Genomic DNA, 57,671 nt, shown 5'->3' with positions numbered 1-57,671 from the left:
CCCGGCTGCCCATCGAGTCCATCGACCACGCCCACGGAGAGTTCCTCCGGCTGGGCACCGACATCGAGGTCATGGCACCGGCCGAACTCCGCGACCGCATCGCCGAGACGGTACGGACCCTGGCCACCCGCTACGGGGGATGACTCCGGGCAGAGGGATCCCCGGGGGTACTGCTGTCGGCGGTGTCGTGCGAGCTGCTGGGTGAGGCGTACGAGGAGGGCGGACCGGGCCCGGCCGCCGTGGGGGCGCTGGGGGAGCGGCGGCGTACACGGTGGGCGACGTGGTGCCGGCGCGGCGGGGAGCCCGGCATCGCGAGCGGTCCGGGCACGGCCCGTCGCAGCCCTCGGAGAGCGAGCGGCAGGGTGCGCGGGGGAGGGGCGATCGCTTCGGGCGGGCCCCTCCCCCTGTGCGTCAGGCCTTTCTGCGCGCCGTCTTGTAGAGCTCGGCGGTCAAGGCGGCCACCTCCTCCTGCGAGACGCCCTTGCCACCATTCATCGCCTGCGCCAACTCGACGACGTTGACGCCTCCCAGCGTGGAGTAGTCGGCCCAGGCGCAGACCGGGAACCGGAACTCCGCAGGACCGCCCTTCGGGGCGTCGGCGTTCTTGTCAGGGGTGACTTTCACGTCCTGGCACTTCATGAGCGCGCCCTCGAAACCGTCGGGCTTCACGGCCCTGGGTTCTCCGAGGCGCTCCAGCTTGAGACCACGCGCTTTGCCGTCACCCTTCAAGCCTTTCTTGGTGATGTTGGCGAAATAGTGGTCCAGCGCCGTGGCGGGGTCGGGGATGTCGCCGTAGAGGCCATCGAAGATCAGGCGCTTGCCTCCCACCTTCGCCGGATCGCCGGGGTCAGTGCTGGCCGCGTTGTAGATCCCCGACACCGCCTGCGCGTTGTTCACACCGACGCCCGCCGCCTCCTTCTTCTGCTCGGCGTTCAACTCTCCGGGCGCACTGGCCGGGCCCGATTTCTTATAGGCATCGACCGACTCCGGAGCCACGAGCGTGTAGCCCTTGCTGGCCGCGGTGACGTCACCGTGGCCCGCGCCCCCGCCGTCGTCGCCGACCACGACGTACGCGCCTCCCGCGATCACCGCAAGGGCGACGACCACTCCGGCGATGATCAGGCCCGTCCTCTTCCCCGCGGCCGGCTTCGGCGGCGGGTAGCCACCCGGTGCGCCGCCGTACGGGAACTGCTGTACGAAGGGGTGCGGTTGCTGGGGCGGGCCCCAGCCCTGCTGGCCGAGCGGCTGCGGCCCGGAGGCCGCCGCCGGTCCGAACCCTCCGGGCTGGTGGTGTGGCTGGGGGCCGTACGGGCCGGGCTGGTCGTCACTCATGTGCACCGTCCCGGTGGGTAGGGGTCGACGGCCGCCGAGCAACCTGCCGGGCGGCGGTGTTCGACCCGGAGGCGGCGCAGAAGCTGTTCCAGGCGCGTGCGGCGTGGGCCGTGCCGGCCGGCTTGTCGTTGCCGGACGCCAGTCCCCGGACCTTGGACCAGGGGAGTTCTTGATGGCCCCCCTTCATCTTCTGTGCGGATCCGTCGATGGCGAGGCGGAGACCGATATCGGACGTCACGCTGAACTCACCCTCCTTCTTGATAGGTCCACCATGTGGTGCGACTGCGTTTGCGCGATCGCTCGCTGGGCCTGCTGCAGAGATCCTGATGTCCGGATGCCCTCCGCCGAGCCGGGACGGAGAGGTGAACGCTGCCGCGAGCCGGACGCCCTGATGGTGGTGGGCCGAACCGCCCGGGCAACAGGCCAAGCCACCGGCCATTGGTGACCGGCGGTCGAACGGCCCCCTGACCGTGCCGTTCCGACGGCCGTCGGCTCCCGTCCGGCGGAGCACCCCTCAGTGAGGCTCCGTTCTCCTGCTCGTGCGGCCGGGTGCGACGCCGGGGGACCCCGGCGCCGGTCCGGCGGACGCGGATGGGGGGTGCGCTTGTGGAGGCGGGGGCCGAGGGCGCGAGTCCGATCGACGACTACCCGCACCGCCGGTCGAGCCGCCCGCGCGGGAGGCAGAGCCGAAGACGGTGCAGACCTGGTTGAGGGCGCGCTGACGGGGCAGACGGGGGTGACGAACGGCGGATCGGCGTCCTGCCCGAGACGCACCTGAGAATTCCTTCCGGTTCGACCTCGGGGGGTTGCCATGGTGTGACTCACCGTGAAGACTATGGCGGGTTCGCCGTGGGGGGCCGATCGGCTCGGGGCGTGCTGGTGCTGTGCAGCCGTGGCACAGAGGAGAAGGGTGAGGGGAATGCGATGTCAGGCTGGTTCGCCGTGCGGGTCGGGGCGCGCGATGACAGCCGACCGCTGAGGCGCGCCGGGCTGCGACGGGCGTCTCGGTCGCCCCGCTTCGCCCGGACGCCGGAACCCCGGTAGGGGGTCAGCCGGATCCCGCCGTCCGGGCCGTTCCCAGCGGCGTGCCCGGGGAGAGCTGTGCCCCGCCGGGCGCCGCGGTGCGGCCCGATGGCGCATGTCCGCTGGGCCCGACCCGGCGTATCCCGTTCCAGACCCTGTGATGCTCGCGAGTCCCGACCCAAGGAGAACTGGTGACCGCTCGTCAGTTAGGCAGCCCGGAATTACTGTTGGAGGAGATATCGAACCGCTGGTCGGACGATCGCGAGGCCGGAGCGGTTCGGTACGAGGAGAGTCAGGGCCTGTGGCAGGTCCTGGACTACGCGACGGTGGCCGCTGTGCTCGCCGATCCGCTGACCTACTCCTCGGATCTCTCCTCCCTCGCCCCCACCCAGGAGGACTTCGAGGTCTTCCGGCAGGGCAACTTCGTTGGCATGGACCCGCCGCACCACCGAAGACTGCGCGCGCTGGTGAGCCAGGCGTTCACCCCGCGGGTCGTCCAGGGGCTGGCGCCGCGGATCGAGGCGCTGTGCGCGCGACTGCTGGACGCCGTCGCGGACCAGGACCGGTTCGACCTGGTCGACGCGTTGGCGTACCCGCTGCCCATCATCGTCATCGCGGAACTGCTCGGTGTGCCGGCCGACGAGCACCGGCTCTTCCAGGACTGGGCGAGCGTCCTGTTCAGCGGAGACCAGCTCGGCGAAGCACCCGACATGGCGGACCTGTCACGGGCGTTGGAGGCCATCGCCCCCACCGTCCGTGAGATGAACGGGTACATGCTGGAGCACATCCGTGCCCGCCGTGCGCACCCGGGGGACGACCTCACCAGCAGGCTGATCGCCGCCGAGGTGGACGGCGTCCGCCTGGAGGACCAGCAGATGGTCGGGTTCGTCGCCCTGCTGCTGGTCGCCGGGCATGTCACCACGACCGCGCTGCTGGGCAACGCCGTGCTGACCTTCGACCGGCACCCCGGCACGGACGCCGCGCTGCGCGCCGACCCCGGACTGCTCCCGTCGGCCATCGAGGAGGTGCTGCGCTGGCTGCCCCCGTTCGCCGAGTTGGGTCGCCGCGTGGCCCGGCCCGTGGTGCTCGGCGGTCACGAACTTCCGGCCGAGTCCATGCTGATCGCCCATCTCGGTGCCGCCAACCGCGACCCGGCCCGCTTCCACGCCCCCGACGTCTTCGATGTGACCCGCCACCCCAATCCTCACCTGACCTTCGGCCACGGCATCCACTTCTGTTTCGGTGCGCCGCTGGCCCGGTTGGAGGCGGTGATCGCTCTGCGCCTGCTGCAGGAACGATTCCGCTCCGTGGCGGTCCCCTCCTACGAGGACATCGTGTACCAGAACCCGGCCGTGATCCTCGGCGTGCGGCACCTGCCCGTCGAGGTCGTCAGGCCGTAGGCCGGACCCGCCCGCACCCTCGCCCGTACCCCGGTCGGCCCGCGCTCACCCGCGGCCGACTGTTCGGACCTGCACATGAGAGCCATCAACGGGAGTCCCTTCTCATGGTGTACAACACTGCCCCGACCCGCAGACGCGCGCCGTTCCCGGAGCGACGGGAGCTGCAGCACCGACTCGACGCCCTCGCCCGCCTGCACCGGGTGCCCGGTGCCCAACTGGTGCTGGACAACGGCTCGGAGGTCGTCTCCGTGCACACCGGTACGGCCGACGCCGGCACCGGCGCTCCCTTCGCCGAGGACACCGCCGTCCCGCTGGGGTCTCTCACCAAGCCCTACACGGCCGCGCTCGTGCTGCTCCTCGCCGAGGACGGCGACCTCGACCCGGACGACCCGGTCGCCGAGTACCTCCCCGAACTCCGCGAGCTGCCACAAGTGACGGTCCGTCACCTGCTCAGCCACACCGGCGGTCTGTCCACCGGCCCCGACTCCGACGCGGCGGCGCGGACCACCGCGGCGCACTACCTGTCGTCGGTGTGCACCGCCCAGGGCGCGCTGTTCGCGCCCGGGACCGACTTCTCCTACTCCAACGCCGGGTACGTCGCCGCCGGGCGGCTGGTGGAGACGGTGACCGGCATGCCGTGGAACGAGGCGATGGACGCCCTGCTCCTCGAACCCCTGGGCACCGTGCCCGCGTTCCTGGGTCCGTCCGCCCCCGCCCGCCCCGTCGCGGCCGGTCACGCCCTCAACACCGCGACGGGCCAGGTCCGCCCCGTCCGGCAGAACCTGGCTCCGCTGGAGGCGCCGGCCGGCGCCCTGCTGGCGAGCGCCGAAGACCTCGCCGCGCTCGGCGGCGCCCTGGTCGGCCGGACCGCGGCGCTGCCGCCCGTGGTCGCCAAGGAGTTGCGCCACGCGGAACTCGCCGCCGACCCGGGGGCGCTCGCCGACGGCTGGGGGCTGGGACTGGCCCTGTTCCGGCAGGACGAGAAGCTGTGGTGCGGCCACGACGGCAACGCCCAGGGCACCTCGTGCCACCTGCGGGTCGAACCGGACACCGGCACGGTGGTCGCCTTCACGGGCAACGCCGGTGCGGCGACGGCGCTCTGGCGGGACCTCGCCGAGGACCTGGAGCGGATCGCGGGGGTGCGGGTGCCCACCGTGGTCGAGCCCGTCGCAGCGGGCGAGCCGGTGGCGCTGCCCGAGTGCGCGGGCGCCTACGCCAACGGCGACACCCGGTACCGCGTCGCGCCGGGGCCCGGTGGCTCGCCGGTGCTGTCGGTGGACGGCGACGTGCCGATACCGCTGCGTTGCTACCCCGACCTGTCGTTCGACCTGGTCGACCCGGGGTCCGGCCGTCGGGAGGCCGGGGGGCGGTTCCACCGCGACCCGTGCACCGGTGCGATCGACCGCGTGCAGATAGCGGGGCGCACCGCGCGTCGCACCGGCCACGCCTGAGCCCGCACCTCCTCAGCTCGTCCGCCTGTCAGCTCGTCAGTCCGTTCAGCCCTTGGTGCCGGAGTACGCGTCGGGCGTGCCCGGCCGCACTCCGCTGCCCGCAAACCGCTCGCGCCGCCTCCTCCCCGCCCGGAAGGACCTCATCTCCATGGCCGACCAGCCCGACCACCTCGTCCCCGCGCCCACCCCGCAGCAGGCCGGTGAAGCCTTCGGGGTGCCCGAGCACGAGGCGTCCCCGGTGGACGGGGGTGCGACGCTCGGCGAGCTGTTCGCCACCTGGGTGGCCCGCACGCCCGACGCGCCCGCGGTGACCGACGGCCGGCGCACCTGGAGCTACCGGGAGCTGGCGGCACGGGTCGACCTGCTGGCCGGGTACCTCGTGCGGCGCGGGGCCGGGCCGGAGCGGACGGTGGCACTGGTCCTGCCGCGCTCGATGGAGCTGATCGCGGCGGAGCTGGCCACCGCGAGGGCGGGCGCCGCCTTCCTGCCGGTCGATCCCGACTACCCCGCCGAGCGGCGCGCTCTCATGCTCGCCGACGCGGCGCCCGCGGTGACCCTGGACGACCCGGGCTTCGTGCGCGCCGTGCTGGACGCGGCGGACGGGGGAGGGAAGGGCCTTCCCCGGCCGGCGGTCGGTGCCGACCACGTCGCGTACGTGATCTACACCTCGGGCTCCACCGGGACGCCGAAGGGCGTGGCGGTCACCCATCGCGGCATCGGCGGGTTCACCGCGGCCGCCATCGAGCGGTACGCGGTGCGGGCCGGTGACCGGGTGCTGCAGTTCTCCTCGCCCAGCTTCGACGCCTCCGTCCTGGAGCTCTTCATCTCGGTGCTGTCCGGGGCCACACTCGTGGTGCCCCCGGGCGGCCCCTGGCTGGGCGACGAACTCGCCGCCGTCCTGGACGAGCACGGCATCACGCACGCCCTGATCCCGCCGGCCGCGCTGGCGACGCTGCCCGCCCCCGCTGCGGGCACCGCCCACCGGCTGCGCACACTGATCGTCGGGGCCGAGGCCTGCCCGCCCGCGCTCGTCGACCGCTGGGCGCCGGGCCGACGCATGATCAACTCCTATGGTCCGACCGAGGCCACCATCGTGGCCACCTGGACCGGGCCGCTCTCGGCCGGTGCCGGTACACCGACGATCGGCGGGGCCCTGCCGCACACCCGGGTGTACGTGCTGGACGCGGCGATGCGTCCGCAACCGGGTTCCTTGGAAGGCGAGTTGTACATCGGTGGCGAAGCGGTGGCGCGCGGCTACCTGAACCGCGCCGGGCTGACCGCCGCCCGCTTCGTCGCCGACCCGTTCGGAGAACCGGGCGCCCGGCTCTACCGCACCGGCGACCGGGCGCGCTGGAACGCCGAGGGAGAACTGGAGTTCCTCGGCCGGCTGGACCGGCAGGTGAAGCTCCGAGGCTTCCGGATCGAACCGGGCGAGATCGAGGCCGCCCTGCGGCGGGACACCGCCGTCGGGGAGGCCGTCGTCGTGGTCCGCGAGGACGAGCCGGGCCGCGAACGGCTGGTCGGCTACGTCACCCCGGCCGACCCGGAGCGGGCCCCCGACCCGGCGGAGCTGCGCACGAACCTGGCCGCCGCGCTGCCGGCCCAGCTGGTGCCGTCCGTCGTCGTCGTGCTGGCGGCGATGCCGCTCACCTCGCAGAACAAGATCGACCGGCGAGCGCTGCCCGCGCCCGTCCGCCCGGCGTCCGCCGACCGGGCGGCACCGCTCACCGCGCCGGAGCGCACCCTGGCCGCCATCTGGGCGGACGTGCTGGGCGCCGACACGGTCGGGGCGACGGACGACTTCTTCGAACTGGGCGGCGACTCGATCCTCGCCGCCCGCACCCTGGCCCGGATCAGGGACGAACTGGGCGTCCGGCTCACCCTGCGGGACGTCTTCACCGCACGCTCCGTGGCGGCCCTGGCCCCGCTGCTGGGCGGGCACCGCGCCGCCGCGCCGCCCGAGCCGATCCCGGCCGCCCCGCGCGGGGTGCCGCTGCCGCTGTCCAACGCCCAGCGACGGCTCTGGTTCCTCGACGACCTCACGGCCGGCGGGACGGAGTACAACACCGGCGTGGCCCTGCGGCTGCACGGCGCACCGGACCCCGAGGCGCTGAGCCGGGCCCTGCGGCGCCTGGTCGCCCGGCACGCCTCGCTGCGCACCACGTTCGACACGGTCGACGGGCAGGGCGTGCAGCGGATCGCGGAGCAGGCCGCCCTGCCGCTGCGCACGGCTGACCTCGGCGAGCTGCCCGCGGTGCGGCGCGCGGAGGCCGCCGAGCGGTTGCTGACCGACGAGCTGAGCCGCCCCTACGACCTGACGGGCGGCCCGCTGGCCCGGGCGCTGCTGGTGCGCCTGGCCCCCGACGAGCACCTGCTGCTGCTGGGGCAGCACCACGTCATCACCGACGGGTGGTCGGTGGGCGTCCTGGTCCGCGAACTGGCCGCGCTCTACCACGCGGAGGTCTCCGGCGAACCGGACGCGCTGCCCGTGCCGGCCCTCCAGTATCCCGACTTCGCCGTCTGGGAGCAGCGGCGTCAAGCCTCGAACGCGCAGGTCGCGGAGGACGCCGGGAGCCTCGGGTACTGGAAGCGCCACCTGTCCGGGCTGCAGCACCTGCACCTGCCCACCGACCGGCCGCGGCCCGCGGTGCGCACCACCTCCGGCGCCGCACACCGCCACCACCTGCCCGCGGACCTGGTGGCCCGGCTTCGGCACCTCGCCACCGGACGCGGCACGACGGTGTTCACCCTGTTCGCGGGGGCGTCCGCGCTGCTGTTCTCCCGCTACTCGGGACAGCGGGACGTGGCCTTCGGCACCGTCACCAACGGGCGGGAGCGCCGTGAGCTGGAGGATGTGACGGGCTTCTTCGCGAACACGGTCGTGCTGCGCGGTGACGTGGACGAGACGGTCACCGTCGACCGGTTCGTCGAGAACATGCGCACGACCGTGCTGGACGCCTTCGTCCACGCCGGGGTGCCCTTCGACCGGGTGGTCGAGGAGCTGGCCCCGCCCCGGGACCCCAGCCGCACCCCGCTGGTGCAGGTGCTCGTCGTCCAGCAGGCCCCCCTCGACCTGCCGGGCGCCGGCGGCCTGCGCCTCGAAGAACACCCGCTGCCGCGACCCGCCGCACGCTTCGACCTGGTCCTGGAGTTCTCCCCGGACGCCGGGGGCGGCTGCGTCCTGACCGTCGAGTACAACACGGACCTCTTCGAGGCCCCGACCGTGGCCCGGATGTCCCGCCACCTGCACCGACTGCTGGCGGCGATGGCGGACGGCCCGCAGCTGCGGCTGGCCGAACTGCCGATGCTCTCGGAGCAGGAGCGGTGCACCCTGATCGACTCGTGGAACCCGCCCGCGCGCACCGGGCCCACCACCGCGGAGGTCGCCCTGCCCGAGCTGTTCGAGGCGCAGGCGGCCCGCACCCCCGAGCGGACCGCCGTGGTCTGCGACGCGGTGCGACTGGACTACGCCCAGGTGAACCGGCGTGCCAACCGCCTCGCCCGGCTGCTGGTCTCCCGGGGCGCGGGCCCGGAGAAGCTGGTCGCGCTCTGCCTCCCCCGCTCCGCCGAGCTGCCCTCGGCGCTCTGGGCGGTGCTGAAGTCGGGCGCGGGGTACCTCCCGCTGGACCCGGGCTATCCGGCCGAGCGCATCCGGCTGATGCTCGACGACGCCGAGCCGGTGCTCGTCGTCGCCACCCGGCAGACGGCCGCCGCGCTGCCGGAGGGCTGCGAGCCCCTGATCCTCGACGAGCTCGCCGACGCCCCGGGCAGGGACGAAGCCGATCTGACGGATGCCGACCGGCTCGGGCCGCTGGCGCCGGACCACCCGGCCTACGTCATCTACACCTCCGGGTCCACCGGCCGCCCCAAGGGTGTGGTGGTCGCCCACCGCACGGTCGTCGCGCTCGCCGGCTGGGCGGGGGAGCGGTTCGGTCCGGGCGGCTTGGACCACGTGATCGCCGCCACCTCGCTCAACTTCGACGTGTCGGTCTTCGAACTGCTCTGCCCCCTGCTGGCGGGCGGGAGCGTCGAGGTGGTCGCCGACCTGCCCGCCCTCGCCGACACGCCCGGCCGGCGGCAGGTCGGGCTGGTCAGCGGCGTGCCCTCGGTGATCTCCCGCCTGCTCGCCGGCGGCGGGGCCCCGGTGGAGGCGCGGACCGTCGTGCTGGCCGGTGAGGCCCTCCCGGCCCAGGTGGTGCGCGACCTGCGGGAGGTCATGCCCGGGTGCGAGATCGCCAATCTCTACGGCCCCACCGAGGCCACCGTGTACGCCACCGCCTGGTTCGCGGGCGACGGGCTGCCGGAGCAGGCACCGCCGATCGGCAGGCCGCTCGCGCTGACCCGCGGCTACGTCCTCGACGACGCGCTGCGCCCGCAGCCTCCGGGCGTGGTCGGCGAGTTGTACCTCGGTGGCGGCGGCCTGGCGCGCGGCTACCTCGGCCGCCCGGGCCTGACCGCCGCCCGGTTCGTGGCCGACCCGTACGGCGCGCCGGGGCAGCGGATGTACCGCACCGGGGACCTGGCCCGCTGGAGCCCCGAGGGTGAGCTGGAGTACGTCGGCCGGATCGACCAGCAGGTCAAGGTCCGCGGCTTCCGGATCGAACTGGGGGAGGTGGAGGAGGCACTGCGCGGCTGCGAGGGCGTGGCGCAGGCAGCCGCCGCCGTCCGCGAGAGCGAGGGCACCCGGCGCCTGGTCGGCTACGTCGTCCCCGTCCCGGGAGGCCGCACGGAGCCCGAAGCCGTACGCCGGGAGCTCGCTCTCACGCTGCCCGACTACCTCGTCCCCTCGGCGGTCCTGGTGCTGGCGACCCTCCCGCTCAACCCCAACGGCAAGCTCGACCGCGGCCGGCTGCCCGCTCCGGGACCGGCCCCGCGCGCCGTGGGCCACGTCGAGCCCCGCTCTCCCAGCGAGCGGGCCTTCGCCGCCATCTGGGCGGACGTCCTCCAGGTGGAGCGGGTCGGCGCGGAGGACAACTTCTTCCAGCTCGGCGGCGACTCCATCCTGAGCATCCAGGTGGTCGCCCGCGCCCGGCAGTCCGGCCTGCCGGTGACCTCCCGGGACGTCTACCAGCACCAGACGGTCGCCGCGCTCGCCCGCTGCGCGGACGCCGCCGACCGGTCGCGGCCGACCGCCCCCGCCGTGGTCGCCGCCACCGGCGAGAGCCCCCTGACGCCCATCCAGCACTGGTGGTTCGACGCGGGCGCCGAACGCGTCGGCCACTTCGCCCAGGCGCTGTCCGTCCGGCTGCCCGAGGACCTGGACCCGGCGGCGCTGGAGGACGCGCTGAACGACCTGGTCGCTCACCACGACGCCCTGCGCTCATCGTTCGGGGCCGCCGACGGCGCGGACCCGCGCTGGCGGATCGACGAGCAGACCCGCCGGGTCGCCCTGGCCCGCCACAGCGGCCCGGACACCGACACCCCGCACTTCGGCCCCTTCGACCTGCGCCAGGGGCCGCAGCTGCGCGCCGTGCTGCACGAGCGCGGGGCCGGCCGCCCGCCCGTCCTGCACCTGGCCGTGCACCACCTGGTGGTGGACGGCGTCTCCTGGCGGGTGCTCCTGGAGGACCTCGACCGGGCCTACCGGGCCCGCCGCGACGGCGGCGACGGAGCGGCGGCGCTGCCCGCCAAGTCCTCGCCGCTGCGGCAGTGGGCCCAGCGGCTGCACGCGCACGCCGCCGACGGCGGCTTCGACGACGAGCGGGGCTACTGGGCGCGAGCCCTCCCGGACCGCGCGGACCCGCTCCCGGCCGACCTGGCGGGCGCCGACACCTACGCCTCGGCCCGCTCGGTGACCGTGCGCCTGAGCGCCGCCGACACCGCCGTCCTGCTGCGCACCCTGCCCGAGACCTACCGCACCCAGGTCAACGACGTGCTGCTGAGCGCTCTCGGCCGGGTCCTGTGCGGGTGGAGCGGGCAGGACCGGGTGGTGGTCGACGTCGAGGGGCACGGGCGGGAGGAACTCTTCCCCGACCTCGACATCAGCCGTACCGTCGGCTGGTTCACCACCCGGCACCCCGTCGCCCTCGCCGTTCCGGCGCAGGCGGACTGGGACGCGGTCCTCAAGCAGGTCAAGGAGCAGCTGCGGGCCGTTCCCCGGCACGGCCTGGGCCACGACGTGCTTGACCGGCTGGGCCGGATCGGGACGGCGCGGGGCGCGGCGGCGCAGGTCAGCTTCAACTACCTGGGGCGCATCGCGTTCCCGGACGGCCCGGACGGCCTGTACCGGGGCACCTTCCGCCCGCTGGAGCTGGACGCCGACCCCCTGGTCGAGCGCCCGCACGCCCTGGAGGTCGTCGGACGCCTCGACGGTGACGCGCTGGAGTTCAGCTGGTTCTACTCCGACCAGCGGTACCTGCCCTCCACCGTCGAGGCGCTGGCCGGACGGTTCGCCACCGCGCTGGCCGACCTCGCCCGGCACGCGGCCCGGCCGGGCGCGGGCGGCCGCACGCCGTCCGACTTCCCGCTCGTCCGGCTCGACCAGGCCGCCGTGGACCGCGTCGTGGGAGCCGAGCCGGGCGCCGTGGAGGACGTCCTGCCGCTGACGCCGACCCAGACCGGCATGCTCTTCCACGCCCTCTCCCAGGCCGACAGCGCCGCCTACTTCCAGCAGCTGACCTTCGTCCTGGAGGGCGTACCCGACCCGGACCGGCTGGCCGCCGCCTGGCAGCGGGTGACCGGGCGCAGCGCGGTGCTGCGCGGCCGCGTCCGGTGGCAGGGCGTGCCCGAGCCGTTGCTGGTGGTGGAACGCCGCGCCCCCGTCCCGGTCACCGGCCTGGACTGGCGCGAGCTGACCGAGGAGGAGCGCCGCGAGCGGCTGGCCGACCTGCTGGACCGCGACCGCGCGACCGGCATCGACCTTGCCCAGGCGCCGCTCCAGCGCCTGGTGCTCGCACGGGTCTCGGAGACCGGGGTGCGCGTGGTCTGGTCCTTTCACCACCTGATCCTGGACGGCTGGAGCCTGTTCCAGGTGCTGTCGGACGTCTTCGCCTGCCACGCGGCGCTCTGCGCGGCGGGGCCGGACGCTCCGGACGTCCTCGACGGCCTCGACGTCCCGGACGGGACGGCGCAGCGCCCTCCCTACCGCGACTACCTGGCCTGGCTGCGCGAGCGCGACTGGGACCAGGCCGAGCAGCACTGGCGGGAGCGCCTCGGCGGCCTGACCGAGGCGACGCCGCTGCCCTGGGACCGCGAGCCGCGCGAGAGCCACCACGCGGAGTCCGGCCAGGCCGTGCGGGTGAGCGTGCCCGCGTCCGCCACCCGGGCCCTGGAAGGTTTCGCGAAGACCACCGGCCTCACCCTGAACACCCTGGTCCAGGGCGCCTGGGCGCTGCTGCTGGGGCGTCAGTCAGGCCGTGACGAGGTGGTGTTCGGCACCACGGTGTCCGGCCGGCCGGCCGAGCTGCCCGGTGCCGAGGCGATGACCGGCCTCTTCATCGCGACGCTGCCCACCCGCGCGGCGGTGCCGGCGGTCGGCACGCTGGTCGACTGGCTGCGCCGGCTCCAGTGGGAGCAGAACGAGGACCGGCGCTTCGACTTCGTGCCACTGACCCGGATGCGGACGTTCACCGGCCTTCCCGAGCGGACCGCCCTGTTCGACAGCATCGTCGTCTTCGAGAACTACCCGGTGGACGACGAACTCGCCGCCGCCCACGGCCTGCGCCTGAGCGGCCTGGAGGGTGTCGAGACCACCAACTACCCCTTGAGCCTGGTGGCCTACCCGGGCCCTGAGCTGGCGCTGCGGCTCTGCTACGACCCGGAGCTGTTCGACGCCGCCACGGCTCGGCGGATGGCCGAGTACCTCACCGTCCTGCTGGCGGGTATGCCCGACGGCGCCCAGCGTCCGCCCGCCCGGCTGCCGCTGCTGAGCGCGGAGCGCCGCGCCCAGGTGCTCCACGCCTGGAACGACACCGCCACCGACCTGCCCGAACGCAGCGTCGCCGAGCTGTTCGCCGAACAGGTGCGCCGCACGCCCGACGCCGTCGCGCTGGAAGCCGGCGACGAGCGACTCAGCTACCGGGAGCTCGACGCCCGCGCCGCCGCCCTGGCGCGCCGGCTGACCGCGCTCGGCGTCCGGGTCGAACGCCCGGTCGGCGTGCTGATGAACCGTTCGGTGTGGCTGATCGTCGCCCAACTGGCACTGGTCCGCACCGGCGGGGTGTACGTGCCGCTGGACGGGCGGGCGCCGCGCGAGCGGCTGCGCCGGACGCTGGCCGAGGCCGGCGCCGGGCTGGTGCTCACCGACGCCGACTGGGAGCCGACGGCGCGCGACCTGTGCCCCGGCGACGGCGTGCTGCGCCCGGACGAGCCGACGCCCGACGCGGCCGCCGAGGGCCGGCCCGATCAGGACGGTCCGGCGGTCCACCCCGACAACCTCCAGTACCTGATGTTCACCTCCGGCTCGACGGGCACGCCCAAGGGCGTCGCGGTGCGCCAGCGCGATGTCGCCGCGCTCGCCCTGGGCCGTGCCTTCACCGGCCACGACCGGGTGCTCGTGCACTCCCCGCACGCGTTCGACGCCTCCACCTACGAGGTGTGGGTGCCCCTGCTGCGCGGCGGCACGGCCGTGCTGGCCCCTCCGGTGGAACTGGACGCGGCCGTGGTCCGGCGCGCCGTCACCGAGCAGGGTGTGCGCCACCTCTGGCTGACCGCCGGCCTCTTCCGCCTCCTCGCCCAGGAGGACCCCGGCTGCCTGCGCGGCGCCCGGGAAGTGTGGACCGGTGGCGAGGCCGTGCCGGGCGCGGTGGTCCGCCGGGTCCTGGAGGCGTGCCCCGACCTGACCGTGGTCGACGGCTACGGTCCGACCGAGACGACCACCTTCGCCACCCGCCGGGTCTTCCGCGCCGGTGAGCCGCTGTCCGCGGTGCTGCCCATCGGACGCCCGCTGGACAACACCCGCGTCTACCTGCTCGACGACGCGCTCCAGCCGCAACCGCCCGGCATCGTGGGAGAGCTGTACATCGCCGGCGCCGGGCTCGCCCGGGGCTACGCCGGCCGGCCCGGCGAGACCGCCACCCGTTACCTGGCCGACCCGTTCGGGCCGCCGGGGGAGCGGATGTACCGCACCGGTGACACCGCGCGCTGGAGCGACGACGGCGAACTGCACTTCGTGGGGCGGGCGGACGACCAGATCAAGGTCCGCGGGTTCCGCATCGAACCCGCCGAGATCGAGGCGCGCCTCACCGACCACCCGGACGTCGCCGAGGCGGTCGTCTCGCTCCACCAGGTGGGCGGCCGCAAGCGGCTGGCCGCCCACCTGGTGCCGGCCGAAGGCGCCGCGGCGCCGTCCGCCACGGCCCTGCGCAGCCACCTGGCGGCCGACCTGCCCGACTACATGCTGCCCGCCGCGTTCGTCACGGTGCCCGAGCTGCCCCTGACGGCCAACGGCAAGGTCGACCGGCGCCGGCTGCCCGCCCCCGACTGGGCGGCGTCCGGAGACAGCGCCTACCGGGCACCGGCCACCGGGACCGAACAGGTGCTCGCCGCGATCTGGGCGGAGCTGCTCGGCGTGAACCGGGTCGGCGTCGACGACGACTTCTTCATGCTGGGCGGCGACTCGATCCTGAGCATCCAGGTCGTCTCGCGGGCCCGGGCAGCGGGGCTCGCGCTGACCCCCCGCGACCTGTTCCGGTTCCCCACCGTCGCCGCACTGGCCGTCATGACCGGCACGGCGGGCTCCGTCGCCGGCACCGAGCCGGTGAGCGGCGAGGTCGCCCTCGCGCCGATCCAGCACTGGTACCTCGACCCCCGCCCGCCGCAGGCCGGCTTCTTCAACCAGAGCGTGGTCGTGGAGACCCCCGGCCAGGTCGACCCGGACGTGCTGCGCCGCGCCCTGACGGCCCTCTGGGCGCACCACGACGCGCTGCGGTCACGCTTCACCGCCGAGCCGGACGGCGGCGTCCGCCAGCACTGCGCCCCGGCGGACGCCCCCGCGCCCGAGCTGCTCGAAGTCTGCGACCTGGCCGGCCTGGAGCCGGGCGCGGCCGAGCGGGCCGAGGCCCTGGCCACCGCGGCGGCGCACGAAGGGTTCCGGCTGGAGACCGGCCCGCTGCTCACCGCCCGCCTGTTCACCACTGGCGGCACCGGGCCCGCCCGGCTGCTGCTGGCCGTGCACCACCTGGTGGTCGACGGGGTCTCCTGGCGGGTGCTGCTGGAGGACCTGGAGACCGCCTACCGGCAGGCCGCGGCCGGTCGGCCGCTGCGCCTGCCCGCCCGGACGAGCTCGTTCCAGGAATGGACGCGCCGGTTGCGCGAGCACACGGCGAGCGGCGGGTTCGCCGGCCGGCGTGCCCACTGGACGGCGGTCGCCCGGCACAGCGCGGCGCCGCTGCCGGTGGACAGCGAGGGCGGCAACACCGCGGCCGACGTGCGCGCGGTGACGGTCCGGCTGGACCGGGAACGCACCGACGAACTGCTGCGCAAGGTCCCCGGGGCCTACCGGACCCGGATCGACGACGTCCTGCTCACCGCGCTCGGCCGGGTCGTCGCCCGATGGACCGGGCGGGACACCGTCGCCGTCGGGCTGGAGGGGCACGGGCGCGAGGACCAGTTCTTCGAGGACATCGATCTGTCCCGCACGGTCGGCTGGTTCACCACGCTCTTCCCCGTCGCCCTCCGGGTGCCCGAGGGGGACTGGGGCACCGCGCTCAAGTCCGTGAAGGAGCAGCTGCGCGCGGTGCCCGACCGGGGTTTGGGCTACGGCGCGCTGCGCCACCTCGCCCAGGACGCCCAGCTGGTCGGTGCGGCGACTCCCGGCATCAGCTTCAACTACCTGGGCCGGTTCGACTGGTCGGACGAGGGTGCCGCGCTGGTGCGCGCGGTCCCCGGCGGGCTCGACGGCGCGCAGGCGCCCGGCGCGGTGCGCCCGCACCTGCTCGACGTAGTGGCCCGCGTCCAGGACGACCACCTGGAGATCAGCTGGTACTACAGCGCCGGCCGCCACCACGAGCGGACCGTGGCCTCGCTGGCGGACGGCATGGTGACCGCGCTGGAAGGCATCGTCGCCCACTGCGTGGACCCGGACGCCGGCGGCCGAACCCCCGCGGACTTCCCGCTGGCCCGTCTGGACCAGGCGGCCGTCGACCGGATCGTGGGGGACGGGCGCGACGTGGCGGACGTCTACCCGCTCACGCCGATGCAGGCCGGCATGCTCTTCCACAGCCTGCTCGAACCGGACGGCCGCACCTACCTCAACCAGGTGCAGCTGGTGCTGTCCGGGGTCACCGACCCGCACGCCCTGGCCGAGGCGTGGCAGCGGACCGCGGACGCCAACCCGATCCTGCGCACCCGGCTGACCTGGGAGGAGAGCGCCGAGCCGCACCAGGTCGTCCAGCAGTGGGCCGCCGTGCCGGTGGCCCACCACGACTGGTCGCAGTGGCCGGCCGACCGGATCGAGCGCGAGACGGCCCGTCTGGTCGCCGAGGACCGGCAGGCGGGCCTCGACCTGCGCACGGCGCCGCTGATGCGGCTCGCCCTGATCCGGCTGTCACCGACCCGGGTGCGGATGGTGTGGACCTTCCACCACGTCCTGCTGGACGGGTGGAGCGCGGCCCAGGTCTTCGACGAGGTGTGCGAGCGGTACGACGCCCTCACCACCGGGCGCCCGCCGGCGGCGCCCGAGCGGGCTCCCTTCGGCCACTACCTGGGCTGGCTGGCCGGGCAGGACCCCGCCCGGGCCGAGCGGCACTGGCGCGAGGCCCTCGCCGGATTCCCGGCCGCCACCCCGCTGCCCCGGGACCGGTGGCCCGTCGAGGCCCACCGTGCCTCCTCCGGCGCGTCGGTGCGCGTGGCGCTCGACGACGACCTGTCGCCGCGGCTGCGCGAGACGGCGCAACAGGCGGGGCTGACCGTCAACACGGTGCTGCAGGGTGCCTGGGCGCTCCTGCTCGCGCGCTGCGGCGGCGGCGACGACGTGGTGTTCGGCACCATCGTCTCCGGTCGGCCTGCCGAACTCCCCGGCGTGACCTCGATGGTGGGGCTGTTCATCAACACGCTGCCCACCCGGGTGCGGATCGAGGGACAGCGCCCGCTACGGGAGTGGCTGCGTGCTCTGCAGGCCGCCCAGTCGGAGGACCGGCGCCACGGCTTCGTCTCGCTGGCGCAGCTGCAGACCTGGAGCGAGGTGCCCGGCGGGACCAGCCTGTTCGACAGCATCGTGGTCTTCGAGAACTACCCGTTCGACGAGGACGCGGTGAACCGTTACGGCCTGGCCGTCGAGGCCGAACGCGACGTGGAGCCCACCAACTACCCGCTGTGCGTGGTGGTGGTGCCCGGCGAGGCGCTGTCGGTCAGCCTCGAGTACGACCCGGCCGCCTTCGACGCGGCGACCGTCGAGGCGCTCGGGGCGGGCCTGGCGACGCTGCTCACGGCGATCGCGGCGGACCTCGAACAGTCGCCGGCCGACGTGCCGTTGCCGGACCCGCCGCGCGGGCGCGCGGCCCTCGAACGGCTCGCGGCGGCGGTGGCTCCGGCGCCGGGGGGAACCCTGTCCGAGCCGCCGCGGGCCACCCCGGCCGCGGCCGGCGACCGGCCCTCGCGCACCGGCACCGAGCGGCTGCTCGCCGCGATCTGGTCCGAGGTCCTCGGTGTGCCCGACGTGGGCCCGGACGACAACTACTTCGCGCTCGGCGGCGACTCGATCCTGGGGATCCAGATCGTCTCGGCCGCCCGCCGGGCCGGGCTCGCGCTGACCCCCCGGCACCTGTTCTCGCACCAGACACTGGCCGAACTCGCCCTGGCCGCCGAGGAGGCGCCGGTCGCGGCGGTCGTCGCCGAGCAGGGCGCGGTGGTGGGCGAGGTTCCGCTCACCCCCGTCCAGCACTGGCTGTTCGACACCCTGGGCGGTGACGCCCGCTTCACCCAGGGGGTCTCCTACCAGCTCGCGGCGGACGCCGACGAGACCCTGCTGCGCGCGGCCCTGACCGCCGTGCTGGCCCACCACGACGCGCTGAGCCTCCGGTTCGAGCCGACCGGCCCCGGTCAGTGGCGCCAGTACGGAGCCGCCCCCGGCGGCGCGCCGGTCAGCCTGCGGGTGCACGACCTGCCCGCCGGTGAGCCGCGGGTCCTCGCGGCGGCGCTGCGGGAGGCCGCCGCCGACCTGGCGGACGGCTTCGACCTGGGCAGCGGGCCACTGCTGCGCGCCGCGCTGTGCCGCTTCGACGGCGCGGCGCACCCGGTCCTGCTGCTGGCCGCGCACCACCTGGTGGTGGACGCCGTCTCCTGGCGGCTGATCCTGGAGGACCTGGAGCGCGCCTATCGCGCCCTGGGCGAAGGTCGGACGCCCGACCTCGGGGCCAAGAGCACCTCGTTCCAGGCCTGGGCCCGCCGGCTCGCCGCGCACACCGCGGCCGGCGGCTTCGACGACGAACTCGTCCACTGGCAGGGCCTCGACGACGGGGACGGCGCGATCGTGCTGCCGAGGGACCTCGACGGCGCCAACACGGGGGCCGTCGAGGAGGCGCTGACCGTCGGCCTGGACGCCGAGGAGACCCGCCGGCTGCTCCAGGACGTGCCGGACGTCTACCGGACCCGGGTCAACGACGTCCTGCTCTGCGCCCTGGGCCGCGTGCTGTCCCGCTGGACCGGCCGGGACCGGGTGGTGGTGGCCCTGGAGGGCCACGGCCGGGAGGAGCTGTTCGACGACGTCGACCTCGCCCGGACCGTCGGCTGGTTCACCACGATGTACCCCGTCGCCCTGGAGGTGCCCCCGGACGCGGACACCGGTGGCGCGCTGAAGGCGGTCAAGGAGAGCCTGCGCGCGGTGCCGCGCGGCGGACTCGGCTACGGCGCGCTTCGCCACCTGCGGCCCGCCGGGGGACCGCCGCTGCCGGAGCTGCCGCGGATCGGCTTCAACTACCTGGGGCGCCAGGACCGGAACCACCCACCGGGCGGTCTGCTGCACGCGCCGTCCGGCCCGCTCGGCGGCGGTATGGACCCCTCGGCCGAGCGGCCGCACCTCCTCGACGTCCTCGGGCAGGTGAGCGAGGGGCGGCTGGGGTTCACCTGGTCGTACTCCCGGGAGGTGCACCGGCGGGAGACCGTCGCCCGGCTGGCGGCCGAACTGGCCGACGAGCTGCGGGCGATCATCCGCCACTGCGCCGAGCCCGGCGCCGGGGGCCGCACGCCCTCCGACTTCCCGCTGGCTCCGCTGGACCAGCCGGCCGTCGACCGGCTGGCGGGCACCGGGCGGGAGGTGGTGGAGATCTACCCGCTCACGCCGACCCAGACCGGCATGGTCGTGCACGGCCTCGACGAGGCGGGGAGCGGCCTCTACGTCGAGCAGCTCACCTTCGTGCTGGACGGCGCCCGCGACCCGCGACTGCTGGCCGCCGCCTGGCAGCACGTGGTCGACCGCACACCGGTGCTGCGCACCTCCGTGGTGCTGCACGACGTGCCCGTACCCCTTCAGGTGGTGCACCGGCAGGCGACCCTGCCCGTCACCGAGCACGACTGGAGCGCCGTGGCGCCCGAGCGGCTCGGGACGGAGCTGGAACTGTTCCTCGCCGAGCGGCGGGGCCGCCCGCTGGGCCTGGACCGGGCCCCGCTGCTGCGGCTCGACCTGGTCCGGCTCGGCCCGGACGCGGTGCGGGTGGTGTGGACCTTCCACCACGTCCTGCTGGACGGGTGGAGCGTCTTCCAGGTCCTGTCGGACGTGCTGGCCGCCCACGCGGCGCTCGCCCGCGGCGAGCGGCCGAGTCTGCCCGAGCGCCGGCCCTTCGCGGACTACGCGGGCTGGCTGGCCGGCCGCGACACCGGCCGGGCGGCGGACCACTGGCGGGGCGCCCTGGCGGACCTCGCCACGCCCACCGCGCTGCCCTACGACCGCAGGCCCGGTCAGGACGCGACGGCCTGCTCCGGGGTCTGGCTGTCGCAGCGGCTCGGCGCGGCCGAGACCCACCGCCTCCAGGAGTTCGCCCGTCGCCACCGCCTCACCCTGAACACCCTGGTCCAGGGGGCCTGGGCGTTGCTGCTCTCGCGCTGGAGCGGCCAGTCGCAGGTGTGCTTCGGCACCACCGTCTCCGGGCGGCCGGCCGACCTGGTCGGCGCGGACACCATCATCGGCCTCTTCATCACCACGCTGCCCGCCCGCGTCACCGTCGACGGCGGCGCGAGCTGCGACGGGTGGCTGCGCGCGGTGCAGGAGGCCCGGGCCGAGGACCGCCGGTTCGACCACCTGCCGCTGAGCGAGATCCAGGCCCTCAGCGAACTGCCGCCCGGCACGGCGATGTTCGACAGTCTGATCGTGTTCGAGAACTACCCGGTGGGCGATGCGACGGCCGGCGCGCACGGACTGCTGATCCGCGACCTGGAGGCCCGGGAGGCCACCAACTACCCGCTCACCGTGGTGGTTTCACCCGGTGACCGGCTCAGTGTGGAACTCGGCTACGACCCGCGGTACTTCGATCCCGGCACGGCCGGCTCGCTGGCCGCCCAGCTGCTGCACACGCTGTCCGCGCTGGCCGCCTCGGACGGCGCCGGCCGGCTGGACGACATCGACGTGCTGCCGCCCAGGGAGCGGACCCGGCTGCTGCACGGGCCGGTGCGACCGCCGCTCGACCCGGCGCCCCGGGCCACGCTGCCCGCCCTGGTGGAGGCCGCCGTGGACCGCCGGCCGGACGCACCGGCGCTGGCCGCCCCGGGCCTGGAGCTGTCCTTCGCCGAGGTCGAGGCGCACGCCAACCGGCTGGCGCACCGGCTCATCGCGCGCGGCGCCGGTCCCGGCGAGCTGGTGGCGCTGCTGCTGCCGCGCTCGGCGGACATGGTGCTGGCCCAGCTCGCGGTGGCGAAGACCGGCGCCGCGTTCCTGCCGGTCGACCCCACCTATCCGGACGAACGGGTCGAGCTGATGCTGCGCGACGCGGCTCCCGCGCTCACCCTCGATGCCAAGGAGGTGGCCGGCCTGCTGGCCGCGCCGGCGGACGGCACGCCCGACCGCCGGCCCACCGACGCCGACCGCAGCCGCCCGCTGGACCTGGACGACCCGGCCTACGTGATCTACACCTCCGGCTCCACCGGTACCCCCAAGGGCGTCGTCCTCACCCACCGCGGGCTCGCGGTGTTCGCCGCGGCCGAGGCCGAGCACTACCAAGTGGCCCCGGGGGACCGGGTGCTGGCCTTCGCCACCCCCAGCTTCGACGCCTCCGTGCTCGAACTGTGCATGTCCCTCCCGCACGGAGCCCGGCTGGTGGTCCCCGCTCCCGGTCCGCTGCTCGGCACCTCGCTCGCCCAGGTGCTGCGGGAGGAGCGGATCACCCATACCCTGCTGCCCCCGGCCGCCCTGGCCACCCTGCCGCCCGGCACCCCGGGCACGCTGCCGGACCTCAAGACGCTGGTGGTCGGCGCCGACGCGTGCAGCGCCGACCTGGTGGCCCGGTGGGCCCCGCGGCACCGCATGGTCAACTCCTACGGGCCCACCGAGGCCACCGTCGTCGCCACCTGGTCCGCGCCGCTGGAGCCGGACGGCGCCGCGCCGCCCATCGGCCGCCCGCTGCCCGCCACCGGGGCCTACGTCCTGGACGCGCGGCTGCGGCCGGTGGCCGACGGCGTGCCCGGCGAACTGTGGCTGAGCGGACCGGCCCTGGCCCGCGGCTACCTGGGCCGGCCGGGGCTGACCGCGGCGCGGTTCACGGCCGACCCGTTCGGTCCGCCCGGCACCCGGATGTACCGCACCGGCGACCGGGTGCGCCGCGACTCCCGAGGCGAGCTGCACTACCTGGGCCGCACGGACCACCAGCTCAAGCTGCGCGGACACCGGATCGAGGCGGGCGAGGTCGAGGCGGTCCTGGTGCGCCACCCGTCCGTCCTGGACGCCGTGGTGAGCGTGCGGGAGGACGAGCCGGGGCAGCCTCGCCTGGTCGCCCACCTGCTCGCGGGCCCCGGCGGCGACGCGCCGTCCGGCGCCGAGCTGCGCGCGCTGGCCGCCCGCTCCCTGCCGGGCTACATGGTCCCCTCGGCGTTCGCGGTCCTGGACGCCTTCCCGCTCACCGAGAGCGGCAAGACCGACCGGACGGCCCTGCCCGTGCCCGCCCCCGTCGAGTGGGGGCAGGCCGGCCACGTGGCGCCCCGCACGCCCACGGAGGAGGCGGTGGCGGCCATCTGGGAGGAGAGCCTGCGGACGGCCGTGGGCGTGGAGGACGACTACTTCCTGCTGGGCGGCGACTCGATGCGCGCCCTGCTGATCGCCTCCCGCGCCAACGACGCCTTCGGCGTCACGCTCACCCCCCGCGACATCCTGGTCTCCCGCACCGTGGCCGCCCTGGCGGAGCTGGTGGAGGAGCAGGTGCTGAGCGAGCTCGAAGACGCCGCGTACGGCGGCCCCGACGACGACGACGAACGGTGAGGACCCGACGACCATGACGCCTTCGAAGCGAGACCGCGCCGCCGCCCTGCCCGCGGACCTGCGGGAAGCGCTGCGCCGCAGGCTGGCCGGACAGGCCGGCGGCGAGGGGCCCGGCGCCGGGCGGACCGTCCCGCGCGCCGACCGCGGCCGCCCGCTGCCCCTCTCCTTCGTCCAGCAGCGCCTGTGGTTCCTGGACCGGCTGCGGCCCGGCGACCACCGCTACAACAGCGCCCTCGCCGTGCGCTTCACCGGGCCGCTGGAGCGCGAGGCGCTGGCCCGGGCGCTGGCCGCCGTGGTGGCACGCCACGAGGGACTGCGGACCACCTTCGAGGAGACCGACGGCCACCTGGCGCAGACCGTGCGGCCGGCCGAGCCGGTGCCGCTGCCGGTTCGCGAGCCGAGCCCGACGGAAACCCTCGACGCGATCCTGCTGGCGGAGTACTCCCGCCCGTTCGACCTGCGCCAGGGCCCACCGCTGCGGGCGCTGCTGGTGCGCGAGTCGGATGCCGCGCACGTCCTGCTGCTGACCGCGCACCACATCGTCACCGACGGCTGGTCCATGGGCGTGGTCCTGGACGAGCTGTGCACCGCCTACGCCGCCCTGGTCCGGGGCGCGGCCCCCCAGCTGCCCCCGGTGGCCACGCAGTACCCCGACTTCGCGGTGTGGCAGCGCGAGCAGCTCTCCGGCACCCGACTCGAGAAGCACCTCGCCTACTGGAAGGGGCAGCTGGCCGGCGCGGTGGCCCCCGAGCTGCCGCTGGACCGGCCCCGGCGCGGCGAGGAGGCCGGCGCGGGCGCGATCCACACCTTCCCCGTCTCCGCGCGGCTGACGGCCCGGCTGCGCGACCTGGTGACCGAGCAGCACAGCACGCTCTACACCGCTCTGGTCGCCGCCACCCAGGCGCTGCTGGCCCGCTGGTCCGGCCAGGACGACATCACCGTGGGCTCCCTGACCTCCGGGCGCTCCCGCACCGACCTGGAACGGGCCGTCGGCTGCTTCGTCAACACGGTGGTGCTGCGCACCCCGGTGGAGCGGTCCTGGTCCTTCCGCGACCTGCTGTCGGCCGCCACCACCACCGTCAACGACTCCTTCGTGCACGGTGACACGCCCTTCGAGCGACTGGTGGAGACGGTCGGCGCCCCCCGCGAGGCGGGCCGCAACCCGCTCTTCGACGTGATGGTCCTGCTGCACCCCGCCCCGCCCGCGCCCGCCGCCGCGCACGGGCTGGACGTCTCCCTGGTCGACGTGCCCCGGCAGGCGGCCACCTTCGACCTCAGCGTGGAGTTCGTCCCGGACGGGGAGGGGCTGACCGGCCTGCTGGAGTACCGCAGCGACCTGTTCGACGAGTCCACCGCGCGGCGGATGGCCGACCAGCTGCTGCGGCTCCTGGAGGGCGTCGCCGCCGAACCGGACCGGCCGCTGGGCACCCTGCCGCTGCTCTCCGCCGAGGAGGTCCGCCGGGTGACGCGGGAGTGGAACGGCGCCCGGCTGCCCGTTGACGACGCCTGCTACCCCGAACTCCTGGAGCGCCGGGCCGCCCTGACCCCGGCGGCCCTCGCCCTGGTCGCCGGGGGCGAGCGGCTGGACTACGCGACGCTCAACCGCCGGGCCAACCGGCTCGCGCACCACCTGATATCCCTCGGAGCGGGCCCCGAACGGCTGGTCGCGCTGACGCTGCCGCGCACCGCCGACATGATCGTGGCGATCCTCGCCGTCTGGAAGGCCGGCGCCGGCTACCTGCCGATCGACCCCGCCCTGCCCGCGGAGCGCGTGCGCTACCTGCTGGAGGACGCCCGGCCGGCGTTGGTCCTGGACGAGGACGCGTTGCGGGCCGCCCCGGCCACCGGCCGGGACACCGACCCCGTCGACGCCGACCGGATCGCCCCGCTGCGCCCGGCGAACACCGCCTACGTCATCTACACCTCGGGCTCCACCGGCCGCCCCAAGGGCGTCGTGGTGGCGCACCGCGCGGTGACGCACCTGCTGGCCGCCCACCGGGCGGGCTTCGTCGCCGACGCGGGCGGCGGCCCGCTGCGGGTGGCGCTCACCGCCTCGTTCTCCTTCGACACCTCCTTGGAGGGCGTGCTGCTGATGGCCGACGGCCACCCGCTGCACGTGGTCGACGAGGTGACCCGGATGGATCCGGCCGCCCTGGTCGAGTACGTGGTCCAGCACCGCGTCGACTTCCTCGACGTGACCCCCTCCTACCTCGGTCAGCTGCTGCCCGCCGGGCTGCTCACCGATCCGCGGCACCGCCCGCGGGTGCTGATGCTCGGCGGCGAGGCGGTCGGCGCCGCCCTCTGGCGCGAGCTGGCCGCGCACCCCGGGGTGGCCGCCTACAACTTCTACGGCCCGACGGAGTGCACGGTCGACGCACTGGCCTGCCGGATCGCGGACGGCGACCGGGCGCTGGTGGGCCGCCCGCTGCCGAACGTGCGGGCGTACGTGCTGGACGACCGGCGCCGGCCGGTGCCGCCCGGCGTCGGCGGCGAGCTGTACCTGGCGGGCGAGCAGCTCGCCCGCGGCTACGCCGACCGTCCCGGGCTGACCGCGGCGCGGTTCACGGCCGACCCGTTCGGGCCGCCCGGTGCCCGGATGTACCGCACCGGAGACTTGGCCCGCTGGACCGCCGACGGGCGCCTGGACTACCTCGGGCGGGCGGACGACCAGGTCAAGGTGCGCGGCCACCGCGTCGAACCGGGCGAGGTCGAGGCGGCGCTGCTGGAGCTGCCCGCCGTCGGCGCGGCCGCGGTGGTGGCCGCGCCCGACGCACACGGCCGCGCCCGGCTGGCGGCCTATCTGGTGCCCGCCACCGGATACGCCGTGCCGCCCGCCGCCGACCTGCGGGCGGCGCTGCGGCAGGTGCTGCCCGACCACCTGGTGCCGTCCTCCTTCACCGCGCTCGACGCGCTGCCGCTCACCACCAGCGGCAAGCTCGACCGCCGGGCCCTGCCCGCCCCCGACCTCGAAGTGGACCGGCAGCAGAAGGAGTTCGTCGCCCCACGGACCCCGGACGAGGAGGTGCTGGCCGGCATCTGGGCCGAGGTGCTCGGCGTCGCCAGGGTGGGCGTCACGGACAACTTCTTCGAGCTGGGCGGCGATTCGATCCTCAGCATCCAGGCCGTCTCCCGGGCCCGAGCCGCAGGCCTGCGGCTCGGTTCGAGCGACGTCTTCCGCCACCAGAGCGTCGCCGACCTCGCCGCTGCGGCGGCCCGCCGCCGGCTCGCCCCGGCGGCGACGGCGCGGCGACCGCGGGACGACGGACCCGCGCCGCTGACCCCGGTGCAGGAGTGGTTCTTCGCCACCCACGGCCCGCTGCGCCACTTCAGCATGTCGATGCTGCTCGACCTGCCGTGCGACCTGGACGAGCGGGCGCTGGAGCTGGCGCTCGAAGCGGTGGCGGCCGCGCACCCGGCGCTGCGCACCCGGTTCACCCGCACCGGCGACGGCTGGCACCAGAGCCCCGGAGCCGGTCCGGTCGGCGCTTTGCTGACCTGCCACGACCCGGCCGCCCTCGCCGCCGACGCCGAGGCCGAGGACGCCGCCCGGCGCCGCGCGGCCGACGCGGCCCGTGAGGCCCTCGACCCGGCCAGCGGCGCGCTGCTGCGCGCGGCCCTGCTGCGGGCCGCCGACGGCGCCCGGCCCCAGCTGTTCGTGACGGCCCACCACCTGGCCGTGGACAGCGTCTCCTGGCGGGTGCTGCTGGCCGACCTCGCCCTGGCCTACCGGCAGGCGGCCGCCGGCGAGCCGGTTCGGCTGGACCCCGAGCAGACCCCGTTCACCGACTGGGCGCACCACGTCGCCGAGCGCGTTCGGGCCGGGGACCTCGACGGTGACCTGCCGTACTGGCTGGACGAGGTCTCGGCCGCGCCGGCCCCGCTGCCCGTCGACCTTCCCGGCAGCCCGCTGGCCGGTTCGGTCCGCACCGTTCGGACCAGGGTGGACCGGGCCACCACCGAGGCGCTGCTGCGCCAGGTCCCCGCGGTCTACCGCACCCAGGTCAACGACGTGCTGCTCAGCGCGCTGGGCCGGGTGCTCGCCGACTGGACGGGCGCCGGGCGGGTGGCCGTCGCCCTGGAGGGGCACGGCCGCGAGGAACTCGGCGGGCCGGCCGGCCACGAGCCCGACCTCTCCCGCACGGTCGGCTGGTTCACCACCCAGTACCCCGTCACCCTCACCCCGGTCGGAACGGCCGGCGCCCCGGACTGGGCCGCCACTCTGAAGGGGGTCAAGGAGCGGCTGCGGGCCGTCCCCCGGCGGGGCCTGAGCTACGAGGCGCTGGCCCGCCTCGGCTCGCCCGACCCGGCCGCGGCCGCCCTGCGGGCGGTGCCGCTGCCCCAGGTGTCCTTCAACTACCACGGCCAGTGGGCGGCCGCCGAGGGCGGCGACTTCGCCCCGGCCGGCGAGGCTCCCGGTCGGGACATCGCCCCCGACGCGCCGCTGGACCACCTGCTCGACATCTCCGCCGTGGTGGCCGACGGCGAGCTGGAGATCACCTGGCACTACAGCGACCAGGTGCACGAGGCGGCCACCGTCCAGCACCTGGCGGCCGCGCTGACCGCCGCGCTGACCGCCGTCGCCGCGCACTGCGCCCGCCCCGGCGCCGGCGGCCGCACTCCGTCCGACTTCCCGTTCGCCCGGCTGGACCAGGCCGGCGTGGACCGGCTGGTCGGCGACGGCCGGGCGGTGGAGGACCTGCTTCCCCTCACCCCGCTCCAGGAGGGCATGCTCTTCCACCGCCTGGTCGGCGGCCCCGACGACGTGTACGTCGACCAGGCCGCGCTGCTCCTGGACGGCGTGAGCGACCCCGACACCTTCGCCGCCGCCTGGCAGCGGGTGGCCGACCGCACGCCCGCCCTGCGCACCTCGGTGGTGTGGGAGGGCGTCCCCGTCCCGCTCCAGGTCGTGCACCGCCGCGCCCGGATACCGGTCACCCAGCTTGACCTGCGCGCGGCGGGCCCGCAGGAGCGGGCCGAGCGGGTCGCCGCCGTGCGCGCGGAGGACCTCGCGCGGGGCGTGGACATCGCCGCGGCGCCGCTGATGCGGCTCACCCTGATCCGGCTGCCCGACGCGCGCCTGCACCTGCTCTGGACCTCCCACCACCTGATCCTGGACGGCTGGAGCCTGGCCCAGGTGCTCACCGACGTGTTCGAGGAGTACGCGGCGCTCAGCACCGGCGCCGAACCGCGACCGGCCGCACGCCGGCCCTTCGGCGACTACGTGCGCTGGCTGGCCGGGCAGGACGCCGAGGCCGCCAGGGCCCACTGGCGGGGCGTCCTGGAGGGGTTCGCCACCCCGACCCCGCTGCCCGTCGACCGGGTCCGGCGCGGGCTCCACCAGGCCCGGTCGGCGGGCGTGCACCCGGCCGGGCTGTCCGCGGAGGTGTCGCAGCGGCTGGCCCGGACCGCCCGGCAGGCCGGGCTGACCATGGGCACCGTGGTCCAGGGCGCCTGGGCGCTGCTGCTGTCGCGCTACAGCGCCGAGCGGGACGTGCTGTTCGGGACCACCGTCTCCGGACGCCCCGACGACCTGCCCGGTGTCGAGTCGATGATCGGGATGTTCATCAACACCCTGCCCACCCGGGTCCGGGTGGACGGCGGGCGCACCGCCGCGGCGTGGCTCCGGGACCTCCAGGAGGCGCAGGCCGAGGCCCGGCGCTTCGCCGCGGTCTCGCTGGCCGAGCTGACCGGCATGAGTGAGGTGCCCTCCGGCAGCCCGCTCTTCGACAGCATGGTCGCCTTCGAGAACTATCCCTTCGACGAGGCGCGCTCGGCGGGCTCCGGCGTGCGACTGGCCGACGTCTCCTCCCGGGACGCCACCAACTTCCCGCTGGTGCTGCGGGCCTACCAGGGCGAGCGGTTCGGTTTCGACCTCGCCTACGACCCGGAGCTGTTCGACGCCGGGACCGCGCACACCCTGGCCGACCGTCTCTGCCTGCTGCTCACCGAGCTGGCCGGCGGCCTGGACCGCCCGCTGCGCGCCCTGGCCTGGACCACCGCCGAGGAGCGGCGGCGGATGCTGGTCGACTGGAACGGCGCCGCGCAGGGCCGGCCGGACCGGACCCTGGTGGACCTCTTCGAGGCGCAGGCCGCCCGGACCCCGCACGCCGAAGCCGTGAGCTACGGCGACGAGCGCCTCGACTACGCCACGCTTGACGCGCGGGCCGACCGGCTCGCCCACCGACTGGCCGAACTCCACGCCTCGACCGAGCAGTTCGTGGCCCTCGCGCTGCCCCGCTCGACCGACCTGGTGGTGGCGGTCCTCGCCGTCCTCAAGACCGGCGCGGCCTACCTGCCGCTCGACCCGGCGCTGCCGCCCGAGCGCCTGGCCCAGCTGCTGCGCGACGTCCGGCCGGTGGCGCTGGTGACGCTCACCGGGGACGCCGCCGCGCCGGGGCCCACCGACGTGCCCGTACTGGCGCTGGGCGACGCCGACGTGCGCGCCGACCTCGCGCGGCGCCCGGCCGGCAAGCTCGCCCCGCGCCGCCGCCCGCTGCCCGAGAGCCCGGCCTACGCCATCTTCACCTCGGGATCCACCGGGCGCCCGAAGGGAGTCGTGATCCCGCACGCCAACGTGGTGCGGCTCTTCGACCGCACCGCCGAGTGGTTCGGCTTCGGCGCCGAGGACGTCTGGACGCTCTTCCACTCCTACACCTTCGACTTCTCGGTGTGGGAGCTCTGGGGCCCGCTGCTGCACGGCGGCCGGCTCGTCGTGGTTCCCGAGGACACCGCCCGCTCCCCGGAGGACTTCCTGCGCCTGCTGGCCGACGAGCGGGTCACCGTCCTCAACCAGACCCCGTCCGCGTTCTACCCGTTGATCCGCGCCGACGCCGAGAACCCGGCCCTGGCGGACCGGTTGGCGCTGCGCACGGTGGTCTTCGGCGGCGAGGCGCTGGACGTGACGACGCTGGCCGACTGGTACGACCGCCACCCGGACGGCGCGCCGCGCCTGGTCAACATGTACGGCATCACCGAGACGACCGTGCACGTCACCCATGCCCCGCTGGACCGCGCCACGGCCCGCGCCGGCGGCCCCGGACCGATCGGCACCGGCATCCCCGACCTGCGGGTGTACGTGCTGGACGCCGACCTGGCGCCGGTCCCCCCCGGTGCGGTGGGCGAGTTGTTCGTCGCGGGGGAGGGCCTCGCCCGCGGCTACCTGAACCGCCCGGGCCTGACCGCCGCCCGCTTCGTCGCCGACCCGTTCGGGCGTCCCGGCTCCCGGATGTACCGCACCGGCGACCGGGCCCGCCGACGGGCCGACGCCACCCTGGAGTACCTGGGCCGCGCCGACCAGCAGGTGAAGATCCGCGGCTACCGGATCGAGCCCGGCGAGATCGAGGCCGCCCTGCACGCCCATCCGGGTGTGGGCGCCGCCGCCGTGGGCGTGTACGAGGACACCGCCGGCACCCGCCGCCTGGTGGCCCACGTGGTCGGCGGCGGTGAGCGCGCCGAAGCCCCGCCGTCCGCCGCCGAGCTGCGCGCGCACCTGGAGCGGCTGCTGCCCCCCTACATGGTGCCCGCCGCCTACGTCCCGATGGCGGCCCTGCCGCTCACCGTCAACGGCAAGCTCGACCGGCGGGCGCTGCCCGCGCCGGGCCCGGACGGTTTCGCGGCCGGCCACGACCGCACCGCCCCCCGCACCCGGGCCGAACGGCTGGTCGCCGAGGCCTGGGCCGACGTCCTGGACACCGACGAGGTCGGCGTGGACGACGACTTCTTCGCCCTCGGCGGCGACTCCATCCTCGCGATCCGGGTCACCTCCCGGCTGCGCGCGGCGTTCGGCACGGACGTCTCGCCCCGGCTGCTGTTCAGCCACGGCAGACTGGCCGACCTGGCCGCCGCCCTCGGCGAGCCGGCCGCCGGGGGGAGCCCGTCGGCCGACGCGATCCCCGCCGCCGACCCGGCCGTCGAGCCGCCGCTGTCCTACGCCCAGCAGCGGCTCTGGTTCCTCGACCGCTTCGAGCCGGACGGCACCGAGTACACCACCCTGTCCGTGCTGCGCCTGCGCGGAGCGCTCGACGAGAGCGCCCTGCGCGCCGCGCTGGACGCCCTGGTGGCCCGGCACGAGGCGCTGCGCACCACGTTCACCGAACAGGACGGGCGCGCCCGGCAGAGCGTGCGCCCGGCGCAGCCGGTCGAGCTGCCGGTGGACGACCTCCGCGGGCAGCCCCCGGCGCTCCTGGAGGCACTGCTGGAACGCGTCGCCGCCACCCCGTTCGACCTGGCCGCCGGGCCGTTGCTGCGGGCCCGGCTGGTGCGGACGGCCGAGGACGAGCACGTGCTCGTGCTGGCCGTGCACCACATCGCCACCGACGGCTGGTCGGTGGCCGTCCTCGGCCGCGACCTGGGCGAGCTGTACGCGGCCGCCCTCGAACGGCGCCGCCCCGAGCTGCCCGAGCTGCCCGTGCGGTACACCGACTACGCCGTCTGGCAGCGCGCCCGCACCGACCGCGCCGAGGCGGACCTCGCCCACTGGCGCCAGGCCCTGGACGGCCTGGAGCCGCTGGACCTGCCCACCGACCGTCCGCGCCCCGCCGTCCGCACCCGGGACGGCGCCCTGCTGACCTTCACCCTGCCCGCCGCGCTGACCGGACGGCTGCGCGAGCGCGGGCGGGAGGCCGACGCCACCCTCTACATGACCCTGCTGACGGCCTGCCAGGTGCTGCTCGCCCGCTGGGCCGGCCAGCAGGACGTCGCCGTGGGCACCGTCGCCTCGGGCCGGGAGCGGCCCGAACTCCACGACGTGGTGGGCATCTTCGTCAACACCCTGGTGCTGCGCGCCCAGGTGCGCCCGGAGCTGTCGTTCCACGAGCTGCTGGGCCGGTCGCGGGACACCGTCCTGGCGGCGTTCGCCCACCAGGAGGTGCCGTTCGAGCGGCTGGTGGACACCCTCCAGCCGGAGCGCGACACCAGCCGCACGCCGCTGTTCCAGGTGATGGTGGCCCTGCACAACCTGGGCACCGAGGCACCCCGTCTGCCGGGCCTGGAGGTGGCACCGCTGGCACCGCCGGTCCGCAGCGCCACCTTCGACCTCGCCTTCGACTTCGTCGAGCGCGACGGCGGCCTGACCGGCTACCTGGAGTACAGCACCGGCCTGTTCGACGAGGCCACCGCCGAGCGGCTGGCCGGCTGGCTGCGGACCCTGCTGGAGGCGGTGGCCGAGGACCCGGGCAGCGCCGTCGCCACCCTGCCGTTGATGACCGCCGACGAACGCCGCCGGGTGCTCCGGACGGGGCAGGGCGAGCCGATGGCAGTGCCGGACACCACCTTTCCCGCCCTGTTCGAGGCGCAGGCCGCCCGTACCCCGCACGCCACCGCCCTGGTGGCCAGGGACGCCACCCTCGACTACGCCGCCCTCAACGGGCGGGCCAACCGGCTCGCCCGCCACCTCGTCTCCCGTGGCGCCGGCCCGGAACAGGTGGTCGCGGTCCGGCTGCCGCGCACCTCGGACCTGCTGGTGGCCCTGCTCGCGGTGCTCAAGGCGGGTGCCACCCTCCTCTGCCTGGACCCCGAACTCCCCGAGGAGCGGGCCGCCTTCCTGCTCGCCGACGCCCGTCCGCGGACGCTGCTGACGGAGCGGGAGCTGCACGAGGTGCCGTGGGACCGGCTGCCCGCCCACGACCTCACCGACGCCGACCGGCGCGATCCGCTGCTGCCGCGGCACACGGCCTACCTCATCTACACCTCCGGTTCCACCGGCCGACCCAAGGGCGTCGCCGTGGAGCACCGCCAGCTGGTCAACCTGTGCCAGGACCACCGCGCGGGGCTGTTCGCGCCGCACCTGACGGACGGGCGTCCACTGCGGATGGCGCTCAGCGCCTCGTTCTCCTTCGACACCAGCTGGGAGGGCCCGCTGCTGCTCACGTTCGGCCAGGAGGTGCACCTCATCGACGAGGACGTCCGGCTCGACCCGGAGGCCTTCTGCGCCCAGATCGCCGAACGCCGCTTGGACGTGGTCAACGTCACCCCCTCCTACCTGCGTGAACTCTCGGCCGCCGGGCTGTTCGCGGCGGGCCGCCACCACCCGGGCCTGCTGCTGGTCGGCGGCGAGGCGATCTCGCCCGCCGCCTGGCAGGAGCTGTGCGCGGCGCAGCACGACCTCGGCGTCACCGCCTACAACGTCTACGGGCCCACCGAGTGCACCGTCGACGCCCTCTACGGCCGGTGCGCGGACCGCCCCGAGCGCCCGGTCGTCGGCCGCCCCGGCCGCAACCTGCGGGCCTACGTGCTCGACGAGGTCCTGCGGCCGGTGCCGCCGGGCATGGCGGGGGAGCTGTACCTGGCCGGGGCGCAGGTGGCCCGCGGCTACCTGAACCGCCCGGGCCTGACCGCCGCCCGCTTCGTGGCCGACCCGTTCGGCGCGCCGGGGGAGCGCATGTACCGCACCGGCGACCGGGCCCGCTGGGACGCCCAGGGCCTGCTGGAGTTCCTCGGCCGGGCCGACGAGCAGGTCAAGATCCGGGGGTTCCGGATCGAGCCCGGCGAGGTGGAGGCCGCCCTGCTCGACCACCCGGACGTCGCCGAGGCGGTCGTCACCGCCCGCGAGCACGCCGGCCGGCTGATGCTCGTCGGCTACCTGGTGCCGGCCGGGGACCGGATCCCGCCCGCCGAGGAACTGCGGGTCCGGCTGCGGCGGACGCTGCCCGACCACATGGTGCCCGCCGCCTTCGTCCCGCTGGAGCGGATCCCGCGCAACTCCAGCGGCAAGACCGACCGCCGCGCCCTGCCCGCGCCGCCCGCGCAGCCCGACAGCGGCAACGCGTTCGTGGCGCCGCGGCCCGGCACCGAGGAGCGGCTGGCCGCGATCTGGGCCGAGGTGCTGGGTGTGGCCCGGGTGGGCGCGCACGACAACTTCTTCGCGCTCGGCGGGGACTCCATCCTCAGCATCCAGATCGTCTCCCGGGCCCGGGCCGGCGGGCTCGCGCTGACCACCAAGGACGTCTTCCGGCACCAGAGCGTCGCCGAACTCGCACTGGTGGTCGGTGCGGCGGGCGCGCGCCCGGACACCGGGGGCGACCCCTCGCCCACCGAAGCGCCGCTCACCCCGATCCAGCACTGGTACCTCGACGGCCGCCGCCCCGGCGACCCGATGCGCTTCACGATGACCCAGCGGGTGGAACTGGCCCCCGGCGCGGACCCGTCGGCCCTGGACCAGGCAGCCGCGGCCCTGGTGCGCTGCCATGCCGCCCTGCGCACCCGGCTGCGCCACACCGGCACCGGCTGGCGCCAGGAGGTGCTCGCCGAGGCGCCCCGGAGCGTCTTCACCCGGTACGAGGCGGCCGGCCTCGACCCCGCGGCCCTGGAAGCGGCGGTGCAGGACACCACGGCCTCGGCCCAGGCCGAACTGGACCCGACCGAGGGCCGGATGGTCCGCGTGCTCTTCTTCGACCGCGGCGCCCGGGAGCCGGGCCAGCTCGTCGTCACCGTGCACCATCTGGCCGTGGACGGCGTCTCCTGGCGCATCCTGTTGGCCGACCTCGAAGCGGCCTACCAGGCGGTCGGTGCCGGCCGCGGCGCCGAACTGCCCCCGGCGGGCACCTCCTACGGCCACTGGGCGACCCGGCTGGAGCAGCACACCCGCTCCGGCGCGCTGGCCGCCGACGCCGCGTACTGGGCGCGGACCGCCACGGCCCCGGCCGACCTGCCCGCCGGCCGGCCCGGTCCCAACACCCACGGCGGCGCCGCCACCGTCACCGTGACGCTGGACGCGGAGACGACCGAGGCCCTGCTGCGCCAGGTCCCCGAGGTCTACCGCACCCAGGTCAACGACGTGCTGCTCAGCGCCCTGGGGCGCACCCTGGCGCGCTGGTGCGGTCGCGAGAGCGTGCTGGTGGGCGTGGAGGGGCACGGCCGGGAGGACCTCTTCGACGACCTCGACCTGTCCCGGACGGTGGGCTGGTTCACCGCCGAGTTCCCGCTCGCCCTGAGCGTCGACCCCGACGCCGGATGGCACGAGACGCTGCGCTCGGTCAAGGAGCAGCTGCGCGCCGTCCCGCTGCGCGGGCTGAGCCACGGTGCGCTGCGCCACCTGCTGCCGGGCGGTGCGCCGGCGGGTACGCCGGCTCCGCGGATCGGCTTCAACTACCACGGCCGGTGGGACGCCGAGAGCGCCGGCGCCGACGGCCTCTACCGCGCGTCGCTGCCCCCGGCCGGCCGCGACACCGACCCGGACGAAGCCCGCCCCTACCTCCTGGACGTCACGGGGGTGGTCCAGCACGGGCGCCTGGAACTGGGCTGGACCTACCCGGCGGCCGTCTACGACGAGGCCGAGGTCCGCGCACTGGCCGAGGAGATGCGCACCGCCCTGCGCGAGATCGCGGCGCACTGCGCCCGCCCCGGGGCCGGCGGCCGCACCCCCTCCGACTTCCCGCTCGCCGGCCTGACCCAGGACCAGCTGGACCGGCTCGTCGGCGACGGGCGCCAGGTCGCCGACGTGCTGCCGCTGACGCCGCTCCAGTCCGGGATGCTCTTCCACGGGCTGGTCGACACCGAGGGCGCCTACTTCGACCGGATCGTGGTGCGGCTGGCCGGCGTGGCCGACCCGCGCGTGTTCGCCGAGGCCTGGCAGCTGCTGGCCGACCGCACGCCCGCGCTGCGCACCGGCGTGCACTGGCGGGGCCTGCCGCATCCCGTTCAACTGGTGCTCCAGCGCGCCGAGGTGCCCGTCACCCTGCTGGACTGGCGGCAGCTGCCGGCGGACCGGCAGGAAGCGCAGACCGAGCGGCTGCTCGCCGCGGATCGCGCGGCGGGCATGGACCTCACCGCCGCGCCGCTCACCCGGCTCACGCTGGCCGCGCTCCCCGGTGACGAGGTGCTGCTGCTCTGGTCCACCCACCACCTGATCCTGGACGGCTGGAGCAGCGGGCAGTTGCTGACCGAGGTCTGCGACCAGTACGCCGCGCTGACCGGCGGCGCTGCGCGGGGGCCCCGCCCGTCGAGGCGTCCGTTCGCGGACTTCCTGCGCTGGCTGGCCGAGCAGGACGGGCAGGCGGCCGAGCACTACTGGGCCGACGCCCTGGCCGGCTTCACCGCGCGCAACCCGCTGCCGTATGACCGGGTGCCCGGCCAGGCGCACCGCGCCCGCTCCGCCGCCACCGTCCACCGCGAGCTGGACCAGGACCTCTCCCAGCGGCTGCGGGAGCGGGCGCGGTGCGCCGGACTGACCGTCAACACCGTGGTCGAGGGGGCCTGGGCCCTGCTGCTGGCGCGCTACGGCGGCAGCGACGACGTGGTCTTCGGCACCACCGTCTCGGGCCGGCCGGCGGAGCTGCCCGGCGTCGAGTCGATGATCGGCATGTTCATCAACACCGTGCCGACCCGGGTCCGGATACCCGCCACCGGCGGCGTGCTGCCCTGGCTGCGCGAGCTCCAGGCGCGCCAGAGCGACGGGCGCCCCTTCGACCACCTGGCCCTGACCCGGATCCAGGCGCTGAGCGAGGTACCGGCCGGCGAGGCGCTCTTCGACAGCATGGTGGTGTTCGAGAACTACCCCGTCGACGAGTCCGTCGCGGCCAGGACCGGTGTGCGGGTGACGGAGGTACGGGCCGACGACGCCACCACCTTCCCGTGGTGCCTGCGTGCCTACCTGACCGAGCGGCTCGGCCTCGACCTGGCCTACGACCCCGCGCTGTTCGACCGGTCCACGGTGGAGCGCGCGGCCCGGCGCCTAACCGTGCTGCTCGCCGCCCTCGCCGACGGTCTGGACGGTGAGGTGGGCGAGCTGGAGCCGCTGACCGCGGCCGACCGGGAGCTGCTGGCGTCCTGGCAGAGCACCGCCCGCCCGGCGACGGCGCAGAGCCCGGTGGCGCTCTTCGCCGAGCAGGCCCGCCGCACACCCGAGGCGGTCGCGGTGCGGCACGGCGAGGACGACCTGACCTACCGCCGGCTCGACCGGTGGTCGGACCGGCTGGCCGCCCGGCTGCTGGCCGACGGCCTGGCCGTCGAGGGGCGGGTGGCGCTGGCGATGGACCGCTCGGTCGAGCTCGTCGTCGCCCAGCTCGCCGTCCTCAAGGCGGGCGGTGCCTACGTCCCGGTGGACGTCCGGGCGTCCGAGGAACGCCGCCGCGCGCTGCTCGCCCGGGCCGGCGCCACCGTCCGGCTCACCACCGACCAGGTCGCCGCCGTCCGTACCGAGGCGGCCGGGCAGCCCGTGCTGTCCGCGCCGCCGGCCGACCCCGACCGGCTGGCCTACGTGATGTTCACCTCCGGATCCACCGGCGAGCCCAAGGCGGTGGCGGTCCGGCACCGCGACGTGGCCTCGCTGGCCACCGACAGCCGCTTCACCGACGGCGGTTGCGAACAGGTGCTGCTGCACTCCCCGGTGGCCTTCGACGCGAGCACCTTCGAGGTCTGGGCACCGCTGCTCAACGGCGGCCGGGTGGTCGTCGCCCCCGACGGGCCGGTGGACGCGGCGCTGCTGCGGCGGCTGACGTCCGGCGGGCTGACGGCGCTGTGGCTCACCGCCGGGCTCTTCCGCCTGCTGGCCCAGGACGCGCCGGACTGCTTCACGGGTCTGCGCCGGCTGTGGACCGGCGGCGACGTGGTGCCCGCCGCCGCCGTGCGCCGGGTCCTCGCCGCCTGCCCCGGCCTGTGCGTGGTGGACGGCTACGGACCCACCGAGACCACCGTCTTCGCGACCTCCTTCGCCCTCGCCGACCCGGCGGCGGTGCCCGACACCGTGCCCGTCGGCCACCCCCTGGACGACAAGCGGGTGTACGTCCTCGACCGCCGCCTGCGGCCCGTGCCGCCCGGCTGCGCGGGCGAGCTGTTCGTCGCCGGTGAGGGCCTGGCGCGCGGCTACCTGGGCCGGCCCGGCGAGAGCGCGGCACGCTTCCTGGCCGACCCGTTCGGCGCGCCGGGGGAGCGGATGTACCGCACCGGCGACCTGGCCAGGCGGCGGCCGGACGGCGCCGTGGAGTTCCTGGGCCGCACCGACGACCAGGTGAAGATCCGCGGCTTCCGGGTCGAGCCCGGCGAGGTGGCGGCCGCGCTGGCCGCGCACCCGGGGGTCGCCGACACCGCCGTGGTCGTCCGCGAGGACCGCCCCGGCGCCCGACAGCTGGTGGCGTACGTCGTCGGCCCCGCGGGCGCCGACCTGGCGCAGCTGCGGGACTTCGCCGCCCGCCAGCTGCCCGACTACCTCGTGCCCACCGCCTTCGTCCCGCTCGCCGCCCTTCCGCTGAACCGCAACGGCAAGCTCGACCGCGCGGCACTTCCGGCGCCGGACGCCGACCGCGACGCCGGGCCCCGCGAGCGCCTCGCGCCGCGCACCGAGGCCGAACGCCGCACGGCGGAGGTCTTCGGGGAGGTGCTGGGCACAGCGCCGCCCGGTGTGGAAGACGGCTTCTTCGAGCTGGGCGGGGACTCCATCCTCAGCATCCGGCTCGCCGCCCGGCTGGCCGAGGCGTTCGGCACCGACCTGACGCCCCGCGCGGTCTTCCTCCACCCCACCCCGGCCGGACTGGCCCGGCTGCTCACGCAGGAGCGGCAACCCTGCGGCGCGGACCCCGCCGTCGTCCCGGTCGCCCGCGAAGCGGCGCCGCCGATGTCCTACGCCCAGCAACGCCTCTGGTTCCTGGAGGAGTTCGCGCCCGGCGGCACCGAGTACGTCACCGCGCTCGCGCTGCGCCTGCACGGCGCCCTGGACCTCGGCGCCCTCGGCGCGGCCCTGAACGCGCTGGTGGCCCGCCACGAGTCGCTGCGCACCACCTTCGACAGCGTCGACGGGCGTGGCGTCCAGCTCGTCCATCAGCCGCGGGAGGTGCCGCTCGCGCTCCACGACCTGTCCGAACTGCCTGAGCCGGAACGGCAGTCGGCGCTGCGCGGGCTGCTCGCCGACGAGCGGGGCCGACCCTTCGACCTGCGTCGGGGTCCGCTGCTGCGGGTCGCCCTGATCCGGCTGGCCGACGGCGACCACGTGCTGGCCATCACCCTGCACCACATCGTCACCGACGGCTGGTCGACCTCCGTCCTGCTCACCGACCTGGCCCACCTCTACCGCGCCGAACTGGGCTCCGGCGAAGACCAGTTGCCGCCCCTGCCGGTGCAGTACGCCGACTACGCGCACTGGCAGCGCACGGCCGGCGCCGCCGGCGCCGACGATCAGCTCGACTACTGGAGGAAGCAGCTGGCGGACGCCGAGCCGCTCCACCTGCCCACCGACCGGCCGCGCCCCGCGGTGCGCACCAGCAACGGAGCCACCGCCCGCCTGGAGGTGCCCGCCCCGACCGCCCGCCGGCTGGCCCGGGTCGGCCGGGAGCAGGGCGCCACCCTGTTCACCACGCTGGTCGCCGCCACCCAGGCCTACCTCGCCCGGCTCACCGGGGACGCGGACGTCGCGGTCGGCACCGTCACCTCCGGCCGCGACCGGGCCGAGACGCGGAACCTCGTCGGGTTCTTCGTCAACACCCTGGTCCTGCGCTCCCGGGTCGAGGCGGGGCAGCCCTTCACCGAGTTCCTCGGCGGCGTGCGGCACACGGTGCTGGACGCCTTCGCGCACCAGGAGGTGCCGTTCGAACGGGTGGTCGACGAGGTGCAGCCGGTCCGCGACACCAGCCGCAGTCCGCTCTTCCAGGTCATGGTCGTCCTGCAGAACACCCCGGCCGCCGACCTGGAACTTCCCGGCCTCGCCGTCACCGACGTCGAGACCGAGCTGGAACAGGCGCCGTTCGACCTCACCCTGGAGTTCGCCGAGACGGACTCCGGAGCGCTGCGCGCCCTGATCAGCTACAACACCGACCTGTTCGACGCGGTCACCGCCGAGCGCATCGCCGACCAGCTCGCCACCCTGCTCGCCGCCGTCGCCGAGAACCCCGGACGCCCCATCGGCGCCCTGCCGCTGGCCTCCGACGACGAGCTGAAGGCCCTGCTCGACCAGGCCCGGGGGACGTTCCGGCCGGTGCCCGAGGCGACCCTGCCCGAGCTGTTCGAACAGCAGGCGGCCCGCACTCCCCACGCGGTGGCGCTGCTGGACGGCGAACGCGAACTGACCTACGCGCAGCTGGACCGGGCGGCCAACCGGCTGTCCCACCGGCTGATCCGCCAGGGCGTGGGGCCGGAGCGGGTGGTGGCCCTGGCGCTGCCGCGCGCGGCCGAGACGGTGGTGGCGCAGCTCGCCGTGAGCAAGGCCGGCGGCGCCTTCCTCCCGGTCGACCCCGGCTACCCGGCCGGGCGACGGGAGTTCATGGTGCGCGACGCGGGCGCCTTCCTGATGCTCGACGACCCGGCCGAGGTGTGGACCGCCGACGGAGCGCCGACACCGCCCACCGACGCCGACCGCGCCACCGCGCTCAGCACCGGCCACCCCGCCTACGTCATCTACACCTCGGGATCGACCGGGACACCCAAGGGCGTGGTGGTCACCCACCGCGGACTGGCCGGCTTCGCCGCGGCCGCCGCCGAGCAGTACGCGGCCGGCCCCGGCGACCGGGTACTCCAGTTCGCCTCGCCCAGCTTCGACGCCTCGGTGCTGGAGCTGTGCGTCTCGCTGCTCAGCGGGGCCACCCTGGTCACCGGCGAAGAGGGCCCGCTGGTCGGCGAGCGGCTGGCCGAGGTGCTCGCCGACCGGCGGATCAGCCACACGCTGATCCCGCCGGCGGCCCTGGCCACCGTGGACCCGGCCGCGGCCGGCGCGCTGCCCGCGCTGCGCACCCTCATCGTCGGTGCCGAGGCCTGCCCGGCCGACCTGGTCGACACCTGGGCCCCCGGACGGCGGATGGTCAACTCGTACGGCCCCACCGAGGCCACCGTGGTCGCCAGCTGGACCGGCCCGCTGGCGGCGGGCGCGGGCACCCCACCGATCGGCCGCCCCGCCGGACCCACCAGCGTCTACCTGCTGGACGCCGCCCTACGGCCGGTCCCGCCCGGCGTGACCGGGGAGCTGTACGTCGCCGGGCCCGCCCTGGCCCGCGGCTACCTGAACCGCCCGGGCCTGACCGCCGCCCGCTTCGTGGCCGACCCGTTCGGCGCGCCGGGGGACCGGATGTACCGCACCGGAGACCTCGCGCGCCGCCACGGCGACGGAGAGCTGCGCTTCGTGGGTCGGATGGACGACCAGGTCAAGCTGCGCGGTTTCCGGATCGAGCCCGGCGAGGTGGAGAGTGCGCTGCGCCGTAGCGCCCTGGTGCGGGACGCGGTCGTCACCGTGCGTACCGGCGAAGCCGGGGACGGCCCGGGAGCCGGGCCCGCCCGGCTGGTCGCCTACCTCGTCCTCGCCGACAGCTGCGCCGGTCCCCTGGCGGACCAGGTGCCCGTCGCCGAGCTGCGCGCGCACCTGGCCGAGCTGCTGCCCCCGCACATGGTCCCCTCCCTCTTCGTGCCACTGGAGCGGCTGCCGCTCACCCCGAGCGGCAAGGCCGACCGCCGGGCGCTGCCCGACCCCGGACCCGCCCAGGCCGCCGCCGGGCGACGGGTCGCTCCGCGCACCGACACCGAACGCCGGATCGCCCGGATCTGGTCCGACGTACTGGGCATCGAGGAGATCGGCGCCGACGACAACTTCTTCGTCCTCGGCGGCGACTCCATCCTGAGCATGCAGGTGGTTTCGCGGCTGCGCCGGGACGGCCTGCACCTGGCGACCCGGGACCTGTTCAGCCACCAGACCGTCGCACAGCTGGCCACCGTCGTGCGCGACGCCCCGCAGCGCGCCGGCGACGCACCGGTGACCGGCGAGGTGCCGCTCACGCCCATCCAGGAATGGTTCCTCGGCACCCCGCGCGCCGCCCACCACCACTTCAACCAGTCGACGCTCCTCGAACTCGGCGCCGCCCCCGACCCGCGGGCGCTGCGCACAGCCCTGCACGCCCTGCTGGAGCACCACGACGCGCTGCGCATGCGCTTCACCCGGGACGAGGCGGGCTGGCACCAGTTCAACCCGCCGCCGGCCCCCGCCGACGACGTTCTGGAGCACCACGACCTGACCGGGCAGACATCCGAACAGGCCGCCGCCGCCGTGGCACGGGCCGCCGACGACCGGCACGCCGGATTCGACCTGGCCCGCGGCCCGCTCCTGCGGGCGGCGCTGTTCACCGGTGACCCCGGCCAACCGGTCCTGCTGCTCCTGGTCGCCCACCACCTGGTCGTCGACGCCGTCTCCTGGCGCATCCTGGGTGACGACCTGGAGAGCGCCTACCGACAGGCCGAGCAGGGCGAACCGGTCACCCTCGGCGAACGCGGCACGTCCTTCCGGGACTGGGCGCTCGGACTCGCCGCCCACGTCGCCGCGGGCGCCCTGGACGACGAACTGCCCCACTGGGAACAGGCGGTGTCCGCCGGCCCCGCCCGGGCGGCCCGCCCCGCCGACGCCGACGCCGACGCCGGGGCGGGCGAGCGGGCGACGGTGAGCGTGGAACTGGACGAGGCGGACACCGCGGCTCTGCTGCGGGCCGCACCGACGGCCTACCGCACCCGGGTCAACGACGTCCTGCTGGCCGCGCTCGCCCTGGCGCTGGCCCGCTGGACCGGAAGCGAACAGGTCCGGCTGGACCTGGAGGGACACGGCCGCGAGGACGTGCTCGACGGCGTCGACCTCTCCCGGACGGTCGGCTGGTTCACCACCGTCTACCCGGTCGCCTTCCAGGTGCCCGCACCCGGCGAGTTCGGACCCGACCGCGACTGGCGGTCCCTGGTGAAGTCGGTGCGCCGCCAGCTGCGCGCGGTGCCGGGCAACGGGCTCGGCTTCGGCGCGCTGCGCACCTTCGGCCCGCCCGAGGTCCGCGAGCGGCTCGCCGCGGGCACCCGGGGCGAGGTGGTCTTCAACTACCTCGGCCAGTGGGACTCCCGCCCGGAGAACGCCGGCCGCGGCCTGGTGCGCGTCGAGCGCGGCTCGTTCGGGCAGGACCACGACCCCCGCGACGGCGGCTCCCACCCGCTGGAGGTGGTGGGCGCGGTCCAGGACGGCCGCCTCGCCTTCACCTGGCACCACCGCCCCGCCGTCCACGACACGGCCAGTGTGCGCGGAGTCGCCGAGGAGTTCGGCGAGGCGCTGCGCCACATCGCCCGGCACGCCCGAGGAGGCCGATGACCGCGCCGTACCCGCCGGCGGGCCGCGGCCCCCCGCGCGCCCGCCCGACCATCACCGCCGACCGCACCCCAGCTACCACCGAGGAACGTGACATGGACGAGAACACCCGCTACCAGGTGCTGCGCAACGACGAGGAGCAGTACTCGCTCTGGCCGGCCGACATCGAGGTACCCGCGGGCTGGCAGAGCGTCGGCAAGGAGGGCACCGAGGCCGAGTGCATGGCCTACGTCGACGAAGTCTGGACCGACATGCGCCCGCGCAGCCTGCGCGAGCGCATGGCCGACAGCGAGTCCTGACCCGCCACCCGACCGGGGGCGCCGGCCGCACAACGCCGGCCCGGCGCCCCCGCCCCCTCTCACCACCCGCTCCCTGCCAGCGCCACGGCGCCCACCCCGATCGGAGCCCGCCATGACCCCCGCCCTGCGCACCGAGCGCCTCGACTTCATCCCCTACCGGCCCGAGGACGAGGACGCCTTCGTCGCACTGCTGCGCATCGAGGAGGTGTGCCACTGGATGGGCCAGGAACGCGCCCCCGAGTCGGAGCTGCGCGTGCTGTTCCGCGCGATCCGGACGGACGTGTACCCCAAGGACCTGTTCGACGTGTGGGGCCTGTGGCACGACGGGAGATACGCGGGCCACGCGGAGCTGAAGAAGACCGGAAACGTCGACGGCCACGAACTGATCACCGCCCTCGCCCCCGAGTTCTGGGGCCGGGGACTGGGCAGCGAGGCCGTCCGCGGCCTGCTGCGCCACGCCGCGGAGCACCTCGGACTCAAGGAGGCCTACGGGATGGTGGGTGCGGAGAACACCGCGAGTCTGGAGATGTGCCGCCGTCTGGGTTTCCGGCACCTGCGCGACGTCGTCGGCGAGGACGGCTCGGTGACGAAGCTCCTGGCCGTCTCCACGGAGGAACCGACGTGACGCCACCGGTCACCCGGGACGCCGTCCACGACCACGCCGGCGTAGGCGCATCGGTCGGAGACCGGCACGGCGGCTGCCCAGCCGAGCACCTGGCCGGTGGCATCGAGGGCGACCAGGCGGTGTCCGGTGAGCCGGGAGGCGTCGAACGCCTCCCAGCTGGGGGCGGTGGCCTCGAAGGTGGCGTCGCCGCCGTCGATCCCGTGCTGGTAGATCGTCGGCACCTGATCAGCGTGCTCGGGCAGCATCGCCGTGATGGTCACGGCGGCGTTCATGCTGCGGCCTCGATGCCGAGCTCGGCGAGCAGGCCGCGGATGCGCTGCTCGATCTGATCGCGGATCGGGCGCACGGCGTCGACGCCCTGGCCTGCCGGGTCATCCAGCTTCCAGTCCAGGTACCGCGTGCCGGGGAAGTACGGGCAGGCGTCGCCGCAGCCCATGGTGATCACCACGTCGGAGGCCTGCACCGCCTCGGCGGTCAGCACCTTCGGCACTTCGGCGGAGATGTCGATGCCGACCTCCGCCAGCGCCTCGACCACGGCCGGGTTCACCGTGTCGGCAGGGGCGGATCCGGCGGAGCGGACCTCGACGCGATGGCCGCCGAGGCGGGTGAGGAACGCGGCGGCCATCTGCGAGCGGCCGGCGTTGTGGACGCAGACGAACAGTACCGACGGGACGGCAGGAGAGCTCACGGGTTCTTCCTTCGACAGGAGCGGCGGGGCGGGGTTCAGCGGCCGGCGGCGGCCGGGTGGTGCACGTCGTACGGGACCACGGCGTCCTCGGCGGTAGCCGCGACGGGGCGGCCGAACAGGACGGCGGCCAAGGCGACGCCGACCACCAGGCCGACGAGCTGGGCGGCGACGAACGGCAGCACCGAGGGCGGGGCGATCCCGGCGAAGGTCTCGGTGAACGCCCGGCCGACCGTGACGGCCGGGTTGGCGAACGACGTGCTGGAGGTGAACCAGTACGCGGCGCCGATGTAGGAGGCGACCGCGACCGGGGCGAAGTGCGCCCGGCCGGCCCGGGCCAGACCGAAGACCAGCAGGATGAGGCCGGCGGTCGCCACGACCTCGCCCAGCCACAGATGCGGGGCCCAGCGGTCGTGGGTGGACCAGCGCACCAGCGGCTGCGCGAACATCGCGTCCGCCAGCACCGCCCCGCAGATCGCCCCGGCGATCTGCGCTGGCAGGTAGGCGGCGACCTCGCGCAGGCCCGGGCCCTCCCCGCCGCGGCGTCCGGTCCACCAGGCGGCCAGGGTGACAGCAGGGTTGAAGTGGGCCCCGGAGACGGGGCCGAGCAGGGCGATCAGCACGCCGAGACCGAACACGGTGGCCAGCGAGTTGGCCAGCAGCCGCACGCCCACGTCCTGGGACAGCTGGGTGGCCTGGATGCCGGAGCCGACCACGACCGCGACCAGGGCGCCGGTGCCGACGAACTCGACCGCGGCCCGGCGCCCGAGCGGAGCCACCTCGGTCATCTCGTGCCTCCTGCCGTCTGGGCGGCCGTGCCTGCCGGAGTCCGGAGCAGGGCGGACAGCTTGGCCAGCGCGGCGGGCAGCACCCAGTAGTAGACCCAGGTTCCACGCCGCTCGGAGCCGACCAGCCCGGCCTCGCGCAGCACCTTCAGGTGGTGGGAGATGGTGGGCTGGGAGACGTCGAAGGGGCCGGTCAGGTCGCAGACGCAGGCCTCTCCGCCCTCGTGCGAGGCGATCAGGGAGAGCAGCCGCAGCCGCACCGGGTCCGACAGGGCCTTGAACATCTTCGCCAGGTCCATGGCGGCTTCCTCGCCCAAGGGCTCGCGGACCATCGGCGAGCAGCACGCCGCCGCGTCGTCCTGGCCGAGCACCGGCAGTTCCAGATTCGACATACGTCTATGTTGACAGTCATCTATCCGGAGAGGCAAGCTCACTGTATCGACAGACGTCGAAACAAGACCTCGGATCGGGGAACCGCCATGTCCCGTGTTCAGCTCGCCCTGCGCGTCGCCGACCTCGAAGGCTCCATCGCCTTCTACTCCAGACTCTTCGGCACCGAGCCGGCCAAGCGCCGCCCCGGCTACGCGAACTTCGCCATCACCGAGCCCCCGCTCAAGCTCGTTCTCATCGAGGGCGAGGCCGGCGAGGACACCCGCCTGGACCACCTCGGGGTCGAGGTCGAGTCCACCGAGCAGGTGGCCGCGGCGACCAGCCGGCTCAAGGACGCGGGCCTGGCCACCTTCGAGGAGAACGACACCTCCTGCTGCTACGCGCTCCAGGACAAGACGTGGGTGCACGGCCCCGGCAAGGAGCCGTGGGAGGTCTACGTCGTGAAGGCCGACGCGGACACCCTTGGCAAGAGCGCCGACAGTGCGCCGGAGGCTTGCTGCGGCACCACCGCCTGCTGCACCCCCGTCGAACAGGCCGTCGACCCCACCCAGAGCCCGGCCGAGGCGAAGACCGCCGCAGGCTGCGCGTGCGGCGGCTGACCGGCCCCGCCCCAGCTGTTCGGTGATTGATCTGCTGCGGTCATTGGGTCCGCCGACCAGGGGTCGGCGGACCCGCCGACATGTTCGCCAACCTTCCCCAGATCCTTGGACAGTGCGCAGGCCGCCTGCGGGCGGGGGCGGCCCACCGGCGTTCACTTCGACCGGACCCACGCCACCCGCGCACTGGCGGGCTCCGACATCGCCTGCCCCCCGATCGACCGAGCCGTCATCGACCGCTACCTCGCCTACTCCACCGGAATCAGGACACCTGCCCCGCCCTCAGCCGCATCGGGAGGGGCCCGATGCCCAGGGCCATGCGGGGTTTTGCGGTGATCTGGTGTCCGGGTTCGGGGTGGAATTGCCACCGGCTGGTGAGGTGGGCGAGGACGAGGCCGTTGCCGACGAACGCGCGGGCCTTCTCCCAGGCGAGGCCGCCCTTCGAGGAAGCTCCTGGGGATCCTCGCGATCTTCTCCACCTGATGAGTGCCGGATGGACTCTCAGCCCCGCCGCCGACCTCGCCGCCATCCCAGGATTCCGCCTCGCCGTCCGCGCCGAGAACCTTGAGGCCTGCGTCTACCCGCTGTGCGCCGGCGACTGCTCCTGGGCCGTCCGGTCCCTGCCCCGGTGGCCCGCGGCGATCTACGGCGGCCTCGACAGCCGCCGACGCTGCCTCCGGCGCGCCAGGGTCAGGAGGGCCACGCCACCCCTCACGTGCCAGGTCGAGCACCGGGCTTCTCCCCTCGGGAACGGGACCAGGGACAGGGACAGGGACAGAGACGGAATCACGAGCGCCACGACGAAGACGAAGGCGCATGCGGACACGAACCCGATCGGGTCGACGCCGCCGCGCCCGCAGGCCTGCGTGGCGGCACCGAACAGCGTCCGCGAGCGGCCGCAGCGGGCCTGCGGAGACCGTCGGAGTTTCTTCCGCTCCGAGAGCTAATAACTCCGCCAGGCCCCCCGACAAGGCCGAATGCCCTCGTGACGCACGCCCGCCATCGCTCGGACACCGGCCGCAACGGGACGCAACACCGCCGCAACTCCGCTGACCAGCAGGCAGAACGGCGATTGACAGCAGGCCTCGGCGTTCAGCACGATGAGCGCCGAGCCCACTCGCAGCACGCCGGAAGGAGGGCCGATGACCGACGTACTCCGGGTCCCGTGCCCTGCCTGTCCCCGCCCCTGCCGTGGCCACGGCCGCAGCCGCTGTTGTCGCTGAACGCCCGCTCCCGCCCGGGGCCGTGCTGAGCCCGTACCGCTGATCCGGTAGAGCCCGGCGCCCGCCCCCAGGCAAGGCGCCCACCGACCGTGCGCCCGTCGGACAGCCGTCCGCCACGGCCGCACACCCGGCGCCGCCCGCACTCCCTGCACGGCACCGCACGGCACCGCACGGCACCGCGCTGCACCTGCGTGCGCCGCGCCGCCCTGTGCCGTCCCTCCCTGCGCCGCGTTCCGGATCCGGTCCGCGCCACGCCGGCCGGTCCTGCCGCACGCCCGCCCTGCCCCACACCGGCGCGGCCGGCCGGCATCTCCTTGCCGGTTCGTTCCTTCGCCGTCCCGTCCCCCCTCCCCGCGAAAGCCGAGGTTCCGCCATGACCACCGCCCTCACCGAGCTCCGCATCACCCCGGTCGCCGGCCGGATCGGCGCGATCGTGCACGACGTCCGGCTCGGCGGCGACCTGCCCGCCGAGACCGTCGCTGCCGTCGAGGCCGCGCTGTACGAGCACAAGGTGCTGTTCTTCCGCGGCCAGAACCACCTGGACGACGCCGAACACGAGGCGTTCGCCCGCCTGTTGGGCCAGCCGGTCGGCCACCCGACGGTGCCCAGCGCGGACGGCCGGTACATCTTCGAGCTGGACGCCACCAAGGGGGTGCGCGCCAACAACTGGCACACCGACGTCACCTTCGTCCCGTCCTACCCGAAGGCCTCGATCCTCCGCTCGCTGGAACTCCCGCCGGCCGGCGGCTCCACCGTCTGGGCCAACACCGTCGCCGCCTACCAGGACCTGCCGGAGCCGCTGAAGGTGCTGGCGGAGAGCCTGCGGGCGGTTCACACCAACGACTACGACTACGCGGCGAGCCTGGCCCTGCGGCCCGAGCTGGCCGACAACGCGGAGATCGCCAAGCTGTTCCGCCAGGTGTTCGTCTCGACCGCGTTCAAGACCGAGCACCCGCTGGTCCGCGTGCACCCGGTGACCGGCGAGAAGACGCTGCTGCTCGGCGCGTTCGCGCAGCGCATCGTGGGCGTGTCGGGGGCCGACAGCCGCGCCCTGATCGACCTCTTCCAGCGGTACGTCGAGCGGCTGGAGAACACCGTGCGCTGGGAGTGGCAGGTCGGCGACGTGGCGGTCTGGGACAACCGCGCCACCCAGCACTACGCCGTCAACGACTACGGCGATGAGCCGCGCCTGGTCCGCCGGATCACCCTGGACGGCGACCTGCCGGTGGGCGTGGACGGCACCCCGAGCCGTCTGCTGGAGCCGACCGAGCCGCCCAAGGTGGCCGGTCTCGTCCCGGCCGAGGAGCTGGAGGCCTCCCTCCCGGCATGAGCCGACCGGCCCGGGCCCGGGCCGTCCCCCGGGGCCCGGGCCACCACCCGCAGGCCGGCGCCCCGCAACCCCGTAGCCCCGCAGCCCGAAAGGCACCCGCGATGTCCGACACGCTCCCGCACCCCGCCCTCCGCCCCGCGGACGACCGGCGGACCGGCGACGAGCGCCGTATCGGGGACGAGCGGCGGACCGGCGACGACCGCCGTATCGGGGACGAGCGGCGGACCGGCGACGAGCGCCGTATCGGGGACGACCGGCGGGATGTCAACGCCGCCACCGTGCTGCGGACCGTGCTCGACCGCGGGCCGATCGCCCGCAGCCGGGTCGCCGCACTCACCGGGCTGAGCGCCTCCGCGGTGTCCCGGCAGGTGGTGGACCTCACCCGGATCGGACTGCTCTGCGAGCGGCCCGAGTTGACCGGCGGCGGGGCGGGCACGGTCGGGCGGCCGCAGCTGCCGGTGGACGTCGACACCGGCCGACTGGCGGTGGCGGGGCTGCACATCGGAGTGCCGTACACCACCTTCTCCCTGCTGGACCTGCGCGGAAACGTGCTCCGCCGACAGGAGTTGAGCAACCGCGGCCGTACCGGGCAAGCCGTGCTGGGGCCACTGCTGGAGCGGCTGCCCCGGCTGCTCGCCCAGGTGCCGGGTGGCCGGACGGTGGTCGGGCTGGGCGCCGTCACCGGTGGCACGGTCGATCCGGACCGCGGCATGACCGTCCGGCATGATCCGCTCCGATGGAAGGACATGCCGCTCGGCGAGCTGCTCTCCCGGGCCTCCGGACTGCCGGTGCGGGTGGACAACCACGCCCGGGCGCTCACCCAGGCGGAGATCCTCTTCGGGCACCCGGCCGCCCGCCGCTCCATGGTGCACCTCTTCGTCGGGCACGTGGTGGACGCGGCGCTCGCGGTGGCCGGCGTGGTGCACCTGGGCCCCGCCTCGGCCACCGGCGACGTCGCCCACCTGCCGGTGCCGGGCGACGACACGCTCTGCCACTGCGGCCGGACCGGCTGTCTGGCGGCCGCCGCCTCGGACACCACGCTCTTCGAGGCGGCGGCCGCGGACGGGATCACCTCCCGGCCCGACCGGGCCGAGCTGATCGCCGCCGTGCAGGCCGGGGACCGGCGGGCCGACCTCCTGGTCCGCCGCCGGGCCGCGATCGTCGGCCGGGCCCTCGCCCTGCTGGCGGACGTGGTCAATCCCGACCTGCTGGTGCTCACCGAGACCTTCGCGGTACTCGATCCGGTCTACCTGGACGTGGTCCGGGCCGAGTTCGCGCTCCGCTCGCACCTGCGCCGGGACGCGGACCTGCTGATCGCCCAGCGGCGCGGGGCCGACGCGCTCGCCGTGGCGGCCGGCGCCGCCGTCCTGGGCGTGCTGTACGCCCGGCCGCTCCAGGCGACGGCGCCCGCCCCGGCGCCGCCCGCCGGCCCCGGCCGGCTGCTCTGACCGGACGACCCCGCCACCCCACGACCCGGCACCCCCCGCCGCCCAACACCCCAGCCCCACCCCCACCCCTCCCACTCGCCCGCCCGACCACCCCGTCGAAGGACCCGTTATGACCGCGTTCACCACTTCCTCCGCCCCCGGCGTCTCCCGCCGGGCCCTGCTCCGCGGAGGCCTCGCCGGCGCCGGCCTGCTGACGCTGGCGGCCTGCCGTTCGGCCGCGGACACCGCCACCTCCGCCGCGAGCGGATCGGCGGGCCCGCGCCGGGGCGGCGTCCTCACGGTGGGCGCCGGTGTCGACTTCACCCCGAGCCTGCTCTTCGCCCAGAGTGCCAACACCCTCGTCCAGCGCCTGGTCTTCAACACCCTGACCAGGTACGACGACCGGCTCCAGCCGCAGCCCGAGCTGGCCACCTCCTGGCAGGTGGCGGCGGACGGTACCGGGGTCACGCTGAAGCTGCGCGAGGACGTGCTCTTCCACAGCGGCCGCAAGTTCACCGCGGACGACGTGGTGTTCGCCGTCAAGAACCTCCAGAACCCGGCCCGCTCGGCCCAGTTGCGGTCCACCGCCGCGGCCGTCACGGACTTCCGGAAGAACGGCGACTTCGAGCTGACCCTCGTCCTCGCCCACCCGGTGAGCAACCTCTTCGACCTCTTCGAGTTCATGATCATCCCGGATTCGGTCAGCGTCGAGGAGGCCGTCGCCGGCACCAAACTGATCGGCACCGGCCCGTTCACGCTCACCGACCGAAAGCCCGGCAGCTCCATCACCTTCGCCCGCAACGAGAAGTACTGGAACCCCGGCCGGCCCTACCTGGACGGCGTGGAGATCCGGATCGTCCCGCAGGCGGAGTCCCTGCTGTCCTCGCTCAGGACCGGCCAGACCCAGCTGTCCTACTCCGTGCGCGGCAAGGACGTGGCCACCCTCAAGGACGACCCGCAGTTCCACATCAAGCAGTACGACACCGGCGCCGGCGCCTACTACATCGGCGCCAACCTCACCGGCGAGCACGTGGGCGACAAGCGCGTCCGGCAGGCCATCGCCTGGGCGGTGGACCGCGAGCGGCTCGTCCAGCAGGCCCTCGGCGGGTACGGCACCGTCTCCTCCGCCCCCTGGCCCAAGTCCTCGCCCGCTTACAGCGAGGCCAACGCCACCCGCTACAGCCACAACCCGGACAAGGCGCGGGCGCTGCTCAAGGACGCGGGCCTCGACAGCATCACCCTGCCGTTCGCGCACTCCAACGAGCCCGGCTCCACCGCCGTCGCCCAGATCCTGCAGTACGACCTCAAGCAGGTCGGCATCGAGACGGTGCTCCAGCCCACCGATTCCCCCACCATGCAGAAGCAGCTCATCTCCCAGACCATGCCCGCCCTCTGGACGCTCAGCCACGGCTTCGCCCAGCTGCACCCGGCCACCCTGGCGGTCAGCGCCTACCCGTTCAACGAGGCGAAGAACAGCTCGCGCTTCAGCTCGCCCGCCTACACGGACGTCGTCCAGAAGGCCTGGAACCGGCCGGACAGCGACGGCGCCGAGGCCAAGGCGCTCTACCAGCAGATCACCGACGTGCTGCTGGACGAGGAGTTCGTCATCGACCTCGCCATCGCCGGCCTGGTCGAGGTCGCCGGCGGCAAGGCCCGCGGCGCCGACCTCAACAAGTTCGGCTACCTCAACCTCGACGACGCCTACCTGACGGCCTGACCGATGCGCACCTTCCTCGTCAAACGGCTGCCCTCGGGGCTGCTCGTCCTCGTCCTCGCCTCCTTCCTGGTCTTCCTCATCCTCCGGCTGATCCCCGGCGACCCGGCCACCTCGCTGGCCGGGCCCGACGCCGGCCCGGAGGCCGTCGCCGCCGTCCGCGGCCGGCTCGGCCTCGACCGACCGTTGCCCACCCAGTACGTCAGCTGGCTCGGCCACCTCGTCACCGGGGATCTCGGGCCCAGCTACGCGATCGGCGGGCAGGTCGCCGACCTGATCGGCAACGGCCTCGGTGCCACCGTCCAACTCACCCTCGGCGCCCTGCTGCTGGTGATCCTGATCGCCCTCCCGCTGGGTGTGCTCGGCGCGACCACCCGGCGCCGGCCGGTCGCCGCCGCCGTCCGCGCCTTCACCACCGCGGTCCTCGCCGTGCCCCCGTTCGTCACCGGCGTCCTGCTGGTGCTGCTCTTCGCGGTCACCCTCGGGCTGCTGCCGGCCGGCGGCCACGAGTCGCTGCTCGACCAGCCCGACCTCGCCGTCCAGTACCTGTTGATGCCGGCCGTCTGCCTGGCCCTGCCGAGCGCCGCCGTGCTCGCCCGCTACCTCAAGGACGGCATGGAGCGCGCGCTCGCCGAGGACTACGTCCGCACCGCCACCGCGCTCGGCGTCTCCCGCCGGCGGATCGTCTGGCAGCACGCCCTGCCCAACGCGCTGCCGCCCGCGATCACCGTGCTCGGCCTGCAGATCGGCCAACTCATCGCCGGCGCCGTCCTGGTGGAGCGGATCTTCGCCTGGCCCGGCCTCGGCCAGCTGATCGAACAGGGCGTGATCCGCCGCGACTACCCCGTCGTGCAGGACCTCCTGCTACTGATCGTCGCCGTCTACGTCACCGTCCAGCTGCTCACCGACCTGGTGTACGCGTGGCTGGACCCCCGGATCCGGTGGGAGTGAAACCGATGACCGTCCTCACGGCCGACCGGCCGAAGTCCCCCGGCGCCCGCCGCCACAACCGCTACCTGGCCGGGCTGCTGACCGGGCGCGGCCTCACCGGCCTGGTCCTGGTCGGCGTGATCGCCCTGGCCGCCCTCACCGCGCCGCTGCTCACCGACCTCGACCCGAACGCCCAGAGCGCGCTGGCCCTGGCCGGGCCGAGCGCCGCCCACCCCTTCGGCACCGACGACCTGGGCCGCGACCTCTTCAGCCGGGTGCTGCACGGCACCGGCACCGACCTCGCGATCACCTTCGCCGCGGTGCCGGCCGGCGCCCTGCTGGGCTGCTCCTTCGCCCTGCTCGCGGCCTCGTCCCGGGTGGCCGACCTCGCCGTCCAGCGCGTCTTCGACCTGCTGCTCGCCTTCCCCGGGATCATCCTGGCCCTGGCCGTCACGGCCGTCCTCGGCCCCGGCCGCTGGCCGGTCCTGATCGTCATCGCGCTCGCCGAGATCCCGGGCTTCGGCCGCCAGTTGCGGGCCGGCATCCTCGTCCAGCGGGAGCGCGAGTACGCCCTGGCCGCCCGGGTCGGCGGAGCCTCCCGGCTCCGGGTGCTGCTGCGCCACGTCGTCCCCAACGCGGCCGACCCGCTGATCGTGCAGACCGCCGTCGCGCTCTCCATCGGCGTCTTCATCGAGGGCGCGATGAGCTTCCTCGGCCTCGGCGTCCGGCCGCCGGAGCCCACCCTCGGCTCGATCCTCAGCCAGTCCGTCGCCTACCTCTCCACCCAGCCCACGTTCGCGGCCGCCCCGCTGGCCGCCACCACCGCCCTGGTCCTCGGCTTCACCCTGATCGCCGAGGCGCTGAACAAGGGAGTGCGCCGATGAGCCGCCCGGCGAGCCACCCGGAGCACGGCCCCGCCAGCCGCCCGGGGAGCAGTCCCGGGAGGAGCCCGGTGCTCCGGGTCCGCGACCTCACCGTCGAGTTCGGCGGCGCGGGGGAGGGAGCCGGAGCCGCCACCGGCCGGGGGGTCGGCGCCGTCCCCGGGGTCCGCGCCGTTGACGGGGTCGGCTTCGAGCTGGCGGCCGGGGAGACGCTCGGGCTGGTCGGCGAGTCCGGCTCCGGCAAGTCGACCACCGCGCTGGCCCTGCTGCGGATGCTGCCGCCGGGCGGCCGGATCACCGGCGGTTCGGTCGAGCTCGACGGCCAGGACCTCGCCGTGCTGCCCGAGCCGGCCCTGCGCGAGCTGCGCGGACGGCGGATCGCGATGATCTTCCAGGATCCGATGTCCTCGCTGAACCCGGTGCTCACCGTGGGCAAGCAGCTGGACGAGGCCCTGCGGGCGCACGGCACGGCGGACCGCACCGCACGGGCCGCCCGGGCGGTCGAGCTGCTCGGCCTGGTCGGCATCCCCGACGCCGCCGGCCGGCTGCGCGACCACCCGCACCAGTTCTCCGGCGGCCAGCGCCAGCGGATCATGATCGCGCTCGCCCTCGCCCACGACGCCGAGGTGCTCGTCGCCGACGAACCGACCACCGCACTCGACCCGACCGTCCAGCAGCAGATCCTCCGGCTGCTGGCCCGGATCAACCGGGAGACCGGCACCGCCCTCGTGGTGATCAGCCACGACCTCGGCGTGATCGCCCGGACGTGCCGCCGGATCCTGGTGATGCGGGAAGGCCGGGTGGTCGAGCAGGGCCGGACGGCCGAGGTGCTCGCGGCGCCCCGGCACCCGTACACCAAGGAGCTGCTGGCCGCCGTGCCACGGCTGGATGCCCCCTCCGAGGCCGCCGCCAACAGCACCCCGGGCCCCGAACCGCTGCTCACCGTCAGCGGGGTGGGCAAGACGTACGGGCCGCGCCGACGGGCCGTCACCGCGCTGGACGGCGTCGACCTCGTCCTGCACCCCGGCGAGACGCTCGGGCTGGTCGGCGAGTCCGGCTCCGGCAAGTCGACGCTGGCCCGCGCGCTGGTCCAGGTGCACGCCCCCTCGGCCGGCACCATCCGGTTCCGCGGCGAGGAGTTCGGCCGCGGCGGCGGTGCCGCCGCCCGCCGCGAGGTGCAGATGGTCTTCCAGGACCCGTACGCCTCGCTCAACCCCCGGATGACGGCCGGGCAGATCATCGCCGAACCGCTGATCGCCCACGGGCTCGGCGACCGGGCGACCCGGGAGAAGCGGGTCGCCGAACTGCTCCGGCAGGTCGGGCTGGATCCGGCCACGGCCGACCGGTACCCGCGCGCCTTCTCCGGCGGCCAGCGCCAGCGGATCGGCATCGCCCGGGCGCTGGCGCCCGAGCCGAGCGTGCTGATCTGCGACGAGCCGGTCTCCGCACTGGACGTCTCGGTGCAGGCGCAGGTGATCGAGCTGCTCGCCCGGCTCCAGCGCGAGCTCGGGCTCGCCATCCTCTTCATCGCCCACGACCTCGCGGTGGTCCGGCAGGTGAGCCACCGGATCGCGGTGATGCACCGCGGCCGGATCGTCGAGACCGGCCCGGCCGACCGCGTCGTCACCGCGCCCGAACACCCGTACACCGCCGAACTCCTGGCCGCCGTCCCCCGGCTGGAGTCCGCCCCGCAGCTCGCCCCGCACCTCACCCCCCGGAGCCCCGTATGACCAGCACCCCGGACCCGCACCGCCCCGCCGCGGACGCCCGCCCCGCCGCGGTCGGCACCGGCACCGCCGCCGACACCGCCGCCGACCCGCACCGCCGCGACCCCTACGCCGGGTTCCCCGGCACCGTCGGCCGCACCTTCGGCGTCTCCACCCCCGCCTGGCCGGAGCCGGTCCGCCCGCGCGAGGGCGCGCCCAACATCGTCGTCGTCCTGATCGACGACATGGGGTACAGCGACATCGGCCCGTTCGGCTCCGAGATCCCCACGCCCACCCTGGACGGGCTCGCGGCGACCGGCGTCAAGCTGGCCAACTACCACACCATGCCGCTCTGCTCTCCCGCCCGCGCCGCCCTCCTCACCGGCCTCAACCCGCACCGGGTCGGCTACTCCTTCGTCGCCAACGCCGACCCCGGGTTCCCCGGCTACGGCATGGAGGTCGCCGGGGACATCCCCACCCTCGCCGAGCTGCTGCACGACCGGGGCTACGCCACCTACGCCGTCGGCAAGTGGCACCTCACCCGGGACTCCGCCTCCAACGCGGCCGACAACCGCGCCAACTGGCCGCTGCAGAAAGGCTTCGACCAGTACTACGGCGTGCTGGAGGGCCTCACCAGCCTGTTCCACCCGCACCAACTCGTCCGCGACAACAGCCCGCTGGACATCGACGAGTTCCCCGAGGGCTACTACTACACCGACGACATCACCGACCAGGCGATCGCCATGGTGAAGTCGCTGCGGGCGCACGACGCCGAGAAGCCGTTCCTGCTCTACCTGGCGCACAACGCGGTGCACGGCCCGCTCCAGGCCAAGCCGGCCGACCTCGCCCGGCACAAGGGCCGGTACGACGGCGGCTGGGACGAGCTGCGCGCCGCCCGGTTCGCCCGCCAGCTCGCCGGCGGTCACTTCCCGCCCGGAACCGAGCTGCCCGAGCGCAACGGCGAAGCCGGTCACGATGTCGGCCCGTGGGACGAACTCACCGACGTCCAGAAGAAGGTGTACGCCCGCTACATGGAGGTGTACGCCGCCATGGTCGACAACGTCGACCAGAACCTCGGCCGGCTCACCGACACCCTCGCCGCGCTCGGCGAACTCGACAACACCATCATCGTGTTCACCTCCGACAACGGCGGCACCGGCGAGGGCGGCGCGGAGGGCACCCGCAGCTACTTCAGCCGCTTCGTCCACCACCCGAACCTGCCCGAGGACTGGAACCCCGACGTGGAGCGGGAGATCGAGCTGATCGGCGGCCCGCAGTCCCTCGTCCACTACCCGCGCGGCTGGGGCATGGCCTCCAACACGCCGTTCCGCTTCTACAAGGGCCAGACCTACGCGGGCGGCGTCCGGGTGCCGTTCGTGCTCTCCTGGCCGGCCGGGCTGCCCCGCGCCGAAGCTGACGGCGGGGTCCGCGCGCAGTACCAGTACGTCACCGACATCCTGCCCACCCTGCTCGAACTCGCTGGTGTCGAAAGGCCGTCGGAGCGCGGCGGGCAACCGGTGCAGTCGCTCGACGGCATCAGCTTCGCCCCCGTGCTGCGCACGCCCGGCGCGCCGTCCACCCACCCCGAGCAGTACTGCGAGATGACCGGCAACCGCAGCTACTACCGCGACGGCTGGAAGCTGGTCACCCTGCACCGGTTCGGCGCGCCGTACGACGACAGCGAGTGGGCCCTGTACGACCTGCGCACCGACCCGACCGAGATCCACGACGTCGCCGCCGACCACCCGGAACTGGTCAAGGAGTTGGCCGCCGCGTGGGAGGCCGCCGCCTGGCGCAACGGCGTGTTCCCGCTGGCCGACGGCAGCGGCGCCCTCGCCCTGCGCGGCCCCGAGGCCGACCGCCTCCGCCGGCCGGTCACCCTGCTGGCCGGCACCCCCGAGCTGGAGCGCTACCGCTCCTCCCGCCTGATCTCCTTCCGCTCCTTCGCCGTCGAGGTCGAGCTGACCGCCCACGGCGCGGACGACCGGGGCGTCCTGGTCTCGCACGGCGACCAGGGCGGCGGCTACAGCCTCTACGTCGAGGACGGCCGGCTGCACTTCGCCTACAACCAGTACGGCGAGCTCTTCGAGGCCGACGGCGGCCCGCTCGCGCCGGGCGCCCGCCGGATCACCCTGGAGGCCACGGCCGTGGCCGACCTCAAGTGGGAGTTCCGCATCCTGGTGGACGGCGCGGAGGGCGGCCGGCTCGGCCCGGTGCACCAACTGATCGGCATGGCACCGTTCCAGGGCATCAGCGTCGGGATCGACCGCAAGTCCCCGGTCTCCTGGCCGGTGTACGAACGGCACCGCTCCTTCCGCTACACCGGCAGGCTGCACGCCGTCACCTACCTGCCCGGTGAGCCGGCGCCGTACGACCCCGAGACGGTCGTCCGGGCGCTGCGGGAGGCGGCGGCCGCCTTCGAGTAGACCGCCCGGCCCGGCCGGTAGGGGCGCGTCCGGGAGCGGCCCCGGCGGCCACCGGGTCATACCGGAGTACTACGGCGGAGTCCGGTCCCC

19 protein-coding genes and 2 pseudogenes (1 of these 21 running past the window's edge) are annotated in these 57,671 nt (G+C 75.0%); 16 read left to right on the top strand and 5 right to left on the bottom strand.

Features of this window, described 5'->3' with window-relative positions; all coding sequences use genetic code 11:
- A protein-coding gene (locus ABZ497_RS24865) for a WYL domain-containing protein (RefSeq protein ID WP_359808357.1) crosses the window boundary here: on the top strand, positions 1-143 show its 3' portion. It extends 787 nt beyond the left edge of the window; only the last 143 of its 930 coding nucleotides appear in the window; its start codon lies beyond the left edge, outside the window; its stop codon occupies positions 141-143.
- Positions 144-364 (top strand): annotated as a pseudogene (locus ABZ497_RS24860) (ZIP family zinc transporter); the annotation flags it as partial.
- Positions 365-411: 47 nt separating this feature from the next.
- Here the strand turns inward: ABZ497_RS24860 and ABZ497_RS24855 are convergent.
- Positions 412-1,332 (bottom strand): hypothetical protein, encoded by a 921-nt coding sequence (locus ABZ497_RS24855; protein ID WP_359808356.1) that lies wholly within the window; start codon positions 1,330-1,332, stop codon positions 412-414.
- A 1,214-nt stretch (positions 1,333-2,546) separates the two neighbouring features.
- Here ABZ497_RS24855 and ABZ497_RS24850 point away from each other — a divergent pair.
- The 6 genes from ABZ497_RS24850 to ABZ497_RS24825 all read left to right on the top strand — a co-directional run bounded on the left by ABZ497_RS24850 (position 2,547) and on the right by ABZ497_RS24825 (position 43,488).
- Entirely contained in the window at positions 2,547-3,755 is a 1,209-nt protein-coding gene (locus ABZ497_RS24850; RefSeq protein WP_359808355.1) for a cytochrome P450, read from the top strand.
- Positions 3,756-3,859: 104 nt separating this feature from the next.
- Entirely contained in the window at positions 3,860-5,206 is a 1,347-nt protein-coding gene (locus tag ABZ497_RS24845) for a serine hydrolase domain-containing protein (protein WP_359808353.1), read from the top strand.
- Positions 5,207-5,354: 148 nt separating this feature from the next.
- Complete coding sequence (locus ABZ497_RS24840) at positions 5,355-22,544, top strand: non-ribosomal peptide synthase/polyketide synthase (RefSeq protein ID WP_359808351.1); 17,190 nt, start codon at positions 5,355-5,357, stop codon at positions 22,542-22,544.
- 13 nt (positions 22,545-22,557) lie between these two features.
- On the top strand, positions 22,558-42,567 hold the full coding sequence (locus tag ABZ497_RS24835) for a non-ribosomal peptide synthase/polyketide synthase (protein ID WP_359808349.1): 20,010 nt from the start codon (positions 22,558-22,560) through the stop codon (positions 42,565-42,567).
- 92 nt (positions 42,568-42,659) lie between these two features.
- A complete protein-coding gene (locus ABZ497_RS24830) occupies positions 42,660-42,863 on the top strand; it encodes an MbtH family protein (protein WP_352291321.1) in 204 nt (67 codons plus the stop codon).
- Positions 42,864-42,975: 112 nt separating this feature from the next.
- Positions 42,976-43,488 carry a GNAT family N-acetyltransferase gene (locus ABZ497_RS24825; protein ID WP_359808347.1) on the top strand — a complete coding sequence of 171 codons (513 nt, stop codon included), beginning with the start codon at positions 42,976-42,978 and terminating at the stop codon, positions 43,486-43,488.
- Between the two features lie 29 nt (positions 43,489-43,517).
- Here ABZ497_RS24825 and ABZ497_RS24820 read toward each other — a convergent pair.
- From ABZ497_RS24820 to ABZ497_RS24805, 4 genes and pseudogenes are all read right to left on the bottom strand, one after another.
- Positions 43,518-43,760, bottom strand: a pseudogene (locus tag ABZ497_RS24820) (N-acetyltransferase); the annotation flags it as partial.
- Positions 43,757-44,176, bottom strand: a complete 420-nt coding sequence (locus tag ABZ497_RS24815) for an arsenate reductase ArsC (RefSeq protein ID WP_359808345.1) — start codon at positions 44,174-44,176, stop codon at positions 43,757-43,759. The gene ABZ497_RS24815 and the pseudogene ABZ497_RS24820, both read right to left, overlap by 4 nt.
- 35 nt (positions 44,177-44,211) lie before the next feature.
- Positions 44,212-44,961, bottom strand: a complete 750-nt coding sequence (locus ABZ497_RS24810; RefSeq protein ID WP_359808344.1) for an MIP/aquaporin family protein — start codon at positions 44,959-44,961, stop codon at positions 44,212-44,214.
- Complete coding sequence (locus tag ABZ497_RS24805) at positions 44,958-45,350, bottom strand: metalloregulator ArsR/SmtB family transcription factor (RefSeq protein WP_359808342.1); 393 nt, start codon at positions 45,348-45,350, stop codon at positions 44,958-44,960. The genes ABZ497_RS24810 and ABZ497_RS24805 overlap by 4 nt, the downstream gene beginning before the upstream one ends.
- Before the next feature lie 87 nt (positions 45,351-45,437).
- On the opposite strand from ABZ497_RS24805, the gene ABZ497_RS24800 reads away from it, so the two are divergent.
- The 8 genes from ABZ497_RS24800 to ABZ497_RS24765 all read left to right on the top strand — a co-directional run bounded on the left by ABZ497_RS24800 (position 45,438) and on the right by ABZ497_RS24765 (position 57,581).
- Positions 45,438-45,947, top strand: a complete 510-nt coding sequence (locus tag ABZ497_RS24800; RefSeq protein WP_359808340.1) for an ArsI/CadI family heavy metal resistance metalloenzyme — start codon at positions 45,438-45,440, stop codon at positions 45,945-45,947.
- 1,593 nt (positions 45,948-47,540) lie between these two features.
- Positions 47,541-48,497, top strand: a complete 957-nt coding sequence (locus tag ABZ497_RS24795) for a TauD/TfdA family dioxygenase (protein ID WP_359808338.1) — start codon at positions 47,541-47,543, stop codon at positions 48,495-48,497.
- Positions 48,498-48,598: 101 nt separating this feature from the next.
- The gene (locus tag ABZ497_RS24790; protein ID WP_359808336.1) at positions 48,599-49,945 is read left to right on the top strand and encodes an ROK family protein; all 1,347 of its coding nucleotides are present in this window, start codon (positions 48,599-48,601) and stop codon (positions 49,943-49,945) included.
- A 109-nt stretch (positions 49,946-50,054) separates the two neighbouring features.
- Positions 50,055-51,641 (top strand): ABC transporter substrate-binding protein, encoded by a 1,587-nt coding sequence (locus tag ABZ497_RS24785; protein WP_359808335.1) that lies wholly within the window; start codon positions 50,055-50,057, stop codon positions 51,639-51,641.
- 3 nt (positions 51,642-51,644) lie between these two features.
- The gene (locus ABZ497_RS24780; protein WP_359808333.1) at positions 51,645-52,589 is read left to right on the top strand and encodes an ABC transporter permease; all 945 of its coding nucleotides are present in this window, start codon (positions 51,645-51,647) and stop codon (positions 52,587-52,589) included.
- Between the two features lie 5 nt (positions 52,590-52,594).
- Positions 52,595-53,452 carry an ABC transporter permease gene (locus ABZ497_RS24775; RefSeq protein ID WP_359808331.1) on the top strand — a complete coding sequence of 286 codons (858 nt, stop codon included), beginning with the start codon at positions 52,595-52,597 and terminating at the stop codon, positions 53,450-53,452.
- Positions 53,449-55,179 carry an ABC transporter ATP-binding protein gene (locus ABZ497_RS24770; protein ID WP_359808329.1) on the top strand — a complete coding sequence of 577 codons (1,731 nt, stop codon included), beginning with the start codon at positions 53,449-53,451 and terminating at the stop codon, positions 55,177-55,179. Before ABZ497_RS24775 ends, ABZ497_RS24770 begins: the two co-directional genes overlap by 4 nt.
- Complete coding sequence (locus ABZ497_RS24765) at positions 55,176-57,581, top strand: arylsulfatase (protein ID WP_359808327.1); 2,406 nt, start codon at positions 55,176-55,178, stop codon at positions 57,579-57,581. The genes ABZ497_RS24770 and ABZ497_RS24765 overlap by 4 nt, the downstream gene beginning before the upstream one ends.
- Positions 57,582-57,671: the final 90 nt, after the last annotated feature.

The sequence above is a fragment of the Kitasatospora sp. NPDC005751 genome, from assembly GCF_040630835.1.
GTDB lineage: Bacteria > Actinomycetota > Actinomycetes > Streptomycetales > Streptomycetaceae > Kitasatospora.
Note: the sequence above shows the minus strand (reverse complement) of the source record. Positions and strands in the feature narration are given on the sequence as shown.

Coding starts and splice junctions, on each gene's coding strand:
- ABZ497_RS24775 (WP_359808331.1), top strand. CDS start 52,595: ATGACCGTCCTCACGGCCGACCGGCCGAAGTCCCCCGGCGCCCGCCGC.
- ABZ497_RS24840 (WP_359808351.1), top strand. CDS start 5,355: ATGGCCGACCAGCCCGACCACCTCGTCCCCGCGCCCACCCCGCAGCAG.
- ABZ497_RS24825 (WP_359808347.1), top strand. CDS start 42,976: ATGACCCCCGCCCTGCGCACCGAGCGCCTCGACTTCATCCCCTACCGG.
- ABZ497_RS24790 (WP_359808336.1), top strand. CDS start 48,599: ATGTCCGACACGCTCCCGCACCCCGCCCTCCGCCCCGCGGACGACCGG.
- ABZ497_RS24795 (WP_359808338.1), top strand. CDS start 47,541: ATGACCACCGCCCTCACCGAGCTCCGCATCACCCCGGTCGCCGGCCGG.
- ABZ497_RS24800 (WP_359808340.1), top strand. CDS start 45,438: ATGTCCCGTGTTCAGCTCGCCCTGCGCGTCGCCGACCTCGAAGGCTCC.
- ABZ497_RS24785 (WP_359808335.1), top strand. CDS start 50,055: ATGACCGCGTTCACCACTTCCTCCGCCCCCGGCGTCTCCCGCCGGGCC.
- ABZ497_RS24830 (WP_352291321.1), top strand. CDS start 42,660: ATGGACGAGAACACCCGCTACCAGGTGCTGCGCAACGACGAGGAGCAG.
- ABZ497_RS24855 (WP_359808356.1), bottom strand. CDS start 1,332: ATGAGTGACGACCAGCCCGGCCCGTACGGCCCCCAGCCACACCACCAG.
- ABZ497_RS24835 (WP_359808349.1), top strand. CDS start 22,558: ATGACGCCTTCGAAGCGAGACCGCGCCGCCGCCCTGCCCGCGGACCTG.
- ABZ497_RS24765 (WP_359808327.1), top strand. CDS start 55,176: ATGACCAGCACCCCGGACCCGCACCGCCCCGCCGCGGACGCCCGCCCC.
- ABZ497_RS24845 (WP_359808353.1), top strand. CDS start 3,860: ATGGTGTACAACACTGCCCCGACCCGCAGACGCGCGCCGTTCCCGGAG.
- ABZ497_RS24780 (WP_359808333.1), top strand. CDS start 51,645: ATGCGCACCTTCCTCGTCAAACGGCTGCCCTCGGGGCTGCTCGTCCTC.
- ABZ497_RS24805 (WP_359808342.1), bottom strand. CDS start 45,350: ATGTCGAATCTGGAACTGCCGGTGCTCGGCCAGGACGACGCGGCGGCG.
- ABZ497_RS24810 (WP_359808344.1), bottom strand. CDS start 44,961: ATGACCGAGGTGGCTCCGCTCGGGCGCCGGGCCGCGGTCGAGTTCGTC.
- ABZ497_RS24770 (WP_359808329.1), top strand. CDS start 53,449: ATGAGCCGCCCGGCGAGCCACCCGGAGCACGGCCCCGCCAGCCGCCCG.